The 53,929-nt window shown below is 66.1% G+C and carries 62 protein-coding genes and 3 tRNA genes; 22 read left to right on the plus strand and 43 right to left on the minus strand.

Translation table 11 applies throughout. The features are described 5' to 3' along the window. Window positions 1-151 precede the first annotated feature (151 nt). Both D577_RS0108800 and D577_RS0108805 read right to left on the minus strand, forming a co-directional pair. Entirely contained in the window at window positions 152-1,042 is an 891-nt protein-coding gene (locus tag D577_RS0108800) for a phosphoribulokinase (protein ID WP_018947127.1), read from the minus strand. Between the two features lie 50 nt (window positions 1,043-1,092). Further along, a complete protein-coding gene (locus D577_RS0108805; protein ID WP_018947128.1) occupies window positions 1,093-2,952 on the minus strand; it encodes an SLC13 family permease in 1,860 nt (619 codons plus the stop codon). Window positions 2,953-3,211: 259 nt separating this feature from the next. Between D577_RS0108805 and D577_RS0108810 the strand changes: the two genes are divergently transcribed. Further along, window positions 3,212-4,069, plus strand: a complete 858-nt coding sequence (locus D577_RS0108810) for a universal stress protein (RefSeq protein WP_018869026.1) — start codon at window positions 3,212-3,214, stop codon at window positions 4,067-4,069. Window positions 4,070-4,078: 9 nt separating this feature from the next. Here the strand turns inward: D577_RS0108810 and trmB are convergent, their stop codons facing one another. The 3 genes from trmB to thiS are packed head-to-tail and all read right to left on the minus strand — an operon-like array spanning window position 4,079 to window position 5,912. Further along, window positions 4,079-4,840 carry a tRNA (guanosine(46)-N7)-methyltransferase TrmB gene (gene trmB / locus D577_RS0108815; protein WP_018947129.1) on the minus strand — a complete coding sequence of 254 codons (762 nt, stop codon included), beginning with the start codon at window positions 4,838-4,840 and terminating at the stop codon, window positions 4,079-4,081. After that, complete coding sequence (locus D577_RS0108820; protein ID WP_018947130.1) at window positions 4,837-5,649, minus strand: thiazole synthase; 813 nt, start codon at window positions 5,647-5,649, stop codon at window positions 4,837-4,839. The genes trmB and D577_RS0108820 overlap by 4 nt, the downstream gene beginning before the upstream one ends. A 53-nt stretch (window positions 5,650-5,702) precedes the next feature. Next, window positions 5,703-5,912 carry a sulfur carrier protein ThiS gene (gene thiS, locus D577_RS0108825; RefSeq protein ID WP_018947131.1) on the minus strand — a complete coding sequence of 70 codons (210 nt, stop codon included), beginning with the start codon at window positions 5,910-5,912 and terminating at the stop codon, window positions 5,703-5,705. 65 nt (window positions 5,913-5,977) lie between these two features. On the opposite strand from thiS, the gene D577_RS0108830 reads away from it, so the two are divergent. The 3 genes from D577_RS0108830 to D577_RS0108840 all read left to right on the plus strand — a co-directional run bounded on the left by D577_RS0108830 (window position 5,978) and on the right by D577_RS0108840 (window position 6,793). Then, window positions 5,978-6,051 (plus strand) — tRNA-Gly (locus D577_RS0108830). Between the two features lie 126 nt (window positions 6,052-6,177). Beyond that, complete coding sequence (locus D577_RS0108835; protein WP_018947132.1) at window positions 6,178-6,627, plus strand: Fur family transcriptional regulator; 450 nt, start codon at window positions 6,178-6,180, stop codon at window positions 6,625-6,627. A gap of 90 nt (window positions 6,628-6,717) precedes the next feature. Beyond that, a tRNA-Thr gene (locus D577_RS0108840) sits at window positions 6,718-6,793 on the plus strand. An 80-nt stretch (window positions 6,794-6,873) separates the two neighbouring features. Here the strand turns inward: D577_RS0108840 and D577_RS0108845 are convergent. The 11 genes from D577_RS0108845 to D577_RS0108895 all read right to left on the minus strand — a co-directional run bounded on the left by D577_RS0108845 (window position 6,874) and on the right by D577_RS0108895 (window position 15,199). Further along, window positions 6,874-7,290, minus strand: a complete 417-nt coding sequence (locus tag D577_RS0108845) for a bacteriohemerythrin (protein WP_018947133.1) — start codon at window positions 7,288-7,290, stop codon at window positions 6,874-6,876. A 35-nt stretch (window positions 7,291-7,325) separates the two neighbouring features. Then, window positions 7,326-8,159, minus strand: coding sequence for a universal stress protein (locus D577_RS0108850; RefSeq protein WP_018947134.1), 834 nt, complete (start codon window positions 8,157-8,159; stop codon window positions 7,326-7,328). Between the two features lie 3 nt (window positions 8,160-8,162). Then, complete coding sequence (locus D577_RS0108855) at window positions 8,163-8,456, minus strand: CC/Se motif family (seleno)protein (RefSeq protein ID WP_018947135.1); 294 nt, start codon at window positions 8,454-8,456, stop codon at window positions 8,163-8,165. Continuing rightward, window positions 8,453-9,544 carry an ACR3 family arsenite efflux transporter gene (gene arsB, locus D577_RS0108860; protein ID WP_018947136.1) on the minus strand — a complete coding sequence of 364 codons (1,092 nt, stop codon included), beginning with the start codon at window positions 9,542-9,544 and terminating at the stop codon, window positions 8,453-8,455. Before arsB ends, D577_RS0108855 begins: the two co-directional genes overlap by 4 nt. A 49-nt stretch (window positions 9,545-9,593) precedes the next feature. Further along, window positions 9,594-11,387, minus strand: a complete 1,794-nt coding sequence (gene arsA / locus D577_RS0108865; RefSeq protein ID WP_018947137.1) for an arsenical pump-driving ATPase — start codon at window positions 11,385-11,387, stop codon at window positions 9,594-9,596. Further along, complete coding sequence (gene arsD / locus D577_RS0108870; RefSeq protein WP_018947138.1) at window positions 11,387-11,767, minus strand: arsenite efflux transporter metallochaperone ArsD; 381 nt, start codon at window positions 11,765-11,767, stop codon at window positions 11,387-11,389. The genes arsA and arsD overlap by 1 nt, the downstream gene beginning before the upstream one ends. Beyond that, on the minus strand, window positions 11,764-12,129 hold the full coding sequence (locus D577_RS0108875; protein ID WP_018947139.1) for a helix-turn-helix transcriptional regulator: 366 nt from the start codon (window positions 12,127-12,129) through the stop codon (window positions 11,764-11,766). The genes arsD and D577_RS0108875 overlap by 4 nt, the downstream gene beginning before the upstream one ends. Window positions 12,130-12,282: 153 nt before the next feature. Continuing rightward, entirely contained in the window at window positions 12,283-12,918 is a 636-nt protein-coding gene (locus D577_RS0108880; RefSeq protein WP_018947140.1) for a histidine phosphatase family protein, read from the minus strand. Between the two features lie 12 nt (window positions 12,919-12,930). Next, window positions 12,931-13,461 (minus strand): DsrE family protein, encoded by a 531-nt coding sequence (locus tag D577_RS0108885; protein WP_051073633.1) that lies wholly within the window; start codon window positions 13,459-13,461, stop codon window positions 12,931-12,933. 194 nt (window positions 13,462-13,655) lie between these two features. Continuing rightward, a complete protein-coding gene (locus D577_RS0108890) occupies window positions 13,656-13,907 on the minus strand; it encodes a carbon storage regulator (protein ID WP_018947142.1) in 252 nt (83 codons plus the stop codon). 20 nt (window positions 13,908-13,927) lie between these two features. After that, window positions 13,928-15,199, minus strand: coding sequence for a DEAD/DEAH box helicase (locus D577_RS0108895; RefSeq protein ID WP_018947143.1), 1,272 nt, complete (start codon window positions 15,197-15,199; stop codon window positions 13,928-13,930). Between the two features lie 117 nt (window positions 15,200-15,316). Between D577_RS0108895 and trxA the strand changes: the two genes are divergently transcribed. Both trxA and rho read left to right on the plus strand, forming a co-directional pair. Then, a complete protein-coding gene (gene trxA / locus D577_RS0108900; RefSeq protein ID WP_018947144.1) occupies window positions 15,317-15,643 on the plus strand; it encodes a thioredoxin TrxA in 327 nt (108 codons plus the stop codon). Window positions 15,644-15,823: 180 nt separating this feature from the next. Further along, a complete protein-coding gene (rho, locus tag D577_RS0108905) occupies window positions 15,824-17,083 on the plus strand; it encodes a transcription termination factor Rho (RefSeq protein ID WP_018947145.1) in 1,260 nt (419 codons plus the stop codon). Between the two features lie 15 nt (window positions 17,084-17,098). Here the strand turns inward: rho and D577_RS0108910 are convergent, their stop codons facing one another. From D577_RS0108910 to rph, 5 genes are read right to left on the minus strand one after another with little or no spacing between them, the layout of a single operon-like run. Next, a complete protein-coding gene (locus D577_RS0108910; RefSeq protein WP_018947146.1) occupies window positions 17,099-17,350 on the minus strand; it encodes a hypothetical protein in 252 nt (83 codons plus the stop codon). After that, window positions 17,350-17,556 (minus strand): CPXCG motif-containing cysteine-rich protein, encoded by a 207-nt coding sequence (locus D577_RS0108915; protein ID WP_018947147.1) that lies wholly within the window; start codon window positions 17,554-17,556, stop codon window positions 17,350-17,352. Before D577_RS0108915 ends, D577_RS0108910 begins: the two co-directional genes overlap by 1 nt. Then, on the minus strand, window positions 17,553-18,746 hold the full coding sequence (hemW, locus tag D577_RS0108920; RefSeq protein WP_018947148.1) for a radical SAM family heme chaperone HemW: 1,194 nt from the start codon (window positions 18,744-18,746) through the stop codon (window positions 17,553-17,555). Before hemW ends, D577_RS0108915 begins: the two co-directional genes overlap by 4 nt. Before the next feature lie 21 nt (window positions 18,747-18,767). Beyond that, complete coding sequence (gene rdgB, locus D577_RS0108925; RefSeq protein ID WP_018947149.1) at window positions 18,768-19,382, minus strand: RdgB/HAM1 family non-canonical purine NTP pyrophosphatase; 615 nt, start codon at window positions 19,380-19,382, stop codon at window positions 18,768-18,770. A gap of 5 nt (window positions 19,383-19,387) precedes the next feature. Beyond that, window positions 19,388-20,107 (minus strand): ribonuclease PH, encoded by a 720-nt coding sequence (gene rph, locus D577_RS0108930; RefSeq protein ID WP_018947150.1) that lies wholly within the window; start codon window positions 20,105-20,107, stop codon window positions 19,388-19,390. A 116-nt stretch (window positions 20,108-20,223) separates the two neighbouring features. Between rph and D577_RS0108935 the strand changes: the two genes are divergently transcribed. The 3 genes from D577_RS0108935 to D577_RS0108945 all read left to right on the plus strand — a co-directional run bounded on the left by D577_RS0108935 (window position 20,224) and on the right by D577_RS0108945 (window position 22,083). Then, complete coding sequence (locus D577_RS0108935; protein WP_018947151.1) at window positions 20,224-20,445, plus strand: DUF2835 family protein; 222 nt, start codon at window positions 20,224-20,226, stop codon at window positions 20,443-20,445. A 68-nt stretch (window positions 20,446-20,513) separates the two neighbouring features. Beyond that, complete coding sequence (locus D577_RS0108940) at window positions 20,514-20,945, plus strand: Hsp20/alpha crystallin family protein (RefSeq protein WP_018947152.1); 432 nt, start codon at window positions 20,514-20,516, stop codon at window positions 20,943-20,945. Between the two features lie 199 nt (window positions 20,946-21,144). Continuing rightward, window positions 21,145-22,083, plus strand: a complete 939-nt coding sequence (locus tag D577_RS0108945; RefSeq protein WP_018947153.1) for a DnaJ C-terminal domain-containing protein — start codon at window positions 21,145-21,147, stop codon at window positions 22,081-22,083. A 26-nt stretch (window positions 22,084-22,109) separates the two neighbouring features. Here D577_RS0108945 and D577_RS0108950 read toward each other — a convergent pair whose 3' ends face one another. Together D577_RS0108950 and moaD are read right to left on the minus strand one after the other, a co-directional pair. Beyond that, a complete protein-coding gene (locus D577_RS0108950) occupies window positions 22,110-22,544 on the minus strand; it encodes a molybdenum cofactor biosynthesis protein MoaE (RefSeq protein WP_018947154.1) in 435 nt (144 codons plus the stop codon). 2 nt (window positions 22,545-22,546) lie between these two features. Next, a complete protein-coding gene (gene moaD, locus D577_RS0108955) occupies window positions 22,547-22,780 on the minus strand; it encodes a molybdopterin converting factor subunit 1 (protein ID WP_018947155.1) in 234 nt (77 codons plus the stop codon). Window positions 22,781-22,824: 44 nt separating this feature from the next. Between moaD and moaC the strand changes: the two genes are divergently transcribed. The 5 genes from moaC to D577_RS0108980 all read left to right on the plus strand — a co-directional run bounded on the left by moaC (window position 22,825) and on the right by D577_RS0108980 (window position 27,186). Continuing rightward, entirely contained in the window at window positions 22,825-23,319 is a 495-nt protein-coding gene (moaC, locus tag D577_RS0108960; RefSeq protein WP_018947156.1) for a cyclic pyranopterin monophosphate synthase MoaC, read from the plus strand. Further along, window positions 23,316-25,604: an AsmA family protein gene (locus D577_RS0108965; RefSeq protein ID WP_018947157.1), complete on the plus strand. Its 2,289-nt coding sequence runs from the start codon at window positions 23,316-23,318 to the stop codon at window positions 25,602-25,604. Before moaC ends, D577_RS0108965 begins: the two co-directional genes overlap by 4 nt. Window positions 25,605-25,702: 98 nt before the next feature. After that, a complete protein-coding gene (mutY, locus tag D577_RS0108970) occupies window positions 25,703-26,758 on the plus strand; it encodes an A/G-specific adenine glycosylase (RefSeq protein WP_018947158.1) in 1,056 nt (351 codons plus the stop codon). Next, complete coding sequence (locus D577_RS0108975) at window positions 26,742-27,017, plus strand: oxidative damage protection protein (RefSeq protein WP_018947159.1); 276 nt, start codon at window positions 26,742-26,744, stop codon at window positions 27,015-27,017. Before mutY ends, D577_RS0108975 begins: the two co-directional genes overlap by 17 nt. 93 nt (window positions 27,018-27,110) lie before the next feature. Then, window positions 27,111-27,186 (plus strand) — tRNA-Phe (locus D577_RS0108980). 74 nt (window positions 27,187-27,260) lie between these two features. Here D577_RS0108980 and D577_RS0108985 read toward each other — a convergent pair. Next, the gene (locus tag D577_RS0108985; protein WP_018947160.1) at window positions 27,261-27,524 is read right to left on the minus strand and encodes a Txe/YoeB family addiction module toxin; all 264 of its coding nucleotides are present in this window, start codon (window positions 27,522-27,524) and stop codon (window positions 27,261-27,263) included. Continuing rightward, the gene (locus tag D577_RS0108990; protein ID WP_018868998.1) at window positions 27,517-27,777 is read right to left on the minus strand and encodes a type II toxin-antitoxin system Phd/YefM family antitoxin; all 261 of its coding nucleotides are present in this window, start codon (window positions 27,775-27,777) and stop codon (window positions 27,517-27,519) included. Before D577_RS0108990 ends, D577_RS0108985 begins: the two co-directional genes overlap by 8 nt. A gap of 124 nt (window positions 27,778-27,901) precedes the next feature. Here D577_RS0108990 and def point away from each other — a divergent pair, with 124 nt between their 5' ends. After that, window positions 27,902-28,438, plus strand: a complete 537-nt coding sequence (def, locus tag D577_RS0108995) for a peptide deformylase (protein ID WP_026288992.1) — start codon at window positions 27,902-27,904, stop codon at window positions 28,436-28,438. 24 nt (window positions 28,439-28,462) lie between these two features. On the opposite strand, the gene D577_RS0109000 is transcribed toward def, so the two are convergent. Then, window positions 28,463-28,783 carry a hypothetical protein gene (locus D577_RS0109000; RefSeq protein ID WP_018868995.1) on the minus strand — a complete coding sequence of 107 codons (321 nt, stop codon included), beginning with the start codon at window positions 28,781-28,783 and terminating at the stop codon, window positions 28,463-28,465. A gap of 396 nt (window positions 28,784-29,179) precedes the next feature. Between D577_RS0109000 and D577_RS0109005 the strand changes: the two genes are divergently transcribed. Next, a complete protein-coding gene (locus D577_RS0109005) occupies window positions 29,180-29,392 on the plus strand; it encodes a type II toxin-antitoxin system HicA family toxin (RefSeq protein WP_019583291.1) in 213 nt (70 codons plus the stop codon). Between the two features lie 10 nt (window positions 29,393-29,402). Continuing rightward, window positions 29,403-29,849 (plus strand): type II toxin-antitoxin system HicB family antitoxin, encoded by a 447-nt coding sequence (locus tag D577_RS0109010; protein ID WP_018947163.1) that lies wholly within the window; start codon window positions 29,403-29,405, stop codon window positions 29,847-29,849. Between the two features lie 35 nt (window positions 29,850-29,884). Here D577_RS0109010 and D577_RS0109015 read toward each other — a convergent pair whose 3' ends face one another. Next, window positions 29,885-31,690, minus strand: coding sequence for a DEAD/DEAH box helicase (locus D577_RS0109015; protein ID WP_018947164.1), 1,806 nt, complete (start codon window positions 31,688-31,690; stop codon window positions 29,885-29,887). Window positions 31,691-31,962: 272 nt separating this feature from the next. Here D577_RS0109015 and D577_RS0109020 point away from each other — a divergent pair, with 272 nt between their 5' ends. Beyond that, window positions 31,963-33,336 (plus strand): hypothetical protein, encoded by a 1,374-nt coding sequence (locus tag D577_RS0109020; RefSeq protein ID WP_018947165.1) that lies wholly within the window; start codon window positions 31,963-31,965, stop codon window positions 33,334-33,336. A 129-nt stretch (window positions 33,337-33,465) separates the two neighbouring features. On the opposite strand, the gene D577_RS14255 is transcribed toward D577_RS0109020, so the two are convergent. The 3 genes from D577_RS14255 to D577_RS14050 all read right to left on the minus strand — a co-directional run bounded on the left by D577_RS14255 (window position 33,466) and on the right by D577_RS14050 (window position 36,362). Next, window positions 33,466-34,047: a hypothetical protein gene (locus D577_RS14255; RefSeq protein WP_155985566.1), complete on the minus strand. Its 582-nt coding sequence runs from the start codon at window positions 34,045-34,047 to the stop codon at window positions 33,466-33,468. Window positions 34,048-34,155: 108 nt separating this feature from the next. Continuing rightward, on the minus strand, window positions 34,156-35,448 hold the full coding sequence (locus D577_RS14260) for a hypothetical protein (RefSeq protein WP_155985567.1): 1,293 nt from the start codon (window positions 35,446-35,448) through the stop codon (window positions 34,156-34,158). Window positions 35,449-35,639: 191 nt separating this feature from the next. After that, window positions 35,640-36,362, minus strand: coding sequence for a hypothetical protein (locus D577_RS14050; protein ID WP_081618823.1), 723 nt, complete (start codon window positions 36,360-36,362; stop codon window positions 35,640-35,642). 470 nt (window positions 36,363-36,832) lie between these two features. On the opposite strand from D577_RS14050, the gene D577_RS0109025 reads away from it, so the two are divergent. Continuing rightward, window positions 36,833-37,246 carry a (deoxy)nucleoside triphosphate pyrophosphohydrolase gene (locus tag D577_RS0109025; RefSeq protein ID WP_018947166.1) on the plus strand — a complete coding sequence of 138 codons (414 nt, stop codon included), beginning with the start codon at window positions 36,833-36,835 and terminating at the stop codon, window positions 37,244-37,246. After that, window positions 37,243-40,443: a DEAD/DEAH box helicase gene (locus tag D577_RS0109030; protein WP_018947167.1), complete on the plus strand. Its 3,201-nt coding sequence runs from the start codon at window positions 37,243-37,245 to the stop codon at window positions 40,441-40,443. Before D577_RS0109025 ends, D577_RS0109030 begins: the two co-directional genes overlap by 4 nt. Before the next feature lie 78 nt (window positions 40,444-40,521). On the opposite strand, the gene D577_RS0109035 is transcribed toward D577_RS0109030, so the two are convergent. Next, complete coding sequence (locus D577_RS0109035; RefSeq protein ID WP_018947168.1) at window positions 40,522-40,866, minus strand: nucleotidyltransferase family protein; 345 nt, start codon at window positions 40,864-40,866, stop codon at window positions 40,522-40,524. 185 nt (window positions 40,867-41,051) lie between these two features. On the opposite strand from D577_RS0109035, the gene D577_RS14525 reads away from it, so the two are divergent. Continuing rightward, window positions 41,052-41,645, plus strand: coding sequence for a helix-turn-helix domain-containing protein (locus D577_RS14525; protein WP_371180230.1), 594 nt, complete (start codon window positions 41,052-41,054; stop codon window positions 41,643-41,645). Here D577_RS14525 and D577_RS13645 read toward each other — a convergent pair. From D577_RS13645 to D577_RS0109100, 12 genes are all read right to left on the minus strand, one after another. Continuing rightward, the gene (locus tag D577_RS13645; protein WP_038036205.1) at window positions 41,578-42,477 is read right to left on the minus strand and encodes a nucleotidyl transferase AbiEii/AbiGii toxin family protein; all 900 of its coding nucleotides are present in this window, start codon (window positions 42,475-42,477) and stop codon (window positions 41,578-41,580) included. The two genes, D577_RS14525 and D577_RS13645, sit on opposite strands and share 68 nt — an antisense overlap. Then, a complete protein-coding gene (locus D577_RS0109050) occupies window positions 42,440-43,453 on the minus strand; it encodes a type IV toxin-antitoxin system AbiEi family antitoxin (protein WP_018947171.1) in 1,014 nt (337 codons plus the stop codon). Before D577_RS0109050 ends, D577_RS13645 begins: the two co-directional genes overlap by 38 nt. Window positions 43,454-43,533: 80 nt before the next feature. After that, on the minus strand, window positions 43,534-44,400 hold the full coding sequence (gene purU, locus D577_RS0109055) for a formyltetrahydrofolate deformylase (RefSeq protein WP_018947172.1): 867 nt from the start codon (window positions 44,398-44,400) through the stop codon (window positions 43,534-43,536). Between the two features lie 77 nt (window positions 44,401-44,477). After that, entirely contained in the window at window positions 44,478-44,900 is a 423-nt protein-coding gene (locus tag D577_RS0109060; RefSeq protein ID WP_018947173.1) for a DUF86 domain-containing protein, read from the minus strand. Continuing rightward, on the minus strand, window positions 44,890-45,276 hold the full coding sequence (locus D577_RS0109065) for a nucleotidyltransferase family protein (RefSeq protein WP_018947174.1): 387 nt from the start codon (window positions 45,274-45,276) through the stop codon (window positions 44,890-44,892). The genes D577_RS0109060 and D577_RS0109065 overlap by 11 nt, the downstream gene beginning before the upstream one ends. 79 nt (window positions 45,277-45,355) lie before the next feature. Then, window positions 45,356-46,303 carry a 4-hydroxy-3-methylbut-2-enyl diphosphate reductase gene (ispH, locus tag D577_RS0109070; protein WP_018947175.1) on the minus strand — a complete coding sequence of 316 codons (948 nt, stop codon included), beginning with the start codon at window positions 46,301-46,303 and terminating at the stop codon, window positions 45,356-45,358. A gap of 19 nt (window positions 46,304-46,322) precedes the next feature. Beyond that, complete coding sequence (locus tag D577_RS0109075; RefSeq protein WP_018947176.1) at window positions 46,323-46,760, minus strand: peptidylprolyl isomerase; 438 nt, start codon at window positions 46,758-46,760, stop codon at window positions 46,323-46,325. Window positions 46,761-46,794: 34 nt separating this feature from the next. Then, on the minus strand, window positions 46,795-47,292 hold the full coding sequence (gene lspA / locus D577_RS0109080) for a signal peptidase II (protein ID WP_018947177.1): 498 nt from the start codon (window positions 47,290-47,292) through the stop codon (window positions 46,795-46,797). After that, the gene (gene ileS / locus D577_RS0109085) at window positions 47,289-50,132 is read right to left on the minus strand and encodes an isoleucine--tRNA ligase (protein WP_018947178.1); all 2,844 of its coding nucleotides are present in this window, start codon (window positions 50,130-50,132) and stop codon (window positions 47,289-47,291) included. The genes lspA and ileS overlap by 4 nt, the downstream gene beginning before the upstream one ends. A gap of 69 nt (window positions 50,133-50,201) precedes the next feature. After that, entirely contained in the window at window positions 50,202-51,191 is a 990-nt protein-coding gene (gene ribF, locus D577_RS0109090) for a bifunctional riboflavin kinase/FAD synthetase (protein WP_018947179.1), read from the minus strand. A gap of 51 nt (window positions 51,192-51,242) precedes the next feature. Then, window positions 51,243-52,802, minus strand: a complete 1,560-nt coding sequence (gene murJ, locus D577_RS0109095) for a murein biosynthesis integral membrane protein MurJ (protein ID WP_024329451.1) — start codon at window positions 52,800-52,802, stop codon at window positions 51,243-51,245. Window positions 52,803-52,920: 118 nt separating this feature from the next. Then, a complete protein-coding gene (locus D577_RS0109100; RefSeq protein WP_018947181.1) occupies window positions 52,921-53,451 on the minus strand; it encodes a DsrE family protein in 531 nt (176 codons plus the stop codon). Between the two features lie 194 nt (window positions 53,452-53,645). Here D577_RS0109100 and rpsT point away from each other — a divergent pair, with 194 nt between their 5' ends. Next, on the plus strand, window positions 53,646-53,912 hold the full coding sequence (gene rpsT / locus D577_RS0109105; RefSeq protein ID WP_026279417.1) for a 30S ribosomal protein S20: 267 nt from the start codon (window positions 53,646-53,648) through the stop codon (window positions 53,910-53,912). Window positions 53,913-53,929 lie beyond the last annotated feature (17 nt).

A 53,929-nucleotide genomic window follows, 5' to 3' on the forward strand; every position in this document is an offset into this window, starting at 1 on the left:
TCTCGGGAACAGGCAGGCAATCCTATCCGAAACCGGCGGCGCGTTGAAAAAGAGCGCCCCGGCACCGTGCGATCCGCAGCAACAAAAAGGGCCGCGCCCCGAAGGTCGCGGCCCCTGCAACGGGCCCGCAGCCCGCGCCATGCACTCGCGATCAGCCGCGACGCGCCAGCATGTCGTGGATGATCGGGGCGAGGATGACTTCCATCGCCTGGCTCATCTTGCCGCCCGGCACCACGAGGGTGTTGGTCCGCGACATGAAGGAGTCGGGGATCATGTTCAGCAGGTACGGGAAGTCCACGCCGAACTTCTTGGGGTCCTTGAAGCGGATCACCACCATGCTCTCGTCCGGGGTGGGGATATCCCGGGCGATGAACGGGTTGGAGGTGTCCACCGTCGGCACCCGCTGGAAGTTGATGTCGGTGCACGAGAACTGCGGGGTGATGTAGTTCACGTAGTCCGGCATGCGGCGCAGGATGGTATCCACGATCGCCTCGGCGGAATAACCGCGCTCGTCATTGTCGCGGAAGATCTTCTGGATCCACTCGAGGTTCACGATCGGCACCACGCCAATGCCCAGATCCACGTACTGCGCCGCATTGACGCTCCCGTGCTGCACCAGACCGTGCAGGCCTTCGTAGAACATCAGGTCGGAACCCGGCTCGATCTCTTCCCACGGGGTGAACTCGCCCGGGCCGAGGTTGGTGCCGAGGCGCTGGTTGTGGTGCTCGGCTTCCTCGTCGGAATGCAGGTAGTAGCGCTTCTCGCCCTGGCCGGTCTCGCCGTAGGTCTTGAACAGATCCTCGATGCGGTCGAACAGGTTGGCCTCGGGGCCGAAGTGGGAGAAGTGCGGGTTCCCCTCGTCGGCGGCCTTCTGCATGGCTTCCTTCATCGCCTTGCGGTCATAGCGATGGAAGCTGTCACCCTCGATCACCACGGGGTTGATCTGCTCGCGGCGGAAGATCGACTCGAACGAGCGCTTCACGGTGGAGGTGCCGGCACCCGAAGAACCGGTGACGGCGATCACGGGATGTTTCTGGGACATGAGAGTCTCTCCTTACGCAATCAAGCGTTACAAACGTCAGCAAATCGGGGTCAGAAGACCAGATTGATCATGAACATGGCCACCACGCCGAACAGGATCGTCATGATGCTGCCGGCCTTCATGTAGTCCTTCACCCGGTAGCCACCGGGGCCCATGATCAGGGCGTTCACCTGGTGGGTCGGGATCAGGAACGAGTTGGAGGTGGCGATGGCCACGGTGATGGCGAACACGCGCGGGTCCGCGTCCATGCCCGCGGCCTGGGCCGCGGTGGCGAAACTGATCGCCAGCGGCACCAGCAGCACGGTCGCCCCCACATTGGACATAACCAGGGTAAAGAACGTGGCCAGCGCGAAGATCGTGGCCTGCAACACCCAGGGTGGCACGGTTCCCAGCATGTCCAGGGTGTTCTGCGCGATCCAGGCAGCGGTCCCGGTATTCTCCACCGCCATGCCCAGAGGTATCAGCGAGGCCAGCAGGAACACGGTCTTCCAGCTGATGGCGTTGTAGGCGTCGTCCAGGCTCAGCACGCCGGTCAGGATCATGCCCATGGCCCCGGTGAGCAGGGCGATCGACAGCTGCAGATCGGTGAACAGGATCAGCGACACCGCCACCACAAGGAAGGTCAGCGCGTGCGGAACCTTGCTCGGGCGCAGCTCCTCGCGCGGGTAGTCCGAGGTGATCACGACGAAGTCGCGATCCTTCTCCAGGCGCGCCAGTGAAGTCCAGTTGGTGTGGACCACCAGGATGTCGCCCGGCTCCAGCGGGATGTCGCGCAGCCCCTCACGGTAGACCTCTCCGCCACGCTGCATGCGCATCACCGACAGGCCGTAGGTCTGGCGCATGGCGACTTCGGTCACCGTCTTGCCGGCCAGGTTGGACCCCGGCGAGATCGCGACCTCGGCGATCCCGGACTGGGAGGAGTCCAGGGCGCTGGCAAACACGTCCAGGTCGGTGGAGGGCCGGAACTTCAGGTTCTGGCTCAGCTCTTCCATGCGCCGCGGGCTGGCCAGCACCGCCAGGCGCGAATTGGCCTGGATCTCGTAACCGGTCCAGGGGGCGATGCGCATCTCGTCGCGCGCATGCGAGCCCACGATCGCCACGCCGGTTTCGCGCTCGACATCGGCCACGGTCCGCCCCACCAGCGGGTCGTCATCCGCCACCCGCACTTCGTGGATCTCGTAGGACAGGCCGTAGACCCGCTGGAAGTAGTCCCGGGTGCCCTCGGTCGCGGTGGGCTGAGCCCCTACCGACGGCAGCACGTAACGCCCCAGCAGCACGAAATAGACGATCACCGTGGCCAGCAGCGCCAGGCCGATGGGCGTGACATCGAACAGCTCGAAACGCTCCATGTCGTCCGGCAGCAGATCGTTCAGCAGGATCAACGGGCTGGAGCCGACCAGGGTGATGGTTCCACCCACGATCGCGGCGAAGCCCATCGGCATCAGCAGGCGCGACAGCGGGATACCCAGACGGCTGGAGATGCGGCTCATCACCGGCATGAACAGCGCCGCCGCACCGATGTTCTGCATGAAACTGGAGATCACGCCGACCGTGCCGGACACCGTGGGGATGATGCGTTTCTCCCCGGTGCCGCCCACGCGCATGATGAAACTGGCGACCTTGTGCATCACGCCGGTCTTGTCCAGCCCCGCACCGATGATCATCACCGCGATGATCGAGATCACCGCATTGGAGGCAAATCCGCTGAACAGCTCGTCCTGCGCCACCAGCTCGCCCAGCTCGGGCAGCAGCGGCACCACGCCGAACACCAGCGGGAGCAGCCCGATCAGAACCATCACCAGGATCGCGGCCAGATCGACCCGCACGATCTCGGAGACGAACAGGAAGATGGTGAAGGCGAGCAGGCCCAGCACCACGATCATTTCGGTGGTCAGCGTCAGATTTTCCATGAACCGCCAGTCCTGAAGGAGCAAGGCCGGCGGAATCAGTCCGCCGGCACGGGAAGCACGGGTGCGTCGCCCGGTCACGACACCGCGCAGAGCACCGGGCCACGCAGGCCGGGCAGAACTCCGCAGACAACACCCATTGAAAGCGCGCGATTATTCCATCCCGGCGGGCCGGACGCAAAAACGCGCCCGAGCCGAAGGCGTGCGCAGGCCGCGTCCCCTCCGGTATGCTGGGAAAATCAATCGAGAAGGAGAAACCGCCATGGCCGAAGCGGCGTCCACCGGCAACCAGCCCCAGTTTCGCACCATCGTCGTCGCCACCGACGGCTCGGAATACAGCACCGCCGCCGAGAACGTGGCCCTGGAGCTCGCCGGCCGCTGCGGGGCACGCCTGCGGATCGTGCGCATCATCCCGACCGACACCCAGCACGACGCCCTCTCTCCGCGACGCAGCCACGATGCCAGCGTCGCGGCCCAGGGTGACCTGGATACGCTGGAGAAACGCGCCCGCGAGGCAGGCCTGGAAGTCTCCGCCATCCTGCGCCACGGAGTCGACCGGCATCAGGAGATCGTCAGTGTGGCGGAAGAGCACGAAGCCGACCTGATCGTGATCGGCCGGCGCACCCGCGGCGAGATGGCCCGCCTGATGGTGGGCGACGCCACCGCCAAGGTGATTGGCCTCGCACCGTGCAACGTGATGGTCGTCCCGCGCGACACCGAAGCCCCGCGCCAGGGCCTGCTGGTGGGGACCGACGGTTCCGAACTGGGTGACAAGGCCGCGCGTGCGGCCGTGGAGCTCGCGCAGCACTGCAGCCTGCCGCTGACCGTGGCCTCGGTCGCCGTACCCGGACAGAGCGAGGCCCGGCGCCAGGAGGGCGTGGACGCGATCCAGCGGCTGCAGGGCGAGGCCCGCGAAGCGGGCGTGGAAACCGACGCGCTGTTCGAGGAAGGTCGCCCGGAGGTCACCCTGATCGAGATCGCGGAGCGCCAGCATCGCGACCTGATCGTACTGGGCAGCCACGGCCGCACCGGGCTCAAGCGGCTGCTGATGGGCTCGGTCTCCGAACGCGTCGTCGGTCAGGCGCGCTGCCCGGTCCTGGTGGTCAAGAAGAAGGGCTGAGCCGCCGCCTCACTCCGCCGGGGCGGGGGCCTCGGTGCGCCGGTAGACCAGATCCGCCACCGCATGCCCGCGCTGCAGCCCGCGGCGCTCGAATTTGGTCTCGGGGCGCCAGGCCGGGCGTTCCGGACGCGGCACCGGGCCATCCGGCGCGAACCATTCGGTCGCCCCGGCCATCACCTCCTGCATGTGTTCGGCGTAATCCGCCCAGTCGGTGGCCAGGTGCAGCCAGCCGCCCGGCCGGATCCAGCCCGCCAGCGCGCGCACGAACCCGGGCTGGATCAGGCGGCGCTTGTGATGGCGCTTCTTGTGCCAGGGGTCGGGGAAATACACCTGCACGGTGTCCAGACTGCCCGGCGCGAAATGCGCCTCCAGCAGCTCCACCGCGTCGCGGTCGGAGACCCGCAGGTTGGTCAGCCCCCGGCGCTCGATCTCGCCCAGCAGATGCCCCACTCCGGGGCGATGCACCTCGGTGCCGATGAAGTCGCGATCCGGCGCCGCCGCGGCCTGTTCGGCCAGGCTGTCGCCGTCGCCAAAGCCGATCTCCAGGGTCACCGGCGCCTCACGGCCGAAGACCGCTGCCAGATCCAGCGCCCCGGCGTCGGGCGCCGGATCCAGGCCGAAGCGCGGCCAGAGCTCATCCAGTGCGCGCTGCTGGCCCGTGGTCAGACGCCCCTCGCGGCGCACGAACGAGCGAACCCGGCGATGGTGCGCCGGGCGCCCCCCGTCCCCGTCAGCGGGCCGGTTGTCGTGCGATTCGTGCGGGGCCGTCATGAGCCGGCGAAGAACAGTCCGGTCTCCGGCGAGGAGGCCGAGGCATAGCGCCGTGCCGGCATGCGCCCGGCGCGCCAGGCCTCGCGGCCCGCCACGATCGCGTGACGCATAGCACGGGCCATGCGCACCGGATCGTCGGCCGCGGCGATGGCGGTATTCATCAGCACGCCGTCGCAGCCCAGCTCCATCGCGATGGCCGCATCCGACGCCGTGCCCACACCCGCGTCCACCAGCACCGGTACCGACGCGTTTTCCACGATCTCGCGGATGTTGTAGCGGTTCTGGATCCCCAGACCCGAGCCGATCGGCGCGGCCAGCGGCATGATCGCGCGGCAGCCGATATCCTCCAGACGTTTCGCCAGCAGCGGATCGTCGGTGGTGTACACCATCACCTCGAAGCCGTCGTTAACCAGCGTCTCGGCGGCCTTCACCGTCTCGAACACGTCCGGGTACAGGGTCTTCTCGTCGCCCAGCACCTCCAGCTTGACCAGGTTGTGCCCGTCGAGCAGCTCGCGCGCCAGCCGGCAGGTGCGCACCGCGTCTTCCGCGGAATAGCAGCCGGCGGTATTCGGCAGCAGGGTGTAGCGATCCGGCGGAACCACGTCCAGCAGGTTCGGCTCGTCGGGGTTCTGGCCAATGTTGGTGCGGCGGATGGCCACGGTCACGATCTCGGCACCGCTGCCCTCGATCGCCTCGCGGGTCTGCTCCAGATCGCGGTACTTGCCCGTGCCCACCAGCAGACGGGACTGGAAACGGCGCTCGCCGACGTGAAACGGATCGTCGGCGGATCCGGCGGCCATCTGGCTCATGCATGCTCCTCGGTTAACGGTTGCGGATGCGGATACGACTGCGGGCAAGAATATCAGCCACCGCCGATCGCCTGAACGACCTCGACCCGATCACCCTCCTGCAACCGCCGCTCGGCGTGCTCGCTGCGGGGCACCAGGGTCTCGTTCACCTCCACGGCCAGTCGCCGGCCGGCAAAGCCGCGCTGTTGAATCAGGTCCGCCACTGTCGGCGGCTCCTGATCCGCAGGGATTTCGCAGGTTTCTCCGTTCAACTTGATCTGCATGGGACATACCGTTGGTGATTCGGGCATTGAGCCGGGGCGCGTACGCGCATACAATTCGTGGCCAGGCGGGTGTAGTTCAATGGTAGAACATCAGCTTCCCAAGCTGAGAACGTGGGTTCGATTCCCATCACCCGCTCCATCCCTTGCTCGTTCCCGGCTTCGTTCTGTTGGCGGCATTCTATCAGCTTGCCGCGCAGGATCCCCGGATGCCCTTTTCCTAAAACAGAACTGGACTCTGTCCAATTCGCTGTTATATGTTGGAAGCATGAGCACCCGAATCCCCCAACCCGATCTGCTGGGAATCGACGAAGCGCGCGCCCTGCTGCGCGATTACCGCATTTCGCCGACCGAGCAGCGGGTGGAAATCGTACGCGTACTGTTTGCCCGCAACCAGCATCTCAGCGCCGACCACATCCTCGCGCAGCTCACGCGCCAGCAGTCGCGCGTGTCCAAGGCCACGGTGTACAACGCCCTCAAGCTGTTCGCCGAGAAGGGCCTGGTGCGCGAAGTGATCGTCGACCCGTCGCGGGTCTTCTACGACTCCAACCGCGCCCCGCACCACCACCTGTTCCACGTGGACAGCGGCCAGCTCGAGGACGTGGAACCGGCCCAGGTACAGGTGAACGACCTGCCGCCGCTGCCCGAAGGTACCGACGTGCTGAGCGTGGACGTCATCGTCCGGGTCGGGTCCGGACAGAAGTCCGGCGACAGCTGATCCCCGAAAGCGGGCCCTCACCCGGGTTACGGCCCGTTGCCCGCCCGGGCATTGTTGGCGAAGCCCCGCTTCGCTATGATGTCGTGCTCAGCCGACGTAGCTCAGCAGGTAGAGCAATCGATTCGTAATCGATAGGTCGGGGGTTCAATTCCCTCCGTCGGCACCAGACCAGAGAAAAGGGCCGGCACTGCGTGTGCCGGCCCTTTTTCGTTCCAGCTTCGTTCAGCGGATTCCCGCCGGCAGGGACTACCCCCCCGCGGCACGCTCGGCGAACCGCGCCAGCAGGGCATCCATGGTGGTGAAATGGCGCTGGTACCAGGGGATGATCTCGTCATCCAGCGCCGAGACCAGATCCGCGCCCAGCATCGACCCGTCCTCCAGCCCCGCCAGCAGGGCTTCCCAGCGCGCCAGATGGGCCGCATGTTCCTGCCGGTGGTAGTCCTTCTGCGGAAAACCGACCCGCTCCATCAGCTCGTCCTCGCGCGCGAAGTGCTCGCGATTGAACTCGACGAAGGCCGCGAACGCCTCCCGCACGGCGTTGTCGTCGCCCTCCTCCCGGGCCCGCCCCACGGCTTCCAGCAAACGGGCGGCCTCGTGGTGATCGTCGTTCATGAAGGCCTGTTCCAGCTCCGGGACCGTCAGGCTGCGCTGTACTTCACTCATGGCTCACTCCGGGTTCTGCAGCAGGTTGTCCGTTCTCAGTTCGTATCAGCGCGGGCAGGCACCAGCAGGGTCAGACGCCGCGCATGGCGACAGACCGCCTCGGCGGTACTCCCGAGCAGCAGGTCCGCGACCGGGTTGCGGCCCCGCTTGCCGACGATCACCAGATCCGCGCCCCGCTCCTCGGCGATCCGGCCGATCTCGACGGAGGGCCGGCCCTGACCGGGCAGTACGGTATCGAATGCATCCTCCCCGCCTCTTTCCGCCAGTTCCCGAACATGGGCCGCGATTTTACGGTGCTCCTCCTCGCGCGAGGGGTCGCCCTCCCAGCGGCCGACGGAGACCACCACGCCACGCCCACACGCCGGCAGCAGCTGCACGAAGACCTCTTCCGCGGTTCGGGCCGCGTTCGAACCATCGGTGGCCAGCAACGGCCGGCAGACCGGCTCGGTGCCCGGCGCCACCTCGCTGTGGACCGGCGCCAGCAGCAGCGGGCGCCGGGCACGCCGGACCAGATCCCGCACGGTGCTCCCGAGAAACAGGTCGCGCAGCGTACTGTGGCCATGCGTTCCGGCCAGGATCACCCCGGCACCACGTTCGGCCGCCAGCCGCTCCAGCTCGGGCGCCACGGCCCCGACACGCACTGCGGTATCGGTCTCGAACCCCTGCTCGCGCAAGTGCGCGGCCAGCTCTTCCAGCCGCTGTTCGTAATGCCCGGCGTGACCCGACTCGGGAGCCCGGGTATAGCCCTCGACCAGCACATGGGCCAGCGTCAGGCGCCGGCACCCCAGTGCCCGCAAGCGTTCCAGCTGGCTCTCCAGCCGGGTCCACGCCGGAGAAAAATCCGCCGCCACGAGAATATGCTCGAACATCGTCTACTCCTGCACCTGGCCCATCTCGCCTTCCACCACCAGACGCCGCCAGCGGAAGAAGCCCTCGAGGCCGACCCGGTACGGACCCGGGCCCATGTCTTCGGCCACGTACACGTGGATGCCCTCGATCTGCGTCCTTGCGTACCCGTCCTTTGAGCGCGGCGCGCCCGGCTCGGCCACCGGCACGCCCGCCTGGCCACCGCAGCAGCCGTGGCGGGCGGACAGCCGCAGCGTCATCTCGGCACTCCGGCCGGCGAGCCAGTCGCGCGCCGCGTCACTGAGGGACACGGAGGTCACGTGCCCGGCGCCTCGTTGTTGGTCGGGAACCAGTGGCGCGTGCGATTCGCGATGCGCACCAGCGCCAGCATCAGCGGCACCTCCACCAGCACGCCAACGACCGTCACCAGCGCCGCACCGGACTGCAGGCCGAACATCGCGATCGCGGCCGCCACGGCCAGCTCGAAGAAGTTACTGGCGCCGATCATCGCACCGGGGGCCGCCACCGCGTGGCGCACACGCCACGCCTTCGCCCAGTAATACGCAATGTAGAACACCAGGAAGGTCTGGATGATCAGCGGAACGGCGATCAGAGCGATATGCCCCGGATTCGCCAGGATGCGCTCGCCCTGGAACGCGAACAGCAGGACCAGCGTCACCAGCAACCCGATGGGCGTGACCGGGCCGATCCGTTTCATGAAAACGTTGTCGAACCACTCGATGCCCTTTCTGCGGATCAGCCAGATGCGCGACAGATAGCCGGCGGCGAACGGGATCACGATATACAGCAGCACCGACAGCGCGACCGTGTCCCACGGTACGTAGATATCGGAGATTCCCAGCAGCAGGACCACGATGGGCGCGAAGGCGAACAGCAGGATGATGTCGTTCACCGCCACCTGCACCAGGGTGTAGGCCGCATCGCCGCGAGTCAGGTAACTCCAGACGAAGACCATGGCGGTACACGGCGCGGCCCCCAGCAGGATCGCCCCGGCCAGGTACTCGCGGCCGAGGTCCTCCGGGATCCAGGCGGCGTAGACCACCATGAAGAAGAACCAGGCGATCGCGAACATGGTGAACGGCTTGATCAGCCAGTTCACCGAGGTGGTGATGGCCAGCCCTTTCGGCTCCCGGCGCACGCCCAGGATGGCCGAGAAGTCGATCTGCACCATCATCGGGTAGATCATCGCCCAGATCAGGATGGCCACCAGGATCGAGACCTGCGCGTACTCCCATTGCGACAGCGTCTCCGGCACCGCGGGGAAGAACTGCCCCAGCGCGACGCCCGCCACGATGCACAGCGCCACCCACACGCTCAGGTAGCGCTCGAACAGGCCCATGCCTTCTTTCGCCGAGATCTCGCTGGTGGAGTCCTTCTGATCGGTCATGCGTTCGTTCACCGTTGGTCGGAAAGGAGTGACGCCGGAGGGCGCCGCCTCATGCAGTCGCCTGCGAGGCGGTGATCTCGGTCAGCGCCAGCAGGCGTTCGGCGCCAACCGGTTCGTCACGCAGCAGCGGCACCACGGCGTAGCGGGCGGCGTGTTCTTCTGCCACCGCGCGGATCTGCGGCCGCTCGGCGCGTGCCCGGTCGCGCAGCAGCCCGGAAGCGGCTCCGGCCGCGGCGATGCTGTTGTTCACCACCCAGGCCCAGGGCTCGATCCCTGCGCGGCGCAGATCCTCCTGCAAATCCCGCGCCTCCAGCACCGGCGTGGTCTCGGCCAGCGTCACCAGCAGCATCTTCGTACGCTGCGGGTCCTGCAGCTGCATCATCGGGGTGGTGTAGTGGGTACCCGTGTCGCCCATCTGGCGCACGATCTCGCGGTGATAGGCGCCCGTGGCATCCAGCAGCAGAAGCGTGTGGCCGGTGGGAGCGGTATCCATCACCACGAACTTGCGGCCGGCCTCGCGGATCACGCGCGAGAAGGCCTGGAACACCGCTATCTCCTCGGTGCAGGGCGAGCGCAGGTCCTCCTCGAGCAGGGCACGGTCCTCCTCGTTCATGTCCTTGCCCTTGCTTTGCAGGACTTGCTCGCGATAGCGCTCGGTCTCCACCGTCGGATCAATGCGGCTCACCGTCAGGTTCTCGACCTCATCCGACAGGGTTTCTGACAGATGAGCGGCCGGATCCGATGTCGTCAGATGGACGGGGAAGCCGCGCCGCGCCAGGGACACCGCGACGGCAGCGGCCAGGGTGGTCTTGCCCACTCCACCCTTGCCCATCAGCATCACCAGGCCCTTGCCGTCGGTCGCGATATCGTCCACCAGCTCGCTCAGCGAGGGCGCCTCGAGTTCGGCGGTGTCCTCCCCGGCCATGTCGTCTCCCGGCACGGCAGCGGTCGCCGATTCCGGCGTCCCGAACAGCTGGCGCAGGCGATCCAGGCCCACCAGATTGAACGGCTTCAGTTCGATATCGTCGCGCGGAAGGGCCTGCAGGACCGGAGCCATTGCCTCCAGGGCGGCGCGTTCACGCTCCAGGATACCGCGCGCCAGGTCGTCGCCCCGGGTCTCGGCCTCCGGCATCCGGCCGTTCACCACCAGGTACTGCCGCTGCAGACCGATCTCCGCCAGCTCGTCATGCGTGCGCGCCACCTCGTCGAGGCTGCCGCTCTGCGCCCGGGCCACCAGCACCAGCCGGGTGGCATCCGGCGAGGCCAGCGCATCAACGGCCGCCCGGTACCGCTCCTTCTGCTTTTCCAGCCCGGCCAGCGGACCAAGACAGGAGGCATCGCCCTGCCCCTTCTCGAGGAAGCCGCTCCAGGCGCCGGGCAACTGCAGCAGGCGGATCGTGTGTCCGGTGGGCGCGGTGTCGAACACCACGTGGTCGAAGCCCTTCACCAGATCCGAGCCGGTCAGCAACTCGGTAAACTCGTCAAAGGCGGCGATCTCGGTCGTACAGGCACCCGAGAGCTGTTCTTCGATGCCCGCCACCACGGTATCCGGCAACACCCCCTTCACCGGGCCCACGATCTTGTCGCGGTAAGCCTCGGCGGCCGCCTGCGGGTCGATCTCGAGCGCGGACAGCCCGGGCACGTCGGCCACCGGGGTGACCCGATTGCCGATCGAGACCCCGAACACCTGATCCACGTTGGAGGCCGGATCGGTGCTGACCAGCAGGACCCGGCGCCCGGCCTCGGCCAGGCGGATGGCACTGGCACAGGCGATGGAGGTTTTGCCGACGCCGCCCTTGCCGGTAAAGAACAGATAACGCGGCGCGTCATCGAGGAACCGCATCAACAGCACCCCGTGTCGCGAGCCGGGCCGCAGCAGCCGTCCCCGGCTTGCGGGCTTCCGGAGACCTCTTCCGGAGCCGGGATGCCGGCCAGATGCGCCAGCTCGGCCCGATCCGGGTAACGCCCCGAGATGGCCGCTTCTCCGTCCACCAGGATCAGCGGCAGGCCGCCTTCCCCGTGCTCCTCCAGGAACGCGCGGACCTTCGGGTTTTCCGCGAACGCGGTCGGCTGCTGAGCCAGGTTCATGCGCTCGACATCGGCGCCACGGTCCTGTGCCCAGCGGACATCCGCGGCGAAGTCCACCAGCCGCTGGTCCACGTCGGCCCCGCAGACACCGGTGTTGCAGCACATGGAGGGGTCGTACACTCGAATCGCGGTCATGAAACACTCCTGGTTGTGGAGACAGTGGCAGTGGGTTCCGGACAGACGGATTCACCCGCCAGGTCGCAATCCGACCCCTCGGCCGCGCAGCAGTGCGCGGTCAGGTAGGCCACCAGATCCTGCATCGCGGCCAGATCCGCCCGGTAGCGCTGGTAACGCCCCTCCTGGGTCACGGTGACGAGGCCGGCCCGGGTCAGGGTCTTGAGGTGAAACGAAAGGTTGGTACGTGGCAGCTCCAGTTCCCGGGCGATCTCGCCGGCAACCAGCCCCTCGCGTCCGTAACTGACCAGCAGGCGCACGATGTCCAGACGGACACCGGAGGCCAGCGACTCGAACATGGTGGTGGCGGTGAGCTTGTCCATGGTTCAACTATTCAATATTTCTTGAATTGTTGTCAAACAGCCCCGAGGCCCCACCATCGCCCCCCCGGAAACAGAACGGGGCCCCGCAGGGCCCCGTGATCCTTCGGCCTGCCCGGACGGATCCGGGGCCGGCACGAAAAGGAAGAATGGGGGTCAATCCCCCGCGCCGTAATAGGCCTCCAGCGGGATCTCGCCCAGCACCTCGTGGCTGCCGAATCCTTCGGGACGCACGACGACCAGACTGCCGGGCTCCACGTTCTCGAAAACCACGGTGTTGATATTCCCCCGGTGGCTGATCAGGAACAGGTTGCCTTCGCCATCGAAACCGCCGATGCGGTCACGTACGTCTTCCATCAGCCAGTCCTGCTCGCCCTCCGGCATGGTCTGCAACAGGTTCAGCGCATCCCAGGTCTCGAACTCGCCGAACGCACGCTCGGCGGTCTGGCGGGCGCGGCACAACTCACTGCTGAGCACCTCTTCGGCCCGGATTCCCCGGTCCTCCAGTGCCCCGCGCAACGCCTCGGCCTGGGCCTTGCCCGCTTCGCTCAGCTCCTGTTCTTCGCCGCAGTCGCGCTCCGGGGACAGATGCATCGACACCTCGGGGTCAGCCTCGGCCGACTCCGTGTGCCGCATCATCACGACCTTGCCGCCCTTGCCCAGGGCTTCCCACAGGGTTTCCTCGTCGGCCGCGGCCTGGGCGACGGCCGGGCCGCCCAGGCCGATCAGGCCCGCGACCAGCAGGCTACCCAGTCGACCGGGAAACGGCCGCCCACTCATCAGACTCTTCACGTAGCTCTCTCCTCAGTTGCGATAGGCATGCATCACCGCATACCCGTCATGATGCAGGTCTCCCAGCTGAACGATGCCTGAATCCACCCGCTCGATCGGCTGGTAGAACGCATCCATGTCCAGCCCCACGGCGGCGCGGGTGCTGTCACAAAGCTCCAGGCTCACGTCGTGCATGTTCACCAGCTGCATCAGACGCGAACGCAGTTCCTCGCGCTCTTCGGCGAATTCGCCATCGGGGTCCACCTCGAACGGCGAGCCTTCCAGATTGTCGTCGGTCACAAAACGGATGCCCTGCGCCCGGAACACCAGCCGGATGTCGTAGTCGATCAGACGATTCTCGTAGGCCTCCACCATGCTGTTGATGCTGCCCAGCATGGAACTGAACTGGGACGGGTCATCGAAGCCCACGTGCCAGGCGATATTGCGCTCCTCGCCAAAGGCCTGGGCCTGCGAGGCCGGCAGCGCCAGCAGCAGCACGGAAAACAGCAACCCCGCCGTGCAGCGACGCAGCGGACATATTTCCCCGGTTCGCGAATTCGTCATTTGCACCCTCCAGCGCAAGCGCGCATTTACCATCATTCCACGCGAAAGGGCCCATGCCTTTCCTGCTGGATACATAGACCATGACGGTACCCGCGCGCGATGTAATCCTTTCCCGCAACGAACGGGCGAACGCGAGAGCGACTTCGGGAAACGATTCCGGGAGAGGGGCCGGGAAACGGCGGGGGAAACAGGGCTCAGCGGGCGTCGCCGCGGACCACGGTCACGGGGGCGGCCGCCTCGACCAGCACCCGGCCGGGATGCCCGGCGTCGAAGCGCACGCGGATGTGGCGATCGATCAGCAGCTCGTTGTCGACCCACTGCACGCGGTGGCCCGGGGCATTCGCGACCAGGCGTGTCTGCCCGTCGCACCCGGCCTGTACCACGACCACCTCGATGTCGTCGCCCAGGCGGAAGGAATCCCCCACCCGAAGATCCAGGGTCTCCATCGCAGTGCTCCGGTTCGGTTTCAGCGGCCGCGGCCGTTGCCGCCACGCGGACCGCCACGTCCGCCGGGCCCGCCGCGCGGCTTGCGCTCGCGAGGTTTCGGGCGGTTCGGGTCCTGCGGCAGGGAGGCGCGGTCAATGTTCTCGGTGGGGATGCGTTCGCCCAGATAGGACTCGATGTCCGGCAGGTAGAACGCCGAGTCCTCGCAGCCGAAGCTGATCGCGTCGCCCTCGGCGCCGGCGCGCGCGGTACGCCCGATGCGGTGCACGTAGTCCTCGCCCGACTGCGGCAGGTCGAAGTTGAACACGTGCGTCACCTCGGGGATATGCAGGCCGCGGGCCGCCACGTCGGTCGCCACCAGGAAGGTGTATTCACCCGCGGCGAAGCCCTCCAGCAGCTTCGAGCGCTTCTTCTGCGGCACGTCGCCCGAGAGCAGCGCGGCGGCGTGGCCGTTGGCATTGAGCCAGTCGGCCACCTTCTCCGCTCCGTGTTTGGTATTGGAGAACACGATCGCCCGTTCCGGCGCCAGATCCCGCGCCAGCGCCAGCAGCAGCGGGATCTTCTCGTCGTTGGCCGGATAGTAGATGGTCTGACGCACCCGGTCGGCGGTCAGGGTCTCCGCTTCGATCTGCACCTTCTCCGGGTTGTCCATGTGCTCGTAGGCCAGCTCCATCACCCGCCACGACAGGGTGGCGGAGAACAGCATGGACAGGCGTTCCGACGGCGGTGCGCAGCGGCGCATCAGAAAACGCACGTCCTTGATGAAGCCCAGGTCGAACATGCGGTCGGCCTCGTCCAGCACCACCACCTCGGTGTGCTTCAGGCCGAAGACCTTCTGCTTGAAGTAGTCGATGATGCGCCCCGGGGTGCCGATCAGCACGTCGGCGCCGGCGGCCAGCGCTTCCCGCTGGCGATCGTAGTCCGTGCCACCGTAGGCCAGAGCCAGCCTCAGGCCGGTCTCGCCCCCCAGCAGCTCCGCGTCGCGGTGGATCTGTACCGCCAGCTCGCGCGTCGGAGCCAGGATCAGGGCGCGCACGTCGGTGGGCCGGCGGTGCTCCGCAGGCGCCTGGCGCAGCAGGCGGTTGAAGGTGGCGATCAGGAAGGCCGCGGTCTTGCCGGTTCCGGTCTGTGCCTGCCCTGCCACGTCGCGGCCCTCCAGCGCGATCGGCAGCGCCTGCGCCTGAATGGGAGTACAGGTATCGAACCCGGCCTTGCGCAAGCCCGCGCGCACCGTCTCGGGCAGATCGAAACGGTCGAATGCGGGTACTGAGGGGTCTTGCGCGGCGTCAGTCATGGGGCTCCCGGGCGGGCTTCGCTGTTTTACTTGAACTTTGCCGTCATCTTCGTCGATAGTACGGCGTACGCGGCCCTGAAGAAGGCCGGTGCCAACCCAACGTCATGAGGACGCGGAGTGAGCGACAAGATCATTTATACATCGGACGCCAGTTTCGACGAGGACGTCCTGAAGTCCGACCAGCCGGTCCTGGTGGACTACTGGGCGGAATGGTGCGGTCCCTGCAAGATGATCGCGCCGATTCTGGACGAAATCGCCGAAGAATACGCCGGCAAGGTCAAGGTTGCCAAACTGAACATCGACGAAAACCCGTCGACGCCGCCCAAGTTCGGAATCCGCGGCATCCCGACGCTGATGTTGTTCAAGAACGGGGACGTCGAGGCCACCAAGGTGGGCGCGCTGTCCAAATCGCAGCTGACCGCCTTTCTCGATCAGCACGCCTGATCGGCTGCACGGTCGAGCGCCGTAACGGGGCGGGCTTGCAACAGCCGCCCGCCCCGCTTAACATTCAAGCGTTTCGTCGATACCGGGTCTCTCCCGGAGTCGTCCCCTGCCCCGTCATCATTGCAATCCTGCGGCTATCCCCGGCCGCCGTTCATCCACGTTGAGCACAGCGCCCCACGCATGAATCTGACCGAACTGAAGCGGATGACCGCCGCCGACCTCGTTGGCCTCGCCGAAAACCAGGGCATCGAGAACATGTCCCGTGCCCGCAAGCAGGACATCATCTTTGCCCTGCTGAAGGCCCACGCGAAAAGCGGCGAGGCGATTTACGGCGACGGCGTACTGGAGATCCTCTCCGACGGCTTCGGCTTTTTGCGCAGCCCGGACGCCTCCTATCAGGCCGGCCCCGACGACGTCTACGTCTCCCCCAGCCAGATCCGCCGCTTCGGCCTGCGCACCGGCGACACGGTGGCCGGCAAGATCCGCCCGCCGAAGGACAACGAACGCTACTTCGCGCTGCTGAAGGTCTCGGAGATCAACTTCGAGCCGCCGGAAAATGCCAGACACAAGGTCCTGTTCGAGAACCTCACGCCGCTGCATGCCAACCATCGCATGCGCATGGAGCGGGGCAACGGCTCCACCGAGGACATCACCGCCCGCGTCATCGACATCGTCGCGCCGTTCGGCAAGGGCCAGCGCGGCCTGATCGTCTCGCCGCCCAAGGCCGGCAAGACCCTGATCCTGCAGAACATCGCCCAGAGCATCGCGACCAATTACCCGGAGTGCTATCTCATCGTCCTGCTGGTCGACGAACGGCCCGAGGAAGTGACCGAGATGGACCGCATGGTGCAGGGCGAGGTCGTCTCCTCCACCTTTGACGAACCGGCCCAGCGCCACGTGCAGGTGGCCGAGATGGTCATCGAGAAGGCCAAGCGCCTGGTGGAGCACCGCCGCGACGTGGTCATCCTCCTGGACTCGATCACCCGACTCGCCCGTGCCTACAACACCGTTGCCCCCAGCTCCGGCAAGGTGCTCACCGGCGGCGTCGACGCCAACGCCCTGCACCGGCCCAAGCGTTTCTTCGGGGCCGCGCGCAATGTCGAGGAAGGCGGAAGCCTGACCATCCTCGCCACGGCCCTGGTGGACACCGGCTCCAAGATGGACGAGGTGATTTACGAGGAATTCAAGGGTACCGGCAACATGGAGGTGCACCTGGAGCGGCGCATCGCCGAAAAGCGCATCTACCCGGCGATCAACGTCAACCGTTCCGGCACCCGCCGCGAGGAACTGCTGACCGATCCGGAGGAACTGCAGAAACTCTGGATCCTGCGGAAGTTCCTGCACGGCATGGACGACATCGAGGCGATGGAATTCCTCCTCGGCCGTATGCAGTCGTCCAAGACCAACGGCGAGTTCTTCGATCAGATGAAGCGTTCCTGACGTCGCGCCCCGGCGTCAGGCGCTGGCCGCCAGCGGCTCGAACTCCAGCATGCGGTCCAGCCGCCGCCACTGACGCCGCCCGCCGGGATCCAGCAGGATCAGGTACTCCGCCCCGCGGCGCGTGCGCAGATCCAGCGGCGTCACCCGGGCGACGTAATCCAGACCCGCCCGCCGCCAGCGAATCCGCAGCGGCCGACCGTGCATGATGCACAGTTCCAGCTCCGAATACCGCTCGCAGGGGATGGGCCGGTATTCGGGCGGGCGCATCAACCACCCTCCCGCTCGGCTTCCACCTCGGGGACGTCATCCCCTCCGCACTCGGCAGGCTTGCGGCAGCGAAAGACGATCGGCGAGCAGCAGACCGCGCAGTCTTCCACCCATTCGCCTTCATTGCTCACCATGTCGATGGTGGTCTCGCCCGGCTCGCCGCACCAGGGGCAGGCAAACGCCACGAATTCGATCGGTCGGCTCATTCCGACACCTCCTCCTGTTGGCCATCGGCTTCGGACTCCGCCAGAAAGGCCTCCAGCACCTCATTCAAGAACTGCAACCCCTCCGGAGTTGCACGCAGCACACCACTACCGGCGGGCTCCAGCAGACCCCGCCCGCGCACCCGATCCAGCCCGGGCTGCAGGGCCGCAAGCGGCAGCCCGGTACGTTCGCAAAAAAGCTCCTCCGGCGCACCCTCGACCAGGCGCAGGGCATTCAGCATGAACTCGAACGGCCGCTCGCCGGGTACGACCGGTGTATCCCGCCCCCCGGCCGGGGCGTCGAGATAGGCCTGCGGCTGGCGCGGACGCACGCGGCGGATGATGGAGCCGTCGTGGACCCGCGTGAGCTTCCCGTGAGCACCGGCCCCGATGCCGAGGTAATCCCCGAAGGTCCAGTAGTTGAGATTGTGCCGGCACCTCTCATCCGCCCTCGCGTATGCGGACACTTCGTAGCGAGTATAGTCCGCCTCCGCGAGAAGCGCCCTTCCGGCGGCAAAAAGCTCGCCCACCGCGTCGTCTTCCGGCAACACCGGCGGCCGCGCGGCAAACAGTGTATTGGGCTCCAGCGTGAGCTGATACCAGGAGATGTGCTCCGGCTGCTGCGCGATCGCCGCCTCCAGATCCGCCACCCCCTGCGCCACCGACTGCCCCGGCAGGCCGAACATCAAGTCCAGATTGATCCGCTCGAAGCCGGCCGTCCGCGCATGAGCCACCGCCTCGGCGGCCTCCTCCGGTCCGTGGATGCGCCCCAGACGCTGCAGCATGTCGCCGTCAAAGCTCTGCACCCCCAACGACAGCCGGTTGATCCCGGCCTCGCGGTAGCCACGGAAATAATCCCGGTCGGCAGTCCCGGGGTTCGCCTCCAGGGTGACCTCCACGTCCGGCCGCAAGGGCAGCAGCGCGCGCAGTCCCGACATCAGCTCCGCCATGGCTTCGGGCGGGAACAGACTGGGGGTGCCACCGCCGATGAACACGCTCTCGATGCGACGCCCCCACACCTCCGGCAGCTGCGCTTCCAGATCGCGCAGCAGCGCGGCCACGTAGGCGTCGAACGGGGGTTCGCCGCCTCGCGGCTCGTGCGAGTTGAAGTCGCAGTACGGGCACTTGCGCACGCACCACGGCAGGTGGACGTACAGCGCCAGCGGGATCGGGGTATCGAAGCTCGGGGTCATGCCGGGAGCATAGCCCGCGGCTCAGCGGCCGGCACGTTCCCGCAGGGCTTCCGCCAGTTTCTGCAGGGCCTGGCCGCGGTGGCTCAGGCGGTTTTTCTCCGCCGGCTCCAGTTCGGCCGAGGTGCAACCGCGTTCCGGCAGCTCGAACAACGGGTCGTAACCGAACCCGCCGCCACCCGCCGGCGCGGCGGCGATGCGTCCGCGCCACACCCCCTCGGCGATCAGCGGGGCCGGGTCGTCCGCATGGCGCAGGAACACCACCACGGCCCGGAAACCCGCGCCACGGCGCTCCGGCGGCACACCCTCCAGCGCCGCCAGCAGCTTCGCGTTGTTGGCGGCATCGGCGCCGTCGCCGCTCTCCCCGGCATAGCGCGAGGAATAGATCCCCGGCTCGCCGCCCAGGGCGTCCACCTCCAGCCCGGAGTCGTCGGCCACCGCCGCCAGCCCGGTGTGCCGGGCCGCATTGCGCGCCTTCAACAGGGCGTTCTCGACGAAGGTCAGGCCGGTCTCCTCGGCCTCCGGCACATCCAGTTCGGTCTGCGTGACCACCTCCATGCCCAGCGGCTCCAGCAGCGCCGCCAGCTCGCTCCGCTTGCCCGGATTGCCGGTGGCCAGGACCACGCGCTGCGCCGCCATGCCGCTCAACCCTCCCCGAGCACCGCGCGCTGCGCGTCGATGATGGTGCCGATGCCCTTCTCGCCGATGTCCAGCATGGTGTCCAGCTCGTCGCGCCGGAAGGCGTGACCTTCGGCAGTGCCCTGGATCTCGATCACCCCGCCGGCCTCGTTCATCACCAGGTTCATGTCGGTCTCGGCGCTGGAATCCTCGTCGTAGTCGAGATCCAGCACCGCCGAGCCGTTGAAGATGCCCACCGACACCGCGGCCAGATAGCCGTGCAGCGGGTCCTTCTTCAGCAGACCGGTCTCGCGCCCGTGCGCCACCGCGTCGCGCAGGGCCACATACGCGCCGGAGATGGAGGCCGTGCGGGTCCCGCCGTCGGCCTGGATCACGTCGCAGTCGATGATGATCTGGCGCTCGCCGAGCGCCTCCATGTCGACCACGGCACGCAGGGCGCGACCGATCAGGCGCTGGATCTCCATGGTGCGCCCGCCCAGCTTGCCGCGCGCCGCCTCGCGCGCCATGCGGTCGTGGGTGGAACGCGGGAGCATGCTGTACTCGGCCGTGACCCAGCCCTTGCCCTTACCCTTGAGCCAGGGCGGAACTCGCGGCTCGATGGTGGCGTTGCACAGCACCCGGGTGTCACCGAACTCCACCAGAACCGAACCCTCGGCGTGGCGGGTGAAGTGCCGGGTAAAACTGACCGGGCGCATCTCGTCGGGCTGTCGGCCGCTGGGGCGCATGGCGATTCCTTGCTAAATTTGTCGGGCGCGCAGTATACGGGACACCGGGGGTCGCGGGGCCACCCCCGCCCGGCCGATCCCGCCCCGCGCGCTCCGCCCCATCGGACTGACCCGCCATGCAGCGTTTCCGCATCCGCCTGGACATCTCCCCGGACATGATGGAGCAGTACTATTCCGGGCGCTCCACCACCGTATTCGCGATTTCCGAGGCCGGGGTCAGCGTGCAGTTCCCCGCGCGGCTGCTGCGCCCGCATATGACCCACGACGGAATCCACGGGCTTTTCGAACTGGTTACCGAAAACGACTACCGCCTGCGCGATTTTCGTCGCCTGACTTGAAATCGCGCCTGAACACCCCTATTTCGGTTATTGAGTCAAAAAGACACCCGAACGAGGAGGGTATAGTCATGAACATGATGCGTTACGAACCCTGGAGCCTGCTCAACCAGCTCTCGCGCGAACTCGGCCGCCTGCCCGACGTGCCCGGTGGCGAGGACTCGGTGAGCGCGGCCGACTGGAGCCCTGCGGTGGACATCCGCGAGGAAGACGATGCCTACGTGCTGCATGCCGACGTACCCGGCGTGGACCCCAAGGACATCGAACTCCACATGGAGAACGGCGTGCTGACGCTGCGCGGCGAGCGCAAGTACGAGCACGAGGAAGAGCAGGAAGGCTACAAGCGCGTGGAGCGCATGCGCGGCACCTTCTTCCGCCGCTTCTCGTTGCCGGACACCGCCGATGCGGAGAACATCTCCGCGCGCAGCCAGAACGGCGTACTGGAGGTTCGCATTCCAAAGCAGGCCAGAGTGCAGCCGCGCCGGATCGAGATCGAGAGCTGATCCGCAGCCGGCAGCGTCCCCGGCCACGGCCGGGGCGCGGGCCTTCCAGCGGGCGCTGCCGGCGCGAGCGGGCAGCGCCTTTTGATTGGTGCCGGTAGCACCCGAATCCCGGGTATGATGGCCCGGGATTCGGGTGGTACCCGAACGCATACACACCGGCTTCGCCGGTCGCCGAAAGGGTTCCGACTCGAGGCAGGAGATGGAATACAAGGACTACTACAAGATCCTGGGCGTGGACCGTAACGCCAGCCAGGACGACATCAAGAAGGCCTATCGCAAGCTGGCGCGCAAGTACCACCCCGACGTCAGTGACGACCCGCAGGCCGAGACGCGCATCAAGGAGGTCAACGAGGCCTACGAGGCCCTCGGGGACCCGGAAAAGCGCAAGGCCTACGACCAGCTGGGCGCCAACTGGCGCCAGGGGCAGGACTTCCGTCCGCCGCCGGGCTGGGACGGCTGGACCGGTGCGGGTACCGGCGCGGGTGCCGGCGGCCGCGCACGGGGCGCCGGACCGGGTGCCGGCGGAGCCGATTTCGGCGGCTTCTCCGACTTCTTCGAGTCGATCTTTGGCGGCGGCGGCATGGGTGGCGGCGGTCGCCGGCGCGGCTTCGACGTGCGTGGTGCCGACCGCGAAGGCGTCGTGGAGGTCTCGCTGGAGCAGGCCATGCACGGCGCCGAGCTGTCGGTGACCGACCCGCGCGGGCGCCCGCAGCGCGTGCGCATCCCCGCCGGCGCCAAGGACGGCTCGCGGGTCCGGGTACGCGGCCAGGGCGACCCGGGCGTGGGCAACGGCGCCCCGGGCGACCTGCTGCTGGAGATCCGCATCAAGCCGGACCCCAACTACCGGGTGGAAGGGCGCGACCTGTACCGCGACATCCCGATCACCCCGTGGGAGGCCGCGCTGGGCGCCACGATCGAGGCACCCACCCCGCACGGGGCGGTCAACCTGAAAGTGCCGAAGGGCTCGCAGTCGGGCAAGCAGGTGCGGCTGAAGGGCAAGGGACTGCCCGGCAAGACCCCTGGCGATCTGTATCTGCGGCTGATGATCCATGTGCCGCCGGAAGACGAAGCCGGCGACTGGTACGAAAAGATGGCGGAGTCATCCAGCTTCAACCCGCGCGAGCTGCTGGCCGGCTGATCCCGCTCGCGCGCGACGCGCGGGATTCAGCCGGGCGTGTTGCGCTCCACCCAGCGGCTGCTGCCGTCGGCCAGGCGCTCGCGTTTCCAGAACGGGGCCTCGTGCTTGAGCCGCTCCAGGATGTCGCTGCAGGCATCGCGGGCGGCCGCACGATGGGCCGACCAGGTCGCCACCAGCACCAGCGCATCGCCCGGCCGCACCTCGCCCACGCGGTGCGCAACGTGCACGCCCAGCAGGGGCCAGCGCTGCTGGGCGGCCTCCACGATGCGCTCCAGCTCCTGCTCGGTCATTCCCGGGTAGTGCTCCAGAAACAGCCCGGTGACCGTGTCGTCCTCGTTGAAGTCGCGCATGCGGCCGACGAACACGCTGGCCGCGCCACGTGCTTCGGCGGGAATGTCCTGCTCCGCCGCGCGCAGCGCGTCCCAGGGGTCGAAGTCCTCGTGATGGATCATCACCGTCATGCTCAGCCTCCGGTGACCGGCGGAAAGAAGGCCACCTCGTCGCCGTCGCGCACCGGGGTGCCCGGGCCCGCCTGGGACTGGTTGACCGCCGTCATCAGGCGCTGCGGCGGGGGTTCACCGTGCAGGTTTTCCCACAGACCGGCCACCGTGCACCCTTCGGCGGGCAGCTCGGCCTGCTCGCCATCGCGGCCCAGTTCCTCGCGCAGCCGCGCGAAATACAGCACTTTTACCGTCATACGGCCCCTACACGTGTGTCGCTCAAACAAGCATTATAGCCAGCATGAACAATTTCACTCATTTTGACTCTCAGGGCCACGCGCACATGGTGGATGTCGGCGACAAGGCCGTCTCCCACCGCGTGGCCATCGCCGAGGGCCGCATCCGCATGCAGCCGGAAACCCTGCAAAAGGTCCGCGAAGGCAATCATTCCAAAGGGGATGTTCTGGGCATTGCCCGCATCGCCGGTATCATGGGTGCCAAGAGAACGGGTGACCTGATCCCGCTGTGCCATCCCATCGGACTCAGCCGCGTGGCGGTCGAATTCGATCTGGAAGATGACGCGGTCGTGGCCCGGGCAACCTGCGAAGTACATGCAGTCACCGGCGTGGAGATGGAGGCCCTGACCGCCGTCTCCACCGCCCTTCTGACCATCTACGATATGTGCAAGGCCGTGGACCGGGGCATGGTGCTGGAAACGGTCCGGCTTCTGGAAAAACACGGCGGTCGCAGCGGCAGCTGGAAGGCCCCCGACCCGCAAGGAGATTCCCGAACATGAAATGGATCAAGCGCCTGTTTGGCCTGATCGGCATCCTGATCCTCGTGGTGATCGTCGTCGCCGCGTATCTGCTGGTGACGTTCGACGCCAACGATTACAAGGAGCGCATCGAGGCCCAGGTGCACGAACAGACCGGGCGCGATCTGGAACTGGCCGGCGATGTCAGCCTGACGCTGTTCCCCACCCTCGGCCTGCGCCTGGAAGACGTGCGCTTCGGCAACGCCGAGGGCTTCGGCGACGAACCCTTCGCCGAGCTCGACGTGGTGGACGTGGCCGTCGCGGTCATGCCGCTGCTGCGCCGCGAGCTGGAAGTGCAACAGGTTGAAGGCGACGGCGTGCGCCTGAACCTGGCGCGCGACGAGGACGGCCGCAACAACTGGGACGACCTCGCTGCGCGCGCCGACGAAGCCCGCGACGAGGCCGTGACCGGCGACGAGGACGAAGAACGGACCGCCACCGAATCGCGCCTGGCCATGGAGCGGATCGATATCGCCGGCATCAGCCTGACCAACGCCCGCGTGGTGTGGGACGACCGCGAGACCGGGATGCGCGCCGTGCTGGACCCGTTCAGCCTGCAGGTGGGCCGCTTCCAGCCCGGCGTGGAGACCCGGCTGGAAATGTCCGCCGCGCTGGAGGCCGAGGGCGGCCCGCTGGAGCAGCCGCTCAGCACCACCATGGACCTGACCGGACTGGTCAACCTCGACCTGCTGAACAATCGCTATGCAGTGCGTCGCCTGGACCTCAACCTCGACGTGGAAGGCGGCCCGGTGCCGCAGCCGATGGCCGTCGTCTTCCGCAGCGACGTGGCGCTGGAGGTGGACGAAGACGACACCCGCCTGCGCATGGAACGCCTGACGGTGGAGGCCTCCAGGGTAACCCTCACCGGGTTTGCCGAACTGGGCAACCTGCAGGGCGACCAGCCACAGATGCGTGGCGAACTGCGCTCCAACACCTTCAACCTGCGCTCGGTCATGGACGACCTGGGGCTGGAAGCCCCGGCCACCGCGGATCCGGATGCCCTGCAGCGGGTCGCGTTCGACCTTTCCGCGGCCGGTACGCCGGGCAACCTGGAACTGTCGCCGTTCCTGTTCACCCTCGACGACACGACCCTCAGCGGTGACGCCACGCTGGACACCACCGGCGAGCGTCCGCATTTCGGTTTCGACCTGCGCGGCAACGAGCTCAACGTCGACCGCTACCTCCCGCCGGAGGTCGAAGAGGCGCGCACCGGCGAAGCCAACGGCGCCCCCGACGAGGAAGAAGCCGAGGAGCTGCGGGTCGAACTGCCTATGGAAGCCCTGCGTTCCGTCGACGTGGACGGCAGCCTGGCCCTCGATGGTCGCCTGACCCTGATGGGCCTGGAACTGCGCGACATCGCGCTGGACATCCGGGCGCGCGGCGGCGACTGGGTGATCGACCCGCTGTCCGCCACCGGCTACGACGGCGAACTGACCAGCCGCATCCAGCTGGACGCCTCGGGCAGCCAGCCGCGCTACGGCCTCACCACCGACCTGGCCGGCCTGGATATCGGCGCCCTGCTGGACGACCTGCAGGGTGACGACGCCATGCTGCTGGGCACCGGCAACCTCACGCTCGACATCACCACGCAAGGCGAGGCGCTGTCCGACCTGCGGGCCAACCTCAACGGCGACGGCGACATGCGCTTCGAGGACGGCGCGGTGCGCGGCATCAATGTCGCCGACATCATCCGCCGCGCGGAGGCCCGCATCCGCGGCCGTGAATACGAGTCGGACGAGCCGCGGCAGACGGACTTCAGCGAGATCTCCGGCAGTTTCGACATCGAGAACGGCGTGGTCTCCAACAACGACCTGGAAGGCAACTCCCCGCTGCTGCGCGTCCGCGGCCAGGGCTCGGCCGACCTCAACGACGAGTCGCTGGACTACCGCGTGGACACGACTCTCGTCGGCACCCTGGAAGGCCAGGGCGGACGTTCGCTGGAAGACCTGCGCGGCGTCCGCCTGCCGATCCGCATCAGCGGCACGTTCGACGACCCCAGCTTCCGCCTCGACCTCGAGTCCATCCTGCGTGAACGCGCCGCCGAAGAGCTGGGCGTGGACGAGGACGAACTGCGTGACGAGGCCACCCGGCGCCTGATGGAGCGCCTCGGCCTCTCGCGCGACGAAGCGGACGAGGAAGAAGCAAACGACGAACAAGCCGAAGAAGCTGACGAAGACGAGGAAGACGAGGAAGACGAAGAAGACGAAGAGGCCGAACGCAGCCTCGAGCAGGAAGCGGAAGACCGCATGCGGGAACTCCTCGAGTAAACCGGGGAACCCGGGTCACCCGCACTCGTTAAACCCGACCGCGAACACCGACGCCCGGGCACATCGCCCCGGGTGTCGGCGCCTCCTCCCCCGCCATCATGCAACCCTTCGCCCAACGCCTGCTGGACTGGTTCGACCGCAACGGTCGTCACGATCTCCCGTGGCAGCACCCGCGCACGCCCTACCGCGTATGGGTCTCCGAGATCATGTTGCAGCAGACCCGGGTCGAGACCGTCATCCCGTATTTCGAGCGGTTCACCGCGAGCTTCCCGGACGTGCAGAGCCTGGCCGCCGCCCCCGTGGACGACGTCCTCGCCCTGTGGGCCGGCCTCGGCTACTACGCCCGCGCCCGCAACCTGCACCGCTGCGCCCGGACCATCGTGGAAGACCACAACGGCCATTTCCCGCGCGAACGCGTGGCGCTGGAGGCCCTGCCCGGCATCGGCCGCTCCACCGCCGCCGCCATCGTCGCCCAGGCACACGACGCCCCCGAGGCCATCCTCGACGGCAACGCCAAGCGCGTGCTCGCCCGCCACGCCGCGGTGGACGGCTGGCCCGGCAGCACCGCCAGCCAGAAGACCCTGTGGCGCGAAGCCGAGGCCCGCACGCCCGCCAGCCGCTGCGCCGACTACACCCAGGCGATCATGGATCTGGGCGCGCTGGTGTGCACCCGCAGCCGCCCCGACTGCCCCGCCTGCCCGGTGGCCGAGGACTGCGGCGCCCGCCTGCAGGAACGCACCACCGAGCTGCCGCACCCGCGGCCGAAGCGCGAACGCCCGACACGCACGCGCTGGGCCGCCCTGCTGCACGCCCCCGAAGGGATCTACCTGGAACAGCGCCCGCCCAGCGGCATCTGGGGCGGACTGTACACCCTGCCCGAGGCCGAAGACCCGGAGCATCTGGAGGCCTGGGTGCACACCCACTGGCCACACGCCGAGGCGCTGGAAGGCGATGCGCTCAGCCACGGCTTCAGCCACTACCAGCTCGACCTGCGCGTGCAGCGCTACCGGCTCCCGGCGGGCGAGTGCGGGATCATGGATGCCCCCGGGGTGATCTGGTATAAACCGGGCCAGTCGCGGCCGGCAGGCATCCCGGCCCCCATACAAGGCTTACTGCAAAGCGAAAAGGATTCCGGCCATGGCACGAACCGTTAACTGCGTAAAACTCGGCAAAGAGGCCGAAGGCCTGGACGTCCCGCCCTACCCGGGCGAGATGGGCAAGAAGATCTACCTCAACGTCTCCAAGGAAGCCTGGAACGCCTGGCTGAGCCACCAGACCATGCTCATCAACGAGTATCGCCTGACCCCGGTGGACCCCAAGGCGCGCAAGTTCCTGGAAGAGGAAATGGAGAAGTTCCTGTTCGGCGACGGCTCCGAAAAACCCGAAGGCTTCGTCGACCCCAACCAGTCCTGAAGCCGGCCCCGGGGCGCGCCCTTGACGTGAGCGCCCCGGACCGCTTTAATACTGCTCTTCGCCTCACGGCGAACCCCGCAACAAGTCAGTACTGGCCGGGTAGCTCAGTCGGTAGAGCAGGGGATTGAAAATCCCCGTGTCGGCGGTTCGATTCCGTCCCCGGCCACCATTTCCCTGTCCGCAGTCGTCCTCTCGCGTCCGCATGCCCCGTTCGGCGAGGGCCAGCGGCCCCATCAATCGCGCTCAATAGTGGTATCTGCAGGAGATGATGGTGATGGACGAACCGTCCACGGCATAGACCAGGCGATGGGTGTCATCAATACGGCGCGACCAGAAACCAGCCAGGTTCTCCTTGAGAGGTTCCGGCTTGCCAATGCCTTCCAGCGGTGACCGCTTCACATCCGCGATCAACTTGTTGATCCGCCTGAGGGTCTTCCGGTCCTGGGCTTGCCAGTAGATGTAGTCGTTCCATGCTTCGTCCGTCCAGCAAAGGAGCCGACTACTCATCCCCGTCTACCAGCTCACGCTCGGTGGCCTTTCCTGCCTTGTATTGCGCAATGGACTTGTTGAGATGCTCGGCATTCGCCGGGGAACGCAGAAGATGCACGGTCTCCATCAGACTGTTGTAGTAATCCAGCGACATTACCACGGCGTCTTCCGAATCGCGGCGCGTAATCACCGTGGTGTCGGCATCATCGACCACGCCATCGAGTACGGCTTTGAGGCCGTTGCGAGCCTCAGTGAATGACACAATCTTCATGGAGCCCTCCTGTACAGTCACCCGTACAAGTATAGGGCGAGCAGCCCAAATGTACAATTTACGGGACAGGCCACGGCATCGACTCGCCGGGAAGCCCCGTTTGCACTGTGGCACCATCGATGCCATGAGCGTTCGTCGAATCCTGCGTATGGGGCACCCCGACCTGCGTCGCGTCTGCGACCCGGTGGCCGATGGCGACTTCGACAGTGCCGGGCTGCAGGCCCTGGTGGACGACCTGGTGGACACCATGCACGCCAGCGAAGGGCTCGGCCTCGCCGCCGCCCAGATCGGTGATACCCGACGCGTGGCGGTGATCGAAGTCCAGCCCGGCAACGCGCGCTACCCCGATGCCGTGCCCACCGGCCGCCTGGTGCTGGTGAACCCGGTGGTCACCGTGCTGGACCCGATGCCGCAACGCTACTGGGAAGGCTGCCTGTCCGTGCCCGGCCTGCGCGGCGAAGTCGCCCGGCCGCGCCACATCGCCGTCGACTACCACGAGCCCGATGGCACGCCCCGCCGCCTGGAACCCGAAGGCTTCCTCGCCACCGTGTTCCAGCACGAGATCGACCACCTCGACGGCACCCTGTTCATCGACCGGGTGACCGACACCACCCGCCTCGCCTTCCTCGAGGAATACCGCGAGTTCCACGCAGAAGCATAGGGCTCACGCCCGGCACAGGGCCGGTCAGTCGTGCACGATGATGCGGGAGCCAGCGGCGTCGATGTCCACGCGGGAACTGGAGTAGTCGCAGGCCTTCGCGATGTCCTCCAGCGCCGGCATGTCATTGAGCTCCGCCAGACGATGCAGCAGGCTGCCGCCCTCGCAGTCACGCGGCATCCCGCCGTCGTCCAGCGTGCAGCCGAACTCGTCCCCGTTCACCGACCAGTCCATGTCGGCGGGCATCTTCAGCACCACCGGTTCTTCGTGCATCACCTGGAACTTCGCCCGCATGGCGTTCCTGCCGTTTTCCCAGTCCAGGGCCGGCATGTTGTCTACGCTGCGCATGGTATGCCTCCTTCGCGATTCCGCGAGGTTGCAACGGGTTTGCCGGAGCCGTTCCCTGCCCCTCTCCTTTGACGATAGACGCCGTCCACGAGGCGGTCAAAGGTGACCCCGGCGGCGATGGGGAAGGATTCGTGTGGTCCATTACCGTTTGGTGGACTCCTTCAACAGGTGGCACACCGCAGGGCAAGCGGCAATTGCCCCCGAAGTTCTCGCTCCCGATCAAGCTATTTGGCGGTCCAGGACGTCGGTTCAAGGGCCCGCCCACGCGCATGGAGAGCCGTAGGTCCCTGACTACGGTGAAAAACTGGAGTCCGGACCGAGCATCAGCTACACAACAGCTTGACGACTCGTACACAAATGTACGAGTCTATGGGCAAGGGATTAGTGGGCCGCAACATGAATGGAAACGAATACCTGAAGCGGCTGCAGAAGCTGGGAAAGAAAACCGGCACGCCGGTTCAACTGGTCGAGCACCAAGGGAAAGGGAGCCATGGCCGAATCTACTACGGTGACCGCTTCACGACCCTGAAGGACCGTAAGAAGGAGATCGGCCCCGGGCTGCTGAAAGCCATGTGCAAGCAGCTCGGTATCGACCCGAACGACATTTGAGGACAGAGCCATGCGCTACGCATACCCCGTACAACTCGAACGCGACGAAGGCGGCCACTACCTGGCGACGTGCCGGGACGTGCCCGAGGCCCTGACGGACGGGGAATCTCAAGAGGAGGCGCTGCGCGAAATGGGCGAGGCCCTGGGCGCGGCGCTCGCTGGCTACGTCATGGAGGGGCGCCCCATCCCCTCCCCCACCGACGCGGAACCGGGCGAGGCAATCGCGCCGGTGTCGCCCCTGATCGCCGCCAAACTCGCGCTCCGGGTCGCCATGCGGGCGGAAGGGGTCAGCAACTCGGAACTGGCACACCGAATGGGCAGCCATGAGGGTGCGATCCGGCGGCTAATCGACGTGGATCACCGCTCCAGGATCGAGGCGGTCCACGCCGCGATCGCCAGTCTGGGTCATGGTCTCGTCGTGGAGGATGCTCGCCCCTTTAAACCCGTCGCAGCATAGAGGGTAACCGCCAGCGCCCGCCCGGGCTCGCGGGTTCAGGCCTGCGCGGCCTCGCCGATGCGGCGGAGGAAGGGGGCCTGCGGCGGGCCGGTGACGATCAGCTCGTCCATGGCCCGGGTCATGGCCACGTAGAGCAGGCGGGCCTCTTCGGCCTCGCGCTCCTCGGCGGTGTCCATCTCGCCCAGGCCGGTCAGGGCCACCACGGGAAACTCCAGGCCCTTGCTGGAGTGCATGGTCACCATCTTGACCGTGTCGGCCGGGGTGGCCGACTTCTGGCGATTGCGGTCCCCGAGGTTTTCCAGCGGGATGCCCGCACGCTCGAACACCGCGCGGATCTTGCCGGCGGCGGGCACGCGGCGGTGCAGCACGGCCATCTCGCTCCAGGGGCGGCCCTGTTCGTGCAGCCGCTTGAAGTGCCCGGCGATGTATTCGATCTCCTGCGGCTGGGCGGGCAGGGGGATGATCGCGGGCTCCGGGCCTTCGCGGCCCGCGCTTTCCGGCGGCACGAGCGGGATGCCGTCTTCCTCGGCCTCCTGCGGGTCCAGCAGTTCGCGGGCGAAGCGGGTGGCCAGGTCCAGCACCTGGCGGGTGTTGCGGTAATTCACCCGCAGGATGGTGGTGCGCCCGCGGGCCTCCACGCCCACGCTGGAGAAGCTGAACCGGCTCTGGCTGCGGCCGTAGATCGACTGAGCGTCGTCGTACAGCACGAGCACCGAGTTGGTGTCTGGGTCGACCATCTGCGTGGCCAGCCGGAACCAGTGCGGCTCGAAGTCGTGGCCCTCGTCGATCATCACCGCGCCGTACTGCCCGCCGGGGATCTGCCCCTGGTCGACGCCGCCGATCACCTGCTGCACCAGCTGGTCGAAGAACGCCCGCTTGTCCGTGTTATTCGGCGGTGGGGGCACGTTGTAAGTGCGCAGCTGCGCGTGGCACCAGCGATGGAAGTTGTACACCACCACCTGATCGCCCGCGCCCTTCTCCGCCAGGATGGCCTGCAGGCGGTCGGCCAGGGTGCGGTTGTAACACAGCACCAGGATCGGCTTGCGCAGCGCCCGCGCCAGATGCAGGCAGCGGTAGACCAGGATCAGCGTCTTGCCCGCCCCGGCCGCGCCATGGATCACCCGGTGCCCGGTTCCCAGGCTGCGCGCCAGCTGCTCCTGCTGCAGGTCCATCACCCGCATCAGGTCCGGGAGCACTTCGGCCGGGGATTCGGTCTCGTCCGCGTCGGACGCATCGTCGAACAGACTGCCCTGGCGGATGCGGATCTCGGGGAACAGGTGCCCGCGGATCCGGTCGATCTGCGGCAGCGACAACCGGTGCGGGAACTGCACCGTGAACATGTCCCACAGCCGCTTCTGGAAATCCTCCGGATCCTGGGACTCGGTCATCTCGTCGCGACAGATGACCCGATTGCCCGGAATCACCTCGCCCAGCTCCTGCTGCTCGAACTGCGCGCGGGTAATGTTGGCCAGCACCACCCCGTGCCCGAACGGCAGCATCAACCGCCCCTGCAGCGAAGATCCCGGCGGATGCACCAGCTGCGGATCGCGCTCCAGTGGCTTGATCACCTGATAGGCATATTGCCGCGCCTGCTCCAGCGGGTTGGGCACCACCTTCAGGCCCCGGTCCGTCAGGATGGTCGCCTCCTGGCGATCGATCTGCCGGATGGTCTCCAGCCGCCAGTCCTTCACCTCCAGGATCAGCAGCCCCCGCTGCGGATGCAGCACGATGAAATCCGGATGCTCCGACCGCCCGCCCACCGGTACGTCGTACCAGCACAGGTAGTCATCCTCCAGGAAGTGCTCCAGTCGCCGCGCAAAGCGCTTCTCGCCCGACGTCATCCGCGGCAGGCAGCTGTTCAGCGAAGGTATGAGTGTTGTCACTTCCGGGGCTCTCCCAAAGTTGCGCGGAATGGCCCCCGCTTGTCGCGAAAGCCCCGCCACCGCAATCGATCTCTATCCCCCACTCCGGCCCGAAAGGCCCCACTGACCGGCCCGCCGGCAAAGCGCCACTAGCGAAATCGACGCTGAACCACACATAGGCTATGGTTTCCACAAGCTGGCACGCAAGGATGCCGCGTTACCGATTCGCCCGGAGCCAGGAGGAACCAACCATGGCCGAGCTACCCGAGTTCATCGAGTCAGGCGAAGCTGCCCGGCTGATCCCCGTCACCGCCGACTCCAACAAAGAACAACGAGCAGCCTCCATCGTCCTGGCAGCCATGCGAAGCATCTACGAGCTCCGCCAATCCATGCTGGGCTCCCTGGGCGTCCGTGTAGGCAACCGTGCAAGGCTCGGCGCCTGGACCGAAGTCACGTTCAAGGAAGAGAAGAGCGCGAAATCGAGCTCCAAAAAGAACGACCGCCCCGACGGCCTGCTGGTCCTCGATACCGGGAAGAAGCGTTGGACCGCCCTGATCGAAGCCAAGATCGGCAATGCCGAAGTGGACGAGGAACAACTCCAGTCCTACGTCCAGCAGGCCCGCGCTCACAAGATCGATGCGGTGATCACCATCACCAACCAGTTCGTGGCCCAGCCTACCCACCACCCGATCAAGCTGCCGAAAAACCAGACGCGCAACGTCGAGCTCTATCACTGGTCCTGGATGTACATCCTCACGCAGGCCACCCTCCTGTTGGAGGCCGACGGGATCAGCTCACCCGACCAGCGCTTCATCCTCGCGGAAGTGACCCGGTATCTGAATCATGACTCGAGCGGCGTCAGCCGCTTCGACAGCATGAACCGGGAATGGAAGGACGTCGTCGCCAAGGTCAAGAATGGCGCGAAGCTGAACAAGAACTCCGAAGAGGTCGAAAACACGGTTTCCAGCTGGCACCAGGAACAACGCGATCTGAGCCTGGTTCTTTCACGGAAACTCGGCCAGGCCGTCAAACTGCGCCTGAGCCGAACCCACCGCACCGACCCGCAGGCCCGCCTGAAAAGTGATTGCGAGCTCCTCGCCTGCGAACACGTACTGCGCTGCGAACTGGACATCCCGCACGCCGCGGCAGAGCTCCACGTGGAAGCGAACCTGGAGAAGCGCGTGATCGTCACGAGCATGCGGCTCGACGCACCGAAGGACAAAAAGAAGACCAGCGCCCGCGTCAACTGGCTACGCCGCCAGCTCGACAACGTCGAATCCGAGGGCTTCTTCGTGAAGGCGATCCGTCCGGGCAAGGCCGAATCCACGCAGGCCCCTCTCGGCCTCGTACTGGAAGACCCTGAATACCTCGAGTCCGAGAATACCGACGCCGTTCCAACTGCCTTCGAAGTGCGCTATGTGGCCGATCAAGCCTCCCGCTTCTCCGGCAACAAGGTGTTCATCGAGGAACTTGAGCGTGCCGTGCCCCATTTCTACGAACAGGTTGGCCAGCGACTCCGGGCATGGGTGCCACCGCCGCCGAAAATGAAATCTGACCCAGTGAACACGGCATCCGAGACCGAACAGGAAGAAGAGGCCACCCCGCCAGACGACAGGCCGAACTGAGGCAAGATGGCTCAATGGCCCTGCCCATGGCACCGTCACTGCGCTCTTGGGCTGCTGTAACGTTCGCCATAACCGGCGGGCGAAAGCAGAGCGAAGCGGCGCTTTTGCACGTCCGAGTTGATGGCGTGGTTATGCAATTTTTTTGCGCGGGTCATTTTCGAAAATGGAAGACGGCAAGGCCAACATACTGGGTTCGTAGCCAATAAGATTCGAAAAGTTACTGATATTAATTCGACCCCACAATCGCTCGCCTTGTTTGTTTTCTCGGACAAGCAGGTAGTCATCGGGTGGCCCCATAAGGTAATCAGTTCCCGGCGGCCAATGTTCTAACCAGACAGCGTTGAGGTCGGGAAGGAGCCTATATGGATGGTATGACTCTCGGTTGAGGCGCGAGGACAATTTTTCTAATGCCCATACTGCAAGAGCTGTAGTTATGCTCTTACTTGATTTTACCGCATCCTTCACACGGTCTATTTCGGCTATCCGACTATTTGGATCTTGATACTCAAGGCGCGTCGTAACAATACCCCAAACATGATCCTTTATGATTTTGTATGCATTTTGAGCAGAGGTGCCTGCACCGAAGAGTGGTTGCGAGCAAATAACAACGAAGGGCTTACCTTGCTCGTGAACAAGCCGCAAATGCACTCTGGATGGAACATTGTTCCAACCTGTAAACTCCCAAAAATAGTCTTCCTTATAGAGATGCAAGGCTAATCCCCTTGAATTGCATAACGCCACAGACGAGCCGCGTGGCAAAGCCGCCGCTTTGCCACGTCGGATCGATCTGATTGTTAGGCGCCGGCGAGCGCATACCTCCTACTTGAACAATCTGCGATTTATCTGACTCACGAGGTTCTTAGGCGCTCTATGGTCACTTGCCGTCTTGTGCAGAGTGAAGGTGTATCTCGGATCATCCCGAAAAACCGCCTTATAGTGCTTACCCTCATCCGTGACTGAAAAGCCGAGCCCTTGGAGCTCGCTTATTTCTCGCGCACCTATATTCATCTGGTCCTGGAGGGCGGCTCGAACGGATTCTGCGTGGCTTCCTCGGGCTCGTACTTCCTCATTTGATACAAGGTCGCTGAGTATGTGTGCTGTTCGCGTATCCTCGCCTACGTTGGAAAGTGCCTGACGTAAAGCATCCTGCACGACTTCCGCCCGTTCCCCTGGGAAAAGATCCTGCTCTGTGCCCGCGGATACCAGACCACTAGACTCACCTGAGTGGTATGCACCGCGAAGTTGCGCGGACAAGCTGGCGATTTGCGACTTCGCTTCCGCTAGCTGGCCCTCCAAGCTCTGACGCTCCTCATCGAACGCTTCGACCCAGTCATCGATATCCTCTGTTCCCGACGACCGAAGAGCGTCGAACCGTTCTCGAGCTACCAGAGCCCGCACAGCCATCCACGTAGAAAGATCTGTAGGTTGCGACTGGCAAAGCGCTGTCTGCACGCGCATCTCCAGGAAGCGTGCGGTTGCTTCCGGCCCACGCGCGCCGACGAAGGTACGATCGAAAGCAGCACCGTCTGGCCAATACAAGCCTATAGCACCGCCATAGGCATTGCTCCGATCTACCTTGTGCATAAGCTGAAACGAAAAGTCTCTAGACGGCTCAACGAGAACATGCGCCATCCCAGAAAGCCGTTTCGCAAGGCTCCGCACATTGAGGTGCGGTTTGTTATCCGGTCCGAGGCTTACATATACCACCGGTAAACGGTTTCCAAGATCCCCGGTGATTGCGGCCGCCGCAAGATCCACGTCGCCCTCTGAAAGGTAGTAAGGAACCTCGCCAACGGTCAGTCCGCCATCAATACCGCCGCCCAATTGTTCGATCAGTTGTCTGATAATGTACGGCTTTCGGGCCCACGGCACCTCAACGCCGGTGACCATGGATGTGCAGTGGACGCGGACCGATGCAAGTAGCCCCTCGGGCATTTCGCGCCCGACCAGCTCGGTCACCCATTCCAGATGATTTTCGCCGCGACACCTGTGCTGCATTGCACTCGTTCGCGTCCCACCGCTCTCGGCAATAGCAAAATCTACTCGGTTGACCCCACGCTCCGACTGATAGAGCGTATTGATCTCCGCCGGTGTCCCAAGGTCATCTTCCATCCAAGGGTACTGCGGACTCCCGATCAACCAAGTTCGACATATCTCAATGAAGTCCACAGCCGAAGCCTCGGTAGCAGTCCTAAACTCTGTCGCAAATACAAGCATTGGATTCCCTCATCGCCTAACGCCCGGCTCACGCGCCGGTTTGGAGCCGCGAAGCGGCGGAAAATCGGTCGCCGTGAAGCCGATTGTTAGGTATGAATGATGTAGGCATTCCGCTCAACTTCACTGTCTAGGTACTCTTTAAACCACCACCACTTGTACCTGACTGGCTCTGGATGATTAGCTCTCAAATTGCTTTCGATTATGCGAGAGTAATTTTCAAAGGCCCGCTCCGCCGCGCCATGGGAGTTGTCCTGTATGTAGTAGTCATGCAACACGTTGACTATGAAGCGACTCATGTACTCAAGGCACATCGTGCTGGAACTACCCTCAGTGCTAACCCAATGGTTTTTGGCATTCGGTGACAGTTCGACCCGGGGGACAAGGGTTTTTGTCTCTATCTGATATGCCTCCTGATAAGCAGGCCCTACGATATTTGAATCAGTGTGCCAAACGGGGCCGACCGATATGCCTCCTCGGAGCAGGTATCCCTTGGACAGCAAGATATGACTGATCTGAATAACGCGCATCACCAGAATCGACAATCCGCGGTAACTTGGCATTTGGCTTGAGGTCAGCGGAGCACTCAGAATAATGCTGTCTGATATGTAGAGATGTTTCGGAATTAAATCCCTGGGCACCGTGTGATCTACTGTTCCATCCAGCTTTGGAACAGCACTCTCCAACACGTCAATTAATGACTCTAGCTCCGTGTGCTTGGGGCCGCCTTGGCCCGCCGCGTCGACGACCTGCTTGAAGCCAAGAACGTCAATGAAAGCTACGGCTCGATCCTCAAATCTGATCTTCGGCACTACCCTCTCCCTTCATACCTAACAGTAGATTAGACAGAATCTGTCATATTGGTGATATACAGATTCTGCATATCATCCTGGCGTTCTCCTCTCGGTGGCACACCACCACAGGTAAACCATGCTTTTATCATGGTAGTGGACGTGGCGTCGAGTGGCAGGGGGCCCCACGCGCTGGGACGAACGATTTTCGTCTCTTGGTCAAAGTCTTACAGCGGCCCTATCGGTCAACGTAGGGGAGACGCAGGGGCCCACGTTAAAGGCTTGCGGGTGGACTGATTCGGGGCGAGACGTGGAAAGCGGCGGCTCGAGCGTGACAGAGCGCGGTGCTATACAGAATCGGTATATCACCGTTAGCGCAGTGTGGGGTGACGGGAGGAGCCACCACGCGGGGCCCGAGAATCGGGCTTCCGGCGGGAGCTGTGGCGGCGTTCCCTGGTACGATCCGGCCAGAGGTTAACGGAGAGCCGGTGTTGGAAACGCTCATAGAAGCGAATCAGGCGGTGGTGGTCTGCGGCATTCTGGAGGACGCGCAGGGGCGGATCTTTCTGGCGCGTCGTGGGGCCGATCAGGCGCTGGCGGGGTATTGGGAGTTCCCCGGTGGCAAGGCGGAGCCGGGTGAGAGCCTGGAGGCCGCGGTGTGCCGCGAATTCCGCGAAGAGCTGGCGCTGGAGCTTCGAGTCGGGGAAGAGATCGGGCGCACGCCGATTCCGGGTAATGGGATCCTTGAGTTGGTGGCGCTGCGGGCGTGGACGGATGACGAGAGCCCGGTGCTGACGGTGCACGATCGCTGGTGCTGGGTGTCGCCGGCGGAGGCGCGCGGGCTCGAACTCGCGCCCGCGGACATCCCGTTGCTCGAAGCCTTTGTTGCGGGGCGTTCCGTATGAGCCGGAATAGCGCCGCCAAGTCCCTGCCCGGGGCCGAATGGGTTGGCCTGCATGAACGGCTGGATACGCCGCGGGTGCGGCAGGCGCTGGAAGCCCTGGGGCTGGAGGACCATGCCCGCTGGAGCCAGGGGCTGGAAGGCGACGATCTGGCCATGACCCTGGCGGCGGAACTGGCCCAGCGCCTCGCCGAGCGCGCCGGGGAACTGCGCGAGAAGGGGCATGAAGACTGGACCCGGGCCGTGCAGATCCTGGCGGATGCGCTGGCGGCGGCTGGGCATCCGCTGTCGGGCATTGAGGAAGACCTTCCGCTGCCGCCGTTTCGGCAGTTGTTGGAGGTGCGCTCTCCGACCGCCGACCAGGTTGGGCAGCAGGAGACACCGCGGCCGGATATACCGTTGGCGCTGTCCAGCCTGCTCACCGGGTCCGATCGCACGCCGAGTCTGGTGACGCAGATCGAGAAGGAACTGGCCAGTGCGGAGCGGGCGGACTGGCTGGTGTCGTTCATCAAGTGGAGCGGGATTCGCGCCCTGCGCGAGACGCTGAAGCGCTTTACCGAGACCCCGACGGCCGATGGCTCGCCCAGGCTGCGGATCGCGACGACCTCGTACCTCGGGGCCACGGATCTGAAGGCGATCGAGTTTCTGCTGGGCCTGCCGAACACCGAGATTCGGGTCTCGTACGACACGCATCGCACGCGCCTGCACGCCAAGGCCTACCTGTTCCATCGGAACACGGGGTTTGGCAGTGCCTACATCGGCTCGGCGAATGTCTCGCGGGTGGCGCTGGATGAGGGGCTGGAGTGGACGGCCAAGGTCAGCGAGTACGAGCTGCCGCATATGTGGCGCCAGATCGAGGCCTCGTTCGAGGCGCACTGGGCAGACCCGGCCGAGTTTGAGCCTCTAACCGCGGAAGACCTGCCTCGCCTGCAGCAGGCGCTGGAGTCGGAATCCAGCGCAGGGCCAGCCGCGCAGAAAGACGCTGCCACATTCTTCGATCTGCGGCCGTATGCCTTTCAGCAGGAGATCCTGGAGGACATCGAGCGCGAGCGCCGTTCGGGGATCGACCGCCATCTGGTGATCGCCGCCACCGGGACCGGCAAGACCATGATCGCGGCGTTCGACTATCGCCGGTTTGCGCGCGAGCAGGCGGACAAGGGGCGGCCGTCGCTGCTGTTCATCGCCCACCGCGAGGAGATCCTGCGTCAGGCGATGGCCAGCTTCCGTCAGGTGCTGCAGGACAACGAATTTGGCGACGTGCTGGTGGGCGGGGCGCGCCCGAGTCAGGACCGCCACCTGTTCTGCACGGTGCAGAGCTGGAACGCGCGGGACCTCGATCGCCTCGACCCGGCGCATTTCGATTACGTGGTACTGGATGAGGCTCACCACAGTAGCGCCGGGAGCTATCAGCGCATCCTGGACCATGTGCGGCCCCAATGCCTGCTGGGCCTGACGGCGACCCCGGAGCGCACGGATGCCGACGACATCCGCCAGCACTTCGGCCAGCGTTACACGCACGAGATCCGCCTGCCGGATGCGATCGAGCGTCGCCTGCTGGTGCCGTTCCATTACTTCGGCGTGGCCGACCACGAGTCCGTGGACCTGAGCCGGGTGAGCTGGCAGCGCGGGGGCTATGACGCGCAAGAACTGGAGGGCGTCTTCACCGGCAACCAAGCGCGCGCCGACTGGGTGTTGCGGCAGGCCCATGAACACGCGACCGACCTGGGCTCGGTTCGGGGTCTGGGGTTTTGCATCAGCCGCGCCCATGCGCGGTTCATGGCCGAGCATTTTTCAGCCAAGCAGGTGCCCAGCGCGGTGCTGACCGGCGAGAGCCCGGACCACGAGCGCGAATCGGTGCAGCGCGACCTGCGCGAGGGGCGCATCCGCTTCATCTTTACCGTGGACCTCTACAACGAGGGCGTGGATCTGCCGGAGGTGGACACCCTGTTGCTGCTGCGCCCGACCGAGAGCCTGACGGTCTACCTGCAGCAACTCGGGCGCGGGCTGCGGCTGCATGAAGACAAGCCGCACCTCACGGTGCTGGATTTCGTCGCGCCGCAGGATCGGCGCTTTCGCTACGCCGCGCGGTTCCGTGCGCTCAGCGCGCGGCCGGAGAAGCGGGTGGATCACCAGATCGAGGAGGGCTTCCCCTGGCTGCCCAGCGGCTGCCTGATCCACCTCGACCGGTTGGCCACCCAGCGGGTCCTCGACAACATCCGCGCGCAGATCAACCGCCAGCGCCCGCAGATCGTGCGCGAGCTGAAGGGCTGTTTCCAGGAGGACATCGACTCCGCCAGCCTGCCCAAGATGCTCGACTGCCTGCATATGGACGACGCCGAGGACCTGCTGCGCAAGGACCTGCCCTCACGGCTGCGCGCGGACTGCGGTGGGGAGTCGACCGAGGCACTGAAACCGTATGCCAACGGCCTCAAGCGCGGGCTGCAACGCCTGGTCCGCTGTGATGACCAGCAGTTGCTGGAAACCCTGCAAAGCCATCTGGCGGAATCCGCGTCGAACGTGGATGAGCTCAGCGAGGAAGAACGACTCCGGCTGGCCCTCATCCACAGCACGCTATGGGGCAAGTCGCGCCCGGGGAACGGCGACCTCTCGTCGGTGGACCGCTTCGTCCGCGAACAACGCCCGCTCTACCGGGATCTTCAGGAGGTCGTCGAATGGCGGCGCGAGCGCATGGTGCCGGCCAGCGGCATCACCTTCCCGGAGCAGACCGGGCCACTGGAACTGCACGCGTCCTACACCCGCGAGCAGATCCTGCTGGCGCTGGGGCTTGGGAGCCTGGAGAAGCCCATCACTCAGCAGGAGGGTGTGCGGCATGTGCCGGAACGGCGAGTGGATGCGCTGTTCGTGACCCTGGAGAAATCCGAGCAGGAGTTCTCCCCCACCACCATGTACGAGGACTACGCTCTCAACGAGCGGCGGTTCCACTGGCAGTCGCAGTCCGCCACCTCGCCCAGCTCGGAAACCGGGCAGCGCTACATCCACCACGAACAGCTCGGCTACATCCCCATGCTGTTCATACGCCCGGCCAAGCGCGACACCACCGGATTGAGCCAGCCATTCACCTTCTGCGGCCCGGTGCGCTACCAGCGCCACGAAGGCAGCAAGCCGATGAGCATCGTCTGGGAGCTGGATTACGAACTGCCCGCCCGCCTCCTGCACCTCGCCCGCCGCACGGTCCTGTAGCGCTCAGCGGCGAGTTCAGGTGGTGGAAAGCGGGCAGGTGATCCGGCAGCCGGGAGCAGTTCTGTTCGACTGCTTTGCTCAGAGGGCCTGTCCGTGGTCTTCGACGTCGCGGCGCAGTTCGTCGCTGGCCTCGGTCAGGTCGACCAGATCGAAGGTGTAGAGCGTCCGCAGGTCCTCGATGCGGCCGCGCAGCCGGCCCCAGTCGCTGATGGCAACGTCCCGGGCCGGCACGATCGCCAGGTCGATGTCGGAGTTCCAGCGCGCCGTGCCACGCGGCCAGGAGCCGAACCAGATTACCCGGGCATCGTCGCCGAATTCCTCGCGCACGATGGCGGCGGCGTCATGCTCCAGCCCGGTCACCCGCTCGCGCGGCGACTGCGCCCCTTCGGCATTCGGGATGTTGGCGTAACCCGCGGTTTCCATGCTCTGGCCGTCCCCTGAGTACAGGAGAACTATAGCATCCGGTGTTGCTGACAAGCCTCGGGTCCGAGCGTACGGTTCGATGTAAAGCGCACCCCCGCATGAGGAGCCACCCCATGAGTCGCCCGTCAGCAAGCATGCCGTTGCGCCATGCCTTGGCAAAGGCGCGTTTTACCCCCGTTCGCGCGATGGCCGAATACGCACCATTGCTGCAGGGAGAGACCGGCACCATTGCGAACGAAGCGCGGGACGCTCCTCGGGTCCTTGCCGCGTTGCGCGAATCGCTGGGATTGTCGATCACCGGCCTTGCTCGGGCGTTCGATGTCTCGCGGCCCACGGTCTACGCCTGGATTAAGGGTGAAACCGAGCCGCGCTCCGAGCTTTGGCCCCGCCTGCAGGAGATGGAACAACTGGCCAGCCGGGCACAGCGATATTCGCTTTCCCGCCCGGCACGCCTGGTGCGCCGGCCGGTTCTGGACGGAACCAGCCTGCTCGAACGGTTGCTGGCAGGACAGGAGATGGGGAGGAGCACTTGCAGACTCTGGCCGATCTTTCCCGTGACGAGGAGACAAAGCGCGCAAAGCCCCGGGGTGGAGCAGCACGCCCTGCCAAGAATGTGGCAGCGGAATACGGTCGCCCGACCGGATAGGGAGGTAAAAGGCGGCCTCCGTGCGGGCACGCTCTCCGATGACCAGGTCGCCGCTACCATCGATTTCACTCGGTGTTGGGCGTCCCGGTCTCGGAAGCCCGGATGCCGACAAGCATCTTTTCGAGCAGTCTGAGAATGCTGGCGGTGCCCGCAGGATCATGCGGCAGGTTGGCGACCATGTCGCCGACAAGCTGAAGCCGCCCGTCCGGTGCTGTCTCCTGTTCCAGGATTTTGATGACACTGGCCCGGGTTGCCTGCGCCATGATCGAGGCCAGATCCCCACCGAGAATGCACGCTCCGGCTTCCAGATAGTCGAAGTCTTCGTGATCAAGCAGGCCGACATATTCACGGAACAACCGATCACGATTGCCGGCATCCAGATACGTCTCGACAAGATACCGGAGGTCTTCCGCGTCGCGCCGTCGACGGCCATCCTGCCGGCCGTCATCCCAGGCGATGAGTTTGAGCAGGGCCAGACCCGCTGGAGAGATGCATTGCGTGTCAGTTGGTGGGTCGCTCCTGACCCGCACTAGGCGGGCTGTCCTGGAAGCATCGGCGAACCCCTGCACATTCAGATGGAACACGTGGTCGGGTGGCCAGCTGATGGTATGAACCGGCCTTTCGATCCCGCCAAACGGGATAAGATCGACCCGAACAGGTTGTTGCGCAGCAATGTACAGCAGGCGCTGCGCGGCACGATCCGTGCGGAAACGACCAGTGGCCAGGAGACCTTTTTCGAGACCCTGGAATGTATCCCAGTGTGCGATCTCCAGCGCGAGATCGATGTCCCGAGTGGCCCGCCGGACCTCGAGGCCAAAGCCATGATGGAGAACCATGTCCCGCGCGGTGGCCCCGACCACTACAAATGGGATACCCAGCTCGGCGGCCAGGCGATCCACCTCACCCAGCACTTCGGCTAGTAATGGGTCAATCCGGTTCGAGACGTCCAGCCAGACCGTGCTCATACAGCATCCTTGCAGTTTCAATGTTGCGTTCGTCACCGCTCGCCATGAGTTCGGCATGGACGAGCAGTCGCGGCGCGAGTTCCGGGCCCTCGGTGTGACATTCCGGCGGCCAGAAGGTCTGATGGAGTTCGATGTCTCCATCCGGATCCTTGCGCAGGCCGAAGGCGGCCATCAGCCGGTTGGGGGTCATGCGAGTGTGGATGGAAACCCGCTCCGGGATCAGGTATCCGGTCAGCCTTGCGGCCGCGACCTCCCCTCCCCAGACGGCACCGTACGGTTCCAGGTCGGCGTGCTCCCACCACCCGGGCCCGGGGGCGCGGTAACGCCCGAGTAACGTCCTGGGCCGCAGTTGTTCCGGGTATGCGAGGGTCCACCGTTGAATCAGGGCATGATGGTTGTGCAGACGGCGGGTTCGCGATCCCGTTTCGAGGAGAAAGCCCTGGTCGCGCAGTGCCTGAAGACTGCGGCTGGCACTGCCGAGCGAGACGCCGGCGGCATCGGCAATCTCGCGGTAGGTCGCGTGGAGAAGACGGGGAGCGCACAGCAGGGCGAAGACGACGCGCAGGCCGGCGCTCTGGAAGGCAGCGCGGCCTGCCGGGTCGCGGTCCACCGACTCCGCGGCCACCGGCTTGTTGCCCCGGACGTAGACGTACACCGGCGGGGCATTGATGTAGGCGTTTCCGGCCAGGTCCAGATAGCCGATATCCATGCTCTTCAGGCGTTCGGCCAGGCGCGGGTTCACATACTCGCTGACGATCAGTACGGGGTATTCGGGCTCGAGACGGGCGGCGATCCAGCTCACGCTGGCCGGGGTGAGACGGGGCACGGTGTGGACCTCGAAGCACCGCTGGGTGCGTTCCGGGGCAACCCGCAGGTAAAGGGATGATGCACGTTCGATCTGCGGGTGCAGCCCGGTCGCGCCTTCCAGGCATTCGCATGCCTGTTCCAGAAGCTGTTGTTCCTGTAAACCATCCATGACCGGGCGCCTGTTCAAAGATCAATCTTGTTCAATATTATTGAACAAAACAAGAAAATGAACAACGCGAGGATGGGCACTCAGTCGAAGACGACGGTCTTGTTGCCGTGGGTGAGCACGCGGCCTTCGAGGTGGTAGCGCAGGCCGCGGGCGAGGACCCAGCGTTCCACGTCGCGGCCCTTGCGGATCATGTCCTGCACGCTGTCGTCGTGGCGTACGCGGGTGACGTCCTGTTCGATGATGGGGCCGGCGTCCAGTTCTTCGGTCACGTAGTGGCTGGTGGCGCCGATGAGCTTGACGCCGCGGGTGTGCGCCTGGTGGTAGGGGCGCGCGCCGGAGAACGAGGGCAGGAAGCTGTGGTGGATGTTGATGATGCGCTGCGGGTAGCGCTCGCACATCCACGGCGGGAGGATCTGCATGTAGCGGGCGAGGACCACGGTGTCGGGCTGCAGGTCGTCGAGGCGTTCCTGCAGTTGGGCGAAGGCGGTCGCGCGGTCGTCGCGCGGGACGGGGATGTGCTCGAACGGGATGCCGTAGCAGCGCGCCAGGGGTTCGTGGTCGGTGTGGTTGGAGAGGATGGCGGGGATATCCATGGGCAGCTCGCCGGCGTGCCAGCGGGCGAGCAGGTCGCTGAGGCAGTGGCCTTCGCGGCTGACCATGAGCACCACGCGCTGGCGGCTGCACGAGTCGGCCAGGACCCAGTCCATGCGCATGTCTTCGCCCAGATGCAGCAGGCGGTCGCGCAGTTCGCCCTCGCGCACGGGGTCGAGGGCGAAGACCCAGCGCATGAAGAACCAGCCGGCCTCGGCATCGGTGTGCTGGGCGGCTTCGGTGATCCAGCCATCGGTGCCGGCAATGGCCTCGGCCACCCGGGCCACGATGCCGTGCTGGTCGGGGCAGACGATGCTGAGGCGGAAGTCGTGGCGCGCGGGCGTGGTTTCGGTCATGGTCGAGATATTCCGGGGAGATTGAAGCGGTCAGGGTACACCGGGGCGCCCGGGAGACCGATACCCGGCAAGAATGACTACGGGCTCGACCGGACGCGCTCCCCGGCCCAGCTGGCAAAGGCGGAATACACCTCCAGGGCGTCGGGCACGGCGCCGATCACGCGATCCAGATCGATCGTGTCATAAAGATGCGTCAGTACGTTGCGCATCGCGCAGGCGTCCACCAGCTGATCGGCCAGCCCGGCATCCAGGCCATGGCGGTCGCGCAGAGCGATGAAAACTTCGCGATAGGCCGAGGCCAGCCGGTCTCCATCCCTGCGCAGGAGTTGCAGCCCGATATCGGCCGCCGATTCACACAAAAGCTGAAGCAGGCGTTCGATCGCATAGTGCTCCTGCCTCTGCACGGACACGTCCAGAGCTGCGTAATACTCCATGTCCGTCAGGAAACGATGGAGCATGTCGAGCTTGCGCCCGATCACCTCGGCGGTATCAGGAGGCATCCGTGCCCTCCATCCGGTGTTGCTGGAAGAGTACGGAGTCGGCGTGCAGGAAGAAGGCCCGGTCCTGCTCGGCGTGGAAGCGCCCGGCCTGTGCTTCGTACAGGCAGACGCCATCCCGGAAGACCTCGAACCGGGTCAGCGGGGAAGTACCCTCGCTCAGGACCAGCAGATCAACCGGGCAAGGCTCCAGGATCTCTTCCAGTTGCCGTTGCCAGCGGCCCTGGGTCATCAGGCCCGGCATCTCCGCCGGCTGAACGGCAAGGTCGATGTCCCGGCCGGTGCCGTCCCGCGCCGTGGAGCCGAACAGGACCAGCAGCTCCCAGCCATGCTCTCTGGCGAGGTGCTCGAGCTGCGAAGTTTGTTCGGGAGAAAGCATGGGGCACCGCGGCAGCGAATCCGAAAGGGTCCAGATTAGGACAACTCCAGTTCGCGGCCAAGGCCGCTCCTGCGCGGGATCAGGCGGTGTCGCGCAGGCCGGGGGGGATGGAGAAGGTGATGGTCTCTTCCTGGCCGGCGACTTCGCTGACCTCGCTCACGCCGCGCTCGCGCAGGTAGTCGATGACTTCCTGCACCAGCAGTTCGGGGGCGGAGGCGCCGGCGGTCACGGCGATTCGGTCGCGGCCTTCGAGCCAGGCGGGGTCGATGTCGGTGGCTCCATCCACCAGATACGACGGCACGCCGGCGCGCGCGCCGATCTCGGCGAGGCGGTTGGAGTTGGAGCTGTTCTTCGAGCCGACCACCAGCAGCAGGTCGCAGTCGTCGGCGAGGGTCTTCACCGCGTCCTGGCGGTTCTGCGTGGCGTAGCAGATGTCCATCTTGCGCGGCCCCTCGATGTTGGGGAAGCGCGCGGTGAGGGCGTCGATGATGTGGGCGGTGTCGTCCATCGACAGCGTGGTCTGCGAAACGAACGCCAGGCGGTCGGGCTCGCTCACCTCCAGGCGTTCCACGTCTTCCACGGTTTCCACCAGCATCATGCGCCCGCCCTTCGAGGTGTCGAACTGGCCCAGGGTGCCCTCCACCTCGGGGTGCCCGGCATGGCCGATGAGGACCACTTCGCGCCCCTCGCGGGCGTGCTTCGACACCTCGAGGTGGACCTTGGTCACCAGCGGGCAGGTGGCGTCGAACACGGTCAGGCCGCGGCGCTCGGCCTCTTCCTCCACGCGGCGCGGTACGCCGTGCGCGGAGAAGATGACCACGTTCCCGTCCGGCACTTCGTCCAGCTCTTCCACGAACACCACGCCGGCGTCTTCCAGGCGCCCGACCACGTGGCGGTTGTGCACCACCTCGTGGCGTACGTACAGCGGGGCGCCGTGGATCTCCAGGGCGCGTTCCACGATCTCGATGGCACGTTCGACGCCGGCGCAGAAGCCGCGGGGGTTGGCGAGCCGGACCTGCATGTTCATGCCCTGTTCTCCTCGCGGATCACTCGTCCGCCGGGTGCACTTCCAGGATCTCCACCTCGAAGGTGAAGTTCTTGCCCGCCAGCGGGTGGTTGAAGTCCACGGTCACGGTCTCCTCGCTCAATTCGCTGATGCGGCCGGGCACGGCCTCGGCCGAAGGACTGGTGAACTCGTAGATCTGACCCTCTTCCAGCTCCGCCTCGGGCGGGAACTGGTTGCGGGGCACCGACTGGAAGGCCTCTTTCTCGGGCCAAGGAAACATGGTCCCGGCCTCGATCGCAAATTCCCGCTGATCGCCCGGCTGCAGGCCGATCAGCAGGTCTTCCAGCCCGGGCAGGATCTCACCGGCGCCGACCTCCAGCTCGGTGGGTTCCTCGCCGGTGGAATCCACCACCAGGCCGTTTTCCAGCACCAGCCGGTAATGCATGCGTACGCGCTTTTCTTTTACTACGGTCGTCATCTTTGCTCCAGTTCGCTTGCAGACGCGGGGCGGGTCAGTCGCGGCGGGTGGCCTCGCCTTCGGTAAAGGCGGCAACGATCAGCAGCACCGCGCCCACGGTGATCGCCATGTCGGCGACGTTGAATGCGGGCCAGTGATAACCGGCCCAGTGGAAATCGAGAAAATCCACCACCTTGCCGATGCGCAGGCGGTCCACCAGGTTGCCGATGGCCCCGCCCACGATCAGCCCCAGCGAGGCGATGGTCAGCCAGGCATTGCGCGGCAGACGCGCCAGCCAGACGGTGATCAGCACCCCGGCGGCGATCGCGATCCCGGACAGCAGCCAGCGGCCCCAGCCGCCGGCATCGGCCAGCAGGCTGAACGCGGCCCCCGGGTTGTACAGCAGGGTGAAGTTGAAGAACGGGGCCACTTCCACCGAGGCGAACTGGGTGAGCGCGCGCTCGGCCCAGAACTTGGTGATCTGGTCCAGGACCAGCACCACCGCGGCCAGGGCGAGCCCCGGCGCCAGTCCGGAATGCCCCGGCAGTCTCATGCGAACCGCCGGGTCTCGCCCGGCCCCTCCACGTTGGTCACACAGCGCCCGCACAGTTCCGGATGCGCCGGGTTCTCGCCCACATCGGGACGCAGGTGCCAGCAACGCACGCACTTGGCGTGTTCACTGCGGTGCACCACCACGCCGATCGCGGTGCCGTCCTCCAGGGTCGCGACATGCGCATCGGCCGGGGCGGGCTCGGTGCTCAGGCGCACCTCCGAGGTAATGAACACGAACCGCACCTCGTCACCCAGGCGTTCCAGCGGGGCGCGCACCGGGGCATCGGCAGGCACGTGCAGGTCGATCTCGGCGGTCAGCGAGGCGCCGATGCGCTGCTCGTTGCGGGCGGTTTCCAGCGCGCGGGCGGCGTGGGTGCGCATCTCCAGGATACGGTCCCAGTCGGCATTGCTGAACGTCGCGTCCTCCGGCAGCGGGGCCAGGCCCTCGTACCAGGTAGCGAACAGCACGGAGTCCGCGCGTTCGCCCGGCAGCAGCTCCCAGATCTCCTCGGCGGTGAAGGTCAGGATCGGCGCGATCCACCGGGTCAGGGCCTCGGCCACGTGGTACAGCGCGGTCTGCGCGGAACGCCGCGCGTGCGAGTCCGCCGGCGTGGTGTACTGGCGGTCCTTGATCACGTCGAGGTAGAAGCTGCCCAGCTCCACCGAGCAGAAGTTGTGCACCCGCTGGTAGATCGGGTGGAACAGGAACTCGTCGTACGAGCGGGTGACCTGTTCCTGCACCTGCAGCGCGCGGGCCACGATCCAGCGGTCCAGCGGCAGCAGTTCGTCCAGCGGCACGGCGTGCTCCTGCGGATCGAACCCGCTGAGGTTGCCGAGCAAAAAGCGCATGGTGTTGCGGATGCGGCGGTAGGCATCGGCGGTACGGTCGAGGATGTTGTCGGAGATCGCCATCTCGCCGGAGAAGTCGGTCGCCGCGACCCACAGGCGCAGGATGTCCGCGCCCAGGGTGGAGACAACCTCCTGCGGCGCGACGACATTGCCGCGCGACTTCGACATCTTCTCGCCGTTCTCGTCCACGGTGAAGCCGTGGGTCAGCACCCCGCGGTAGGGCGCCTCACCGCGCATGGCCACGCTGGTCAGCAGGCTGGACTGGAACCAGCCGCGGTGCTGGTCGGAACCCTCGAGGAACAGATCCGCCGGCAGGCCGCCCAGCTCGGGGCGCTTCTCCACCACCGTGCTGTGCAGCACGCCGGAGTCGAACCACACGTCCAGGGTGTCGGTGAGCTTGACGTACTCGGCGGCCTCCTCGCCCAGCAGTTCTTCCGGCTCCAGGCGGAACCAGGCCTCGATACCCTCCTCTTCGATCCGCCGAGCCACCTGCTCGGTGAGTTCGGGGGTCATCGGGTGCACGCGGCCGGTCTTGCGATGCAGGAAGAACGGGATTGGCACGCCCCAGTGGCGCTGACGCGAGATGCACCAGTCGGGCCGGTTGGCCACCATGCCGTGGATGCGCGCCTGTCCCCAGTCGGGCATCCAGCGGGTCTCGCCGATCGCGCGCAGGGCGTCGGCACGCAGTTCCTCGCGGTCCATGCTGATGAACCACTGCGGCGTGGCGCGGAAGATGATGGGGGTCTTGTGCCGCCAGCAGTGCGGGTAGCTGTGGTGGAGTTTGCGCGCCACGATCAGCGCGGCCTTCTCGTGCAGCACGTCGATCACGTGGCCGTTGGCCTGGTGCACGTTCTGCCCGGCGAAATACGGCGTGCCCTCCACGAACACCCCGTCGGGGCCCACCGGGTTGTCCACCGGCAGGTTGTACTGCAGGCCCACGGCGTAGTCGTCCTGACCGTGGCCGGGGGCGGTATGCACGCAGCCGGTACCAGCCTCGGTGGTCACGTGGTCGCCGAGAATCAGCGGCACCTCGCGCTCCAGGAACGGGTGCTGCAGCACCAGGCCTTCCAGCGCGGCACCCTTCACGCGTGCCAGCACGCGGCCTTCGCCCAGGTCGTAGCGGGCCAGGCAGTCCTCCAGCAGCCCCTCCGCCAGCAGAAGGCGCTCGTGTTCCAGTTCCACCAGCGCGTAATCCAGCTCCGGGTGCACGGCCACCGCCTGGTTGGCCGGCAGGGTCCACGGCGTGGTGGTCCAGATCACCACGCTCACCGGACCGTCGGCATCCGCCCCGGAGAAACGCCGCACCAGGTCCACGTCGTCCACCACGCGGAAGCGCACGTCGATCGCCTGCGAGATCTTGTCCTCGTACTCCACCTCGGCCTCGGCCAGTGCGGAACCGCAGTCCACACACCAGTGCACGGGCTTCTCGCCCATCTGCACATGGCCGCGTTCGTAGATACGGGCGAGGGCGCGCACGGTGTCCGCCTCGACCTGGTAGTCCATGGTCAGGTACGGGTTCTCCCAGTCCCCCAGCACGCCCAGGCGCTGGAAGTCGGCCGACTGCCCCGCTACCTGCTCGGCGGCATACGCCCGGCAGGCCTCGCGGAAGGAGGCCGCGTCCACTTCGTGTCCCGGCTTGCCGATGTTGTGCTCCACCTGCAGCTCGATCGGCAGGCCGTGGCAGTCCCAGCCCGGCACGTAGGGGGCGTCGAAGCCCGCCAGCGTGCGGCTCTTGACGATAATGTCCTTGAGGATCTTGTTGACCGCGTGGCCGACGTGGATCGAGCCGTTGGCGTACGGCGGGCCGTCGGCCAGCACGAACCGCGGGCGTCCGGCGCAGTGCTCGCGCAGGCGGCGATAACGGTCCTCCGCCCGCCACTGCTCCAGCCATTCCGGCTCGCGCTTTGCCAGGTTCGCCCGCATGGGGAAGGCGGTCTGCGGCAGGTTGAGCGTATCCTTGTAGGGATTCGGCGGTGCCTGTTTCTTGGCCATGGCTCTTCCGGATGGGCCCCGCGGGGCCGGTTGCTGTGGAGTTGAAGGATTCGGCAGTTTCGACCGGTGTCAGCAGACGGTACGGGGCACACGGCCCGGTTCATCGCCCGCCAGGCATTCACGCGCCGTGTCGGCGTCCCGTGCGATCTGCGCCTTGAGGGCATCCAGCCCGTCGAAGCGCTGTTCGCCGCGAACCAGCGCGCGCGGTTCGAACGCCACGCGCGCGCCGTAGAGCTCGGGGGCGGCGTCCAGCACATGGATCTCCAGGCGCTGTTCGGTGCCCTGCACCGTGGGCCGCCAGCCGATGTTCGCCACCGCAGCCAGCGGTTCGCCGCCCGCGCCTTGCAGCCAGCCGGCATACACCCCGCGCAGCGCCAGCGGCCAGCGGCCCAGGCGCACGTTGGCGGTGGGAAAGCCGATGGTGCGCCCAAGGCGATCGCCATGCGCCACCCGGCCATGCAGCCGGTACGGCCGTCCAAGCAGCCGCGCGACCTCGTCGAAGCCGCCCTCGCGCGCGGCGGCGCGCACCCGGGTGCTGCTGATGCGCCCGTCGGCATCGCTGACCGTGGGCGTGGACTCCACGCTGAAGCCCAGCCGCTCCCCTTCGGCACGCATCAGGGCGCTGTCGCCCTCGCGCCCGCGGCCGAAGCGGAAATCATCGCCCACCAGCACGTGGCGCGCGCCCAGCCGCCGATACAGGACCTCCTCGAGGAAGTCGCGCGCCGGCAGCCCCGCCAGGCGGGCATCGAAACGCAGCACCCAGGCGGCGTCCAGGCCGCGGCCGTCCAGCGCCACCAGACGGTCGCGCAGGCGCTGCAGCCGCCCCGGCGGCGTGGGCGCCCCGGCGTGTTCGGCGAAATATTCGCGCGGCAGCGGCTCGAAGGTCATCAGCACCGACGGCGCCGCATGCTCGCGCGCGGCCGCCAGCAGGCGATCCACCACCGCCTGATGCCCGCAGTGCAGACCATCGAAGTTGCCGATGGTCACCACGGCGCCACGCACCGCGGTCAGCCCGGAATCCGTACCGTCGGGCCTTCCCAGCCCTCGAATCAGCCGCATTGCCCCGTATCCAGGAAAAACGGCAAGTATAACCCGGCGTGCCCCGCGAGATCAGGCCTCGCGCAACAGGAAATGCCGCGGACGCAGCCCGGCCAGCCACAGCGTCACCCCGAGACTGGCCACCCCGGCGACGATCAGCCCGGTCAGCGCGGTCCCGCGCTCGGGGATGGACCAGTCCGTCCACGCGTCCAGCGCCGGCGACAGCACCACCAGCACCGCCACCATCACCGCCAGGGCCACGGGCAGCCCGTAGCGCAGGCGCCGCAGGGCCGGTCCCGGCCGGTAGATCCCTTCGCGCAGCAGGCCGCGGTACAGCAGCCCGGCGTTGATGTAGGCCGAGGCCGAGGTCGCCAGCGCCAGCCCGGCATGCGCACCCGGCACCCCGGACAGATACCACGGCAGCACGAACAGGCCGTTGAGCAGCATGTTCCACAGCATGGCAATGATCGCGATGCGCACCGGGGTTTTCGTGTCCTGGCGGGCGAAGAAGCCCGGCGCGAGCACCTTGATCAGGATGAAGCCCGGGAGCCCCAGCGAATAGGCGGCCAGCGCCAGTGCGGTCATGTGGGTGTCGTGCGGGGTGAACTCCTGATACTGGATCAGCGTCGCGAGGATCGGCACCGCCAGCACCACCAGCCCGGCCATCGCCGGCAGGGCCACCAGCATCGCCGTGCGCAGCGCCCAGTCCAGGGTGCGGCCGAAGGCCTCGGGCCGCTCCTCGTTGAACTGTTTCGCCAGGCGCGGAAGGATTACCGTGCCGATGGCGATGCCGAACAGCGCCAGCGGCAGTTCGACGAAGCGATCGCCGAAATACAGCCAGGAGATCGAACCCGCCACCAGGAACGAGGCGATCAGGGTGTCCACCAGCAGGTTGATCTGCACCACCGAGGTCCCGAGGATCGCGGGCAGCATCAGCTTGACGATCCGGCGCACGCCCTCGTGCGCCCGGCGGAAACGCGGCCGTGGCAGCAGCCCGGCCCGCCACAGAAACGGGATCTGGAAAGCCAGCTGCAGCCCCCCGGCGATGAACACGCCCCAGGCCAGCGCGACCACCGGTTCGGCGAACATCGGCGCCAGCCACAGCGCGGCGCCGATCAGCGCCAGGTTGAGAAACACCGGAGTGAACGCCGGCACCGCGAAGCGCCCGATGCTGTTGAGGATGCCCGCCGCCATCGCGGTCAGGGAGATGAACAGCAGGTACGGGAAGGTGATGCGCAGCATGTCCGCCGCCAGGTCCTGGCGGCCTTCCGCCTGCGCCAGCCCGGGCGCGAAGACCCAGATCAGGGCCGGGGCCGCGAGGATGCCCAGCAGCGTGATCACCGAGACTGCCGCCATCAGCGCCCCGGCGGTATGGTCCAGCAAATCGCGCAGGGCCTCGCGCCCGCGCTTCTCGCGGAATTCGGCAAACACCGGCACGAAGGCCTGGTTGAAGGCCCCCTCGGCGAACAGCCGGCGCAGAAAATTGGGGATGCGGAAGGCGACGAAGAAGGCGTCGGTGGCCGCGCTGGCCCCGAAGGTCACCGCCAGCACCATGTCGCGCAGATAGCCCATGATCCGCGAGATCATGGTCATGCCGCTGACCACAGCGGTGGATCGGAACAGTCGGTTCATGCGGAAGCCGGCACCACACAGACAATGAGCGGACCGGAGTGTAACCGACTCGCCCGTCGCCAGGCCCGGCGACGGCTGCCCCGGAGAACCGCGGGCAGCCGTCAGGAGGAAGGGAGGATTACTCGATCTTCAGGTAGGCGAAGCCTTCGTCGTTCTGCAGCTCGGTCAGGCGCACCACGCCGGAGGGCACCAGCTCGATGTCCACGCCATCCATCAGATCCTCTTCCGGAAGGCCGATGTCACCGCGGGTGATGTCGCACAGCTCCAGCGTCACACCATAGGTGTTGGCCAGGGTGCGCAGGCGGCTCTGCAGCCGTTCGCGCTCCTCCAGCAATTCCTCGTCGGCCTCGAACGGGGTGTCTTCGAGGTCATCATCGGCGATGAAACGGATGCCGTGGGACACGAACACGATCCGCACGTCCGCCTCGATGAACTCGCGCTCGTAATGGGTGACCATGTTGTTGATGCTGGTGAGCATTGCCGAGAAGCGCCGCGGATCGGCGAAATCGGCGTGGTAGGCGACCTTGGCCTCGGGCTCGAAGGCGCGCGCCTGCTGCGGGACCAGGACCAGGCTGGCGGCGAACAGGGCCAGCAGCACCAGCACGAAGCCGGGGACCAGGGCGTTGTTGCGGGCGGCGGGGTATTTCATCTCCATGCTCCTTTTTGTGTTGTGATGCCTGCAATGTAGACGCACAGGCTCCGGGATTCCATTCCGGGGGCGACCGGGGCCCGGTTCGCGTAGGAGCCTGCTTGCAGGCGAAGACGAGCTTGACCCTGACCGGCGCCCCGAGTATGCTTTGTCGCCTTTCAGAGAACCCGGCGAATCACGCGAGGGATAGAGTTTTGGCGAATATTGCTTCTGCCCGTAAAAGGGCCCGTCAGTCCATGAAGAACCGCGCCCACAACATGGCGCTGCGGTCGCGTTTCCGTACGTACATGAAGGCGGTCCTCAAGCCGCTGCGTCAGGGAGACGTCGAGGCTGCCCGCGAGGCGTATCGCCAGGCGGTCCCGATCATCGACAAGACCGCGAACAAGGGTCTGATCCACAAGAACAAGGCGGCCCGGCACAAGAGCCGCCTGAACCAGCGGATCCGCGCCCTGCAGGCGTAAGACCGTCGGGCCTGCGG

It is taken from the genome of Thioalkalivibrio sp. AKL17 (genome assembly GCF_000377885.1).
Taxonomy (GTDB): Bacteria; Pseudomonadota; Gammaproteobacteria; order Ectothiorhodospirales; family Ectothiorhodospiraceae; genus Thioalkalivibrio; species Thioalkalivibrio halophilus.

Coding starts and splice junctions, on each gene's coding strand:
- D577_RS0109030 (WP_018947167.1), top strand. CDS start 37,243: ATGAGCCGGAATAGCGCCGCCAAGTCCCTGCCCGGGGCCGAATGGGTT.
- D577_RS0109005 (WP_019583291.1), top strand. CDS start 29,180: ATGAATGGAAACGAATACCTGAAGCGGCTGCAGAAGCTGGGAAAGAAA.
- ribF (WP_018947179.1), bottom strand. CDS start 51,191: ATGCGGCTGATTCGAGGGCTGGGAAGGCCCGACGGTACGGATTCCGGG.
- D577_RS0109010 (WP_018947163.1), top strand. CDS start 29,403: ATGCGCTACGCATACCCCGTACAACTCGAACGCGACGAAGGCGGCCAC.
- D577_RS0108895 (WP_018947143.1), bottom strand. CDS start 15,199: ATGACTGACGCCGCGCAAGACCCCTCAGTACCCGCATTCGACCGTTTC.
- D577_RS0108800 (WP_018947127.1), bottom strand. CDS start 1,042: ATGTCCCAGAAACATCCCGTGATCGCCGTCACCGGTTCTTCGGGTGCC.
- D577_RS0109065 (WP_018947174.1), bottom strand. CDS start 45,276: ATGCTTTCTCCCGAACAAACTTCGCAGCTCGAGCACCTCGCCAGAGAG.
- D577_RS0108935 (WP_018947151.1), top strand. CDS start 20,224: ATGCAGCGTTTCCGCATCCGCCTGGACATCTCCCCGGACATGATGGAG.
- D577_RS0108835 (WP_018947132.1), top strand. CDS start 6,178: ATGAGCACCCGAATCCCCCAACCCGATCTGCTGGGAATCGACGAAGCG.
- D577_RS0108965 (WP_018947157.1), top strand. CDS start 23,316: ATGAAATGGATCAAGCGCCTGTTTGGCCTGATCGGCATCCTGATCCTC.
- def (WP_026288992.1), top strand. CDS start 27,902: ATGAGCGTTCGTCGAATCCTGCGTATGGGGCACCCCGACCTGCGTCGC.
- D577_RS0108990 (WP_018868998.1), bottom strand. CDS start 27,777: ATGAAGATTGTGTCATTCACTGAGGCTCGCAACGGCCTCAAAGCCGTA.
- purU (WP_018947172.1), bottom strand. CDS start 44,400: ATGACCGAAACCACGCCCGCGCGCCACGACTTCCGCCTCAGCATCGTC.
- D577_RS0108890 (WP_018947142.1), bottom strand. CDS start 13,907: ATGGAGACCCTGGATCTTCGGGTGGGGGATTCCTTCCGCCTGGGCGAC.
- D577_RS0108805 (WP_018947128.1), bottom strand. CDS start 2,952: ATGGAAAATCTGACGCTGACCACCGAAATGATCGTGGTGCTGGGCCTG.
- D577_RS0108985 (WP_018947160.1), bottom strand. CDS start 27,524: ATGAGTAGTCGGCTCCTTTGCTGGACGGACGAAGCATGGAACGACTAC.
- hemW (WP_018947148.1), bottom strand. CDS start 18,746: ATGACCCCGAGCTTCGATACCCCGATCCCGCTGGCGCTGTACGTCCAC.
- rph (WP_018947150.1), bottom strand. CDS start 20,107: ATGCGCCCCAGCGGCCGACAGCCCGACGAGATGCGCCCGGTCAGTTTT.
- murJ (WP_024329451.1), bottom strand. CDS start 52,802: ATGAACCGACTGTTCCGATCCACCGCTGTGGTCAGCGGCATGACCATG.
- D577_RS0109000 (WP_018868995.1), bottom strand. CDS start 28,783: ATGCGCAGCGTAGACAACATGCCGGCCCTGGACTGGGAAAACGGCAGG.
- D577_RS0108885 (WP_051073633.1), bottom strand. CDS start 13,461: ATGACGAATTCGCGAACCGGGGAAATATGTCCGCTGCGTCGCTGCACG.
- rho (WP_018947145.1), top strand. CDS start 15,824: ATGAATCTGACCGAACTGAAGCGGATGACCGCCGCCGACCTCGTTGGC.
- D577_RS0109035 (WP_018947168.1), bottom strand. CDS start 40,866: ATGGAAACCGCGGGTTACGCCAACATCCCGAATGCCGAAGGGGCGCAG.
- D577_RS0109020 (WP_018947165.1), top strand. CDS start 31,963: ATGGCCGAGCTACCCGAGTTCATCGAGTCAGGCGAAGCTGCCCGGCTG.
- trmB (WP_018947129.1), bottom strand. CDS start 4,840: ATGACGGCCCCGCACGAATCGCACGACAACCGGCCCGCTGACGGGGAC.
- D577_RS0108910 (WP_018947146.1), bottom strand. CDS start 17,350: ATGCGCCCGCCCGAATACCGGCCCATCCCCTGCGAGCGGTATTCGGAG.
- D577_RS14260 (WP_155985567.1), bottom strand. CDS start 35,448: ATGGAAGATGACCTTGGGACACCGGCGGAGATCAATACGCTCTATCAG.
- D577_RS0108845 (WP_018947133.1), bottom strand. CDS start 7,290: ATGAGTGAAGTACAGCGCAGCCTGACGGTCCCGGAGCTGGAACAGGCC.
- thiS (WP_018947131.1), bottom strand. CDS start 5,912: ATGCAGATCAAGTTGAACGGAGAAACCTGCGAAATCCCTGCGGATCAG.
- arsD (WP_018947138.1), bottom strand. CDS start 11,767: ATGACCGCGATTCGAGTGTACGACCCCTCCATGTGCTGCAACACCGGT.
- ispH (WP_018947175.1), bottom strand. CDS start 46,303: ATGAACATGCAGGTCCGGCTCGCCAACCCCCGCGGCTTCTGCGCCGGC.
- moaC (WP_018947156.1), top strand. CDS start 22,825: ATGAACAATTTCACTCATTTTGACTCTCAGGGCCACGCGCACATGGTG.
- D577_RS0108915 (WP_018947147.1), bottom strand. CDS start 17,556: ATGAGCCGACCGATCGAATTCGTGGCGTTTGCCTGCCCCTGGTGCGGC.
- D577_RS0109100 (WP_018947181.1), bottom strand. CDS start 53,451: ATGAAATACCCCGCCGCCCGCAACAACGCCCTGGTCCCCGGCTTCGTG.
- arsA (WP_018947137.1), bottom strand. CDS start 11,387: ATGCGGTTCCTCGATGACGCGCCGCGTTATCTGTTCTTTACCGGCAAG.
- rdgB (WP_018947149.1), bottom strand. CDS start 19,382: ATGGCGGCGCAGCGCGTGGTCCTGGCCACCGGCAATCCGGGCAAGCGG.
- D577_RS13645 (WP_038036205.1), bottom strand. CDS start 42,477: ATGAGCACGGTCTGGCTGGACGTCTCGAACCGGATTGACCCATTACTA.
- moaD (WP_018947155.1), bottom strand. CDS start 22,780: ATGACGGTAAAAGTGCTGTATTTCGCGCGGCTGCGCGAGGAACTGGGC.
- D577_RS0109015 (WP_018947164.1), bottom strand. CDS start 31,690: ATGACGTCGGGCGAGAAGCGCTTTGCGCGGCGACTGGAGCACTTCCTG.
- D577_RS14525 (WP_371180230.1), top strand. CDS start 41,052: ATGGCCGAATACGCACCATTGCTGCAGGGAGAGACCGGCACCATTGCG.
- D577_RS0108945 (WP_018947153.1), top strand. CDS start 21,145: ATGGAATACAAGGACTACTACAAGATCCTGGGCGTGGACCGTAACGCC.
- mutY (WP_018947158.1), top strand. CDS start 25,703: ATGCAACCCTTCGCCCAACGCCTGCTGGACTGGTTCGACCGCAACGGT.
- D577_RS0108975 (WP_018947159.1), top strand. CDS start 26,742: ATGGCACGAACCGTTAACTGCGTAAAACTCGGCAAAGAGGCCGAAGGC.
- D577_RS0108810 (WP_018869026.1), top strand. CDS start 3,212: ATGGCCGAAGCGGCGTCCACCGGCAACCAGCCCCAGTTTCGCACCATC.
- D577_RS0109060 (WP_018947173.1), bottom strand. CDS start 44,900: ATGCCTCCTGATACCGCCGAGGTGATCGGGCGCAAGCTCGACATGCTC.
- arsB (WP_018947136.1), bottom strand. CDS start 9,544: ATGACCGATCAGAAGGACTCCACCAGCGAGATCTCGGCGAAAGAAGGC.
- ileS (WP_018947178.1), bottom strand. CDS start 50,132: ATGGCCAAGAAACAGGCACCGCCGAATCCCTACAAGGATACGCTCAAC.
- D577_RS0109050 (WP_018947171.1), bottom strand. CDS start 43,453: ATGGATGGTTTACAGGAACAACAGCTTCTGGAACAGGCATGCGAATGC.
- D577_RS0108850 (WP_018947134.1), bottom strand. CDS start 8,159: ATGTTCGAGCATATTCTCGTGGCGGCGGATTTTTCTCCGGCGTGGACC.
- lspA (WP_018947177.1), bottom strand. CDS start 47,292: ATGAGACTGCCGGGGCATTCCGGACTGGCGCCGGGGCTCGCCCTGGCC.
- D577_RS0109075 (WP_018947176.1), bottom strand. CDS start 46,760: ATGACGACCGTAGTAAAAGAAAAGCGCGTACGCATGCATTACCGGCTG.
- D577_RS0108875 (WP_018947139.1), bottom strand. CDS start 12,129: ATGGACAAGCTCACCGCCACCACCATGTTCGAGTCGCTGGCCTCCGGT.
- D577_RS0108940 (WP_018947152.1), top strand. CDS start 20,514: ATGAACATGATGCGTTACGAACCCTGGAGCCTGCTCAACCAGCTCTCG.
- D577_RS0108950 (WP_018947154.1), bottom strand. CDS start 22,544: ATGACGGTGATGATCCATCACGAGGACTTCGACCCCTGGGACGCGCTG.
- D577_RS0108820 (WP_018947130.1), bottom strand. CDS start 5,649: ATGAGCCAGATGGCCGCCGGATCCGCCGACGATCCGTTTCACGTCGGC.